This is a genomic window from Aeromonas sp. Y311-2, assembly GCF_027706025.1.
GTDB classification, from domain to species: domain Bacteria; phylum Pseudomonadota; class Gammaproteobacteria; order Enterobacterales; family Aeromonadaceae; genus Aeromonas; species Aeromonas veronii.
In genome coordinates this window covers 1-57671 of sequence record NZ_JAPDCL010000002.1, presented here as the reverse complement: position 1 = coordinate 57671, position 57671 = coordinate 1, and the positions used below count along the sequence as shown (strand labels likewise).

At 59.5% G+C, this 57671-nt stretch carries 49 protein-coding genes and 2 tRNA genes (1 of these 51 running past the window's edge); 15 read left to right on the top strand and 36 right to left on the bottom strand.

What is annotated here, in order from left to right; translation table 11 throughout:
* The 12 genes from OKC42_RS02260 to OKC42_RS02205 form a co-directional block, all read right to left on the bottom strand.
* Positions 1-1317, bottom strand: partial view of a FlgK family flagellar hook-associated protein gene (locus tag OKC42_RS02260; RefSeq protein WP_270819027.1) — the 5' portion only. Its footprint begins 687 nt before the window's first position; the window shows 1317 of its 2004 coding nt (coding positions 1-1317); it begins with the start codon at positions 1315-1317; its stop codon lies off the left edge, out of view.
* A gap of 3 nt (positions 1318-1320) precedes the next feature.
* On the bottom strand, positions 1321-2394 hold the full coding sequence (gene flgJ / locus OKC42_RS02255; RefSeq protein WP_270819026.1) for a flagellar assembly peptidoglycan hydrolase FlgJ: 1074 nt from the start codon (positions 2392-2394) through the stop codon (positions 1321-1323).
* A 43-nt stretch (positions 2395-2437) separates the two neighbouring features.
* Entirely contained in the window at positions 2438-3535 is a 1098-nt protein-coding gene (locus OKC42_RS02250) for a flagellar basal body P-ring protein FlgI (RefSeq protein WP_005350664.1), read from the bottom strand.
* Between the two features lie 8 nt (positions 3536-3543).
* Positions 3544-4215: a flagellar basal body L-ring protein FlgH gene (flgH, locus tag OKC42_RS02245; RefSeq protein WP_005350662.1), complete on the bottom strand. Its 672-nt coding sequence runs from the start codon at positions 4213-4215 to the stop codon at positions 3544-3546.
* Positions 4216-4229: 14 nt separating this feature from the next.
* Complete coding sequence (gene flgG, locus OKC42_RS02240) at positions 4230-5018, bottom strand: flagellar basal-body rod protein FlgG (RefSeq protein ID WP_005334158.1); 789 nt, start codon at positions 5016-5018, stop codon at positions 4230-4232.
* A gap of 15 nt (positions 5019-5033) precedes the next feature.
* Positions 5034-5780, bottom strand: a complete 747-nt coding sequence (flgF, locus tag OKC42_RS02235) for a flagellar basal-body rod protein FlgF (RefSeq protein WP_005334159.1) — start codon at positions 5778-5780, stop codon at positions 5034-5036.
* Positions 5781-5924: 144 nt separating this feature from the next.
* Positions 5925-7292, bottom strand: coding sequence for a flagellar hook protein FlgE (flgE, locus tag OKC42_RS02230; RefSeq protein WP_100654063.1), 1368 nt, complete (start codon positions 7290-7292; stop codon positions 5925-5927).
* A gap of 10 nt (positions 7293-7302) precedes the next feature.
* Positions 7303-8043, bottom strand: a complete 741-nt coding sequence (locus tag OKC42_RS02225) for a flagellar hook assembly protein FlgD (protein ID WP_110302906.1) — start codon at positions 8041-8043, stop codon at positions 7303-7305.
* Positions 8044-8058: 15 nt separating this feature from the next.
* On the bottom strand, positions 8059-8478 hold the full coding sequence (gene flgC / locus OKC42_RS02220; protein ID WP_194496725.1) for a flagellar basal body rod protein FlgC: 420 nt from the start codon (positions 8476-8478) through the stop codon (positions 8059-8061).
* Positions 8478-8876: a flagellar basal body rod protein FlgB gene (gene flgB / locus OKC42_RS02215; protein ID WP_005334169.1), complete on the bottom strand. Its 399-nt coding sequence runs from the start codon at positions 8874-8876 to the stop codon at positions 8478-8480. Before flgB ends, flgC begins: the two co-directional genes overlap by 1 nt.
* A gap of 295 nt (positions 8877-9171) precedes the next feature.
* Positions 9172-9996: a CheR family methyltransferase gene (locus OKC42_RS02210; protein WP_005350656.1), complete on the bottom strand. Its 825-nt coding sequence runs from the start codon at positions 9994-9996 to the stop codon at positions 9172-9174.
* 17 nt (positions 9997-10013) lie between these two features.
* Positions 10014-10925 carry a chemotaxis protein CheV gene (locus OKC42_RS02205; RefSeq protein WP_005334174.1) on the bottom strand — a complete coding sequence of 304 codons (912 nt, stop codon included), beginning with the start codon at positions 10923-10925 and terminating at the stop codon, positions 10014-10016.
* 144 nt (positions 10926-11069) lie between these two features.
* Here OKC42_RS02205 and flgA point away from each other — a divergent pair, with 144 nt between their 5' ends.
* From flgA to OKC42_RS02190, 3 genes are all read left to right on the top strand, one after another.
* Positions 11070-11753 carry a flagellar basal body P-ring formation chaperone FlgA gene (flgA, locus tag OKC42_RS02200; RefSeq protein ID WP_270819060.1) on the top strand — a complete coding sequence of 228 codons (684 nt, stop codon included), beginning with the start codon at positions 11070-11072 and terminating at the stop codon, positions 11751-11753.
* Between the two features lie 91 nt (positions 11754-11844).
* Positions 11845-12165, top strand: a complete 321-nt coding sequence (gene flgM / locus OKC42_RS02195) for a flagellar biosynthesis anti-sigma factor FlgM (protein ID WP_005334177.1) — start codon at positions 11845-11847, stop codon at positions 12163-12165.
* A complete protein-coding gene (locus tag OKC42_RS02190) occupies positions 12162-12578 on the top strand; it encodes a flagella synthesis protein FlgN (RefSeq protein ID WP_040066163.1) in 417 nt (138 codons plus the stop codon). Before flgM ends, OKC42_RS02190 begins: the two co-directional genes overlap by 4 nt.
* 36 nt (positions 12579-12614) lie before the next feature.
* Here the strand turns inward: OKC42_RS02190 and yfcE are convergent, their stop codons facing one another.
* Positions 12615-13157, bottom strand: a complete 543-nt coding sequence (gene yfcE / locus OKC42_RS02185) for a phosphodiesterase (RefSeq protein ID WP_158111119.1) — start codon at positions 13155-13157, stop codon at positions 12615-12617.
* Between the two features lie 10 nt (positions 13158-13167).
* On the bottom strand, positions 13168-14805 hold the full coding sequence (locus OKC42_RS02180) for a peptide ABC transporter substrate-binding protein (protein ID WP_270819025.1): 1638 nt from the start codon (positions 14803-14805) through the stop codon (positions 13168-13170).
* 156 nt (positions 14806-14961) lie between these two features.
* Here OKC42_RS02180 and OKC42_RS02175 point away from each other — a divergent pair, with 156 nt between their 5' ends.
* On the top strand, positions 14962-15861 hold the full coding sequence (locus OKC42_RS02175; protein ID WP_042057436.1) for a DMT family transporter: 900 nt from the start codon (positions 14962-14964) through the stop codon (positions 15859-15861).
* 19 nt (positions 15862-15880) lie between these two features.
* Here the strand turns inward: OKC42_RS02175 and rsuA are convergent, their stop codons facing one another.
* Positions 15881-16573 carry a 16S rRNA pseudouridine(516) synthase RsuA gene (rsuA, locus tag OKC42_RS02170; RefSeq protein ID WP_270819024.1) on the bottom strand — a complete coding sequence of 231 codons (693 nt, stop codon included), beginning with the start codon at positions 16571-16573 and terminating at the stop codon, positions 15881-15883.
* Positions 16574-16741: 168 nt separating this feature from the next.
* Here rsuA and OKC42_RS02165 point away from each other — a divergent pair, with 168 nt between their 5' ends.
* Positions 16742-17941, top strand: a complete 1200-nt coding sequence (locus OKC42_RS02165; RefSeq protein ID WP_270819023.1) for an HD-GYP domain-containing protein — start codon at positions 16742-16744, stop codon at positions 17939-17941.
* 18 nt (positions 17942-17959) lie between these two features.
* Here the strand turns inward: OKC42_RS02165 and OKC42_RS02160 are convergent, their stop codons facing one another.
* Positions 17960-18139, bottom strand: a complete 180-nt coding sequence (locus tag OKC42_RS02160) for a hypothetical protein (RefSeq protein ID WP_201951526.1) — start codon at positions 18137-18139, stop codon at positions 17960-17962.
* Between the two features lie 134 nt (positions 18140-18273).
* Positions 18274-18927 carry a fructose-6-phosphate aldolase gene (gene fsa, locus OKC42_RS02155; protein WP_270819022.1) on the bottom strand — a complete coding sequence of 218 codons (654 nt, stop codon included), beginning with the start codon at positions 18925-18927 and terminating at the stop codon, positions 18274-18276.
* Positions 18928-19054: 127 nt separating this feature from the next.
* On the opposite strand from fsa, the gene OKC42_RS02150 reads away from it, so the two are divergent.
* The 4 genes from OKC42_RS02150 to OKC42_RS02135 all read left to right on the top strand — a co-directional run bounded on the left by OKC42_RS02150 (position 19055) and on the right by OKC42_RS02135 (position 25209).
* Entirely contained in the window at positions 19055-19951 is an 897-nt protein-coding gene (locus OKC42_RS02150; RefSeq protein WP_270819021.1) for a glycyl-radical enzyme activating protein, read from the top strand.
* Positions 19952-19955: 4 nt separating this feature from the next.
* A complete protein-coding gene (locus OKC42_RS02145; protein ID WP_270819020.1) occupies positions 19956-22388 on the top strand; it encodes a formate C-acetyltransferase/glycerol dehydratase family glycyl radical enzyme in 2433 nt (810 codons plus the stop codon).
* Positions 22389-22484: 96 nt separating this feature from the next.
* Complete coding sequence (locus OKC42_RS02140; protein WP_270819019.1) at positions 22485-23231, top strand: DeoR/GlpR family DNA-binding transcription regulator; 747 nt, start codon at positions 22485-22487, stop codon at positions 23229-23231.
* A 127-nt stretch (positions 23232-23358) separates the two neighbouring features.
* Positions 23359-25209 (top strand): extracellular solute-binding protein, encoded by a 1851-nt coding sequence (locus tag OKC42_RS02135; protein WP_270819018.1) that lies wholly within the window; start codon positions 23359-23361, stop codon positions 25207-25209.
* A gap of 94 nt (positions 25210-25303) precedes the next feature.
* On the opposite strand, the gene OKC42_RS02130 is transcribed toward OKC42_RS02135, so the two are convergent.
* Both OKC42_RS02130 and OKC42_RS02125 read right to left on the bottom strand, forming a co-directional pair.
* Positions 25304-25696, bottom strand: coding sequence for a DUF2750 domain-containing protein (locus tag OKC42_RS02130; protein ID WP_005334204.1), 393 nt, complete (start codon positions 25694-25696; stop codon positions 25304-25306).
* 159 nt (positions 25697-25855) lie between these two features.
* A complete protein-coding gene (locus tag OKC42_RS02125; RefSeq protein ID WP_108540237.1) occupies positions 25856-26404 on the bottom strand; it encodes a hypothetical protein in 549 nt (182 codons plus the stop codon).
* Positions 26405-26649: 245 nt separating this feature from the next.
* Here OKC42_RS02125 and OKC42_RS02120 point away from each other — a divergent pair, with 245 nt between their 5' ends.
* Positions 26650-26898, top strand: a complete 249-nt coding sequence (locus tag OKC42_RS02120; protein WP_005334209.1) for a TIGR02647 family protein — start codon at positions 26650-26652, stop codon at positions 26896-26898.
* On the opposite strand, the gene OKC42_RS02115 is transcribed toward OKC42_RS02120, so the two are convergent.
* The 11 genes from OKC42_RS02115 to OKC42_RS02065 all read right to left on the bottom strand — a co-directional run bounded on the left by OKC42_RS02115 (position 26885) and on the right by OKC42_RS02065 (position 40609).
* Entirely contained in the window at positions 26885-27190 is a 306-nt protein-coding gene (locus tag OKC42_RS02115; RefSeq protein WP_270819017.1) for a hypothetical protein, read from the bottom strand. The genes OKC42_RS02120 and OKC42_RS02115 overlap by 14 nt on opposite strands.
* A gap of 90 nt (positions 27191-27280) precedes the next feature.
* Positions 27281-27490, bottom strand: a complete 210-nt coding sequence (locus OKC42_RS02110; RefSeq protein WP_005302803.1) for a cold-shock protein — start codon at positions 27488-27490, stop codon at positions 27281-27283.
* 208 nt (positions 27491-27698) lie between these two features.
* Positions 27699-28799, bottom strand: a complete 1101-nt coding sequence (locus tag OKC42_RS02105) for a dihydrolipoamide acetyltransferase family protein (protein WP_101529471.1) — start codon at positions 28797-28799, stop codon at positions 27699-27701.
* Positions 28796-29782 carry an alpha-ketoacid dehydrogenase subunit beta gene (locus OKC42_RS02100; RefSeq protein WP_041209833.1) on the bottom strand — a complete coding sequence of 329 codons (987 nt, stop codon included), beginning with the start codon at positions 29780-29782 and terminating at the stop codon, positions 28796-28798. The genes OKC42_RS02105 and OKC42_RS02100 overlap by 4 nt, the downstream gene beginning before the upstream one ends.
* On the bottom strand, positions 29775-30863 hold the full coding sequence (gene pdhA / locus OKC42_RS02095) for a pyruvate dehydrogenase (acetyl-transferring) E1 component subunit alpha (protein ID WP_270819016.1): 1089 nt from the start codon (positions 30861-30863) through the stop codon (positions 29775-29777). Before pdhA ends, OKC42_RS02100 begins: the two co-directional genes overlap by 8 nt.
* Before the next feature lie 285 nt (positions 30864-31148).
* Complete coding sequence (locus OKC42_RS02090; protein ID WP_270819015.1) at positions 31149-32018, bottom strand: hypothetical protein; 870 nt, start codon at positions 32016-32018, stop codon at positions 31149-31151.
* On the bottom strand, positions 32015-36004 hold the full coding sequence (locus OKC42_RS02085; protein ID WP_270819014.1) for an amino acid adenylation domain-containing protein: 3990 nt from the start codon (positions 36002-36004) through the stop codon (positions 32015-32017). Before OKC42_RS02085 ends, OKC42_RS02090 begins: the two co-directional genes overlap by 4 nt.
* A 126-nt stretch (positions 36005-36130) precedes the next feature.
* Positions 36131-36892, bottom strand: a complete 762-nt coding sequence (gene dhbA, locus OKC42_RS02080; RefSeq protein ID WP_270819013.1) for a 2,3-dihydro-2,3-dihydroxybenzoate dehydrogenase — start codon at positions 36890-36892, stop codon at positions 36131-36133.
* Entirely contained in the window at positions 36889-37821 is a 933-nt protein-coding gene (locus tag OKC42_RS02075) for an isochorismatase family protein (protein ID WP_270819012.1), read from the bottom strand. Before OKC42_RS02075 ends, dhbA begins: the two co-directional genes overlap by 4 nt.
* Positions 37818-39464 carry a (2,3-dihydroxybenzoyl)adenylate synthase gene (locus tag OKC42_RS02070; protein WP_270819011.1) on the bottom strand — a complete coding sequence of 549 codons (1647 nt, stop codon included), beginning with the start codon at positions 39462-39464 and terminating at the stop codon, positions 37818-37820. Before OKC42_RS02070 ends, OKC42_RS02075 begins: the two co-directional genes overlap by 4 nt.
* A complete protein-coding gene (locus tag OKC42_RS02065) occupies positions 39461-40609 on the bottom strand; it encodes an isochorismate synthase (RefSeq protein WP_270819010.1) in 1149 nt (382 codons plus the stop codon). The genes OKC42_RS02070 and OKC42_RS02065 overlap by 4 nt, the downstream gene beginning before the upstream one ends.
* 266 nt (positions 40610-40875) lie before the next feature.
* On the opposite strand from OKC42_RS02065, the gene OKC42_RS02060 reads away from it, so the two are divergent.
* On the top strand, positions 40876-42828 hold the full coding sequence (locus OKC42_RS02060; RefSeq protein WP_216955108.1) for a TonB-dependent receptor domain-containing protein: 1953 nt from the start codon (positions 40876-40878) through the stop codon (positions 42826-42828).
* A 125-nt stretch (positions 42829-42953) separates the two neighbouring features.
* Entirely contained in the window at positions 42954-44018 is a 1065-nt protein-coding gene (locus tag OKC42_RS02055) for a 3-deoxy-7-phosphoheptulonate synthase (RefSeq protein WP_270656593.1), read from the top strand.
* 77 nt (positions 44019-44095) lie between these two features.
* Here OKC42_RS02055 and OKC42_RS02050 read toward each other — a convergent pair whose 3' ends face one another.
* The 3 genes from OKC42_RS02050 to OKC42_RS02040 all read right to left on the bottom strand — a co-directional run bounded on the left by OKC42_RS02050 (position 44096) and on the right by OKC42_RS02040 (position 49777).
* Positions 44096-45094, bottom strand: coding sequence for a LacI family DNA-binding transcriptional regulator (locus OKC42_RS02050; protein ID WP_227094893.1), 999 nt, complete (start codon positions 45092-45094; stop codon positions 44096-44098).
* Between the two features lie 177 nt (positions 45095-45271).
* A complete protein-coding gene (locus OKC42_RS02045) occupies positions 45272-47173 on the bottom strand; it encodes a transglycosylase SLT domain-containing protein (RefSeq protein ID WP_040066126.1) in 1902 nt (633 codons plus the stop codon).
* Positions 47174-47272: 99 nt separating this feature from the next.
* Positions 47273-49777, bottom strand: a complete 2505-nt coding sequence (locus OKC42_RS02040; protein ID WP_021231088.1) for a putative bifunctional diguanylate cyclase/phosphodiesterase — start codon at positions 49775-49777, stop codon at positions 47273-47275.
* Between the two features lie 368 nt (positions 49778-50145).
* On the opposite strand from OKC42_RS02040, the gene hpf reads away from it, so the two are divergent.
* Positions 50146-50484 (top strand): ribosome hibernation-promoting factor, HPF/YfiA family, encoded by a 339-nt coding sequence (gene hpf / locus OKC42_RS02035; RefSeq protein ID WP_005334257.1) that lies wholly within the window; start codon positions 50146-50148, stop codon positions 50482-50484.
* A 111-nt stretch (positions 50485-50595) separates the two neighbouring features.
* Here hpf and OKC42_RS02030 read toward each other — a convergent pair whose 3' ends face one another.
* Positions 50596-51105: a VC2046/SO_2500 family protein gene (locus tag OKC42_RS02030; protein WP_100654827.1), complete on the bottom strand. Its 510-nt coding sequence runs from the start codon at positions 51103-51105 to the stop codon at positions 50596-50598.
* A 124-nt stretch (positions 51106-51229) separates the two neighbouring features.
* Here OKC42_RS02030 and OKC42_RS02025 point away from each other — a divergent pair.
* Positions 51230-51314: transfer RNA gene (locus OKC42_RS02025), tRNA-Tyr, on the top strand.
* A gap of 38 nt (positions 51315-51352) precedes the next feature.
* Positions 51353-51437, top strand: a tRNA-Tyr gene (locus tag OKC42_RS02020).
* Positions 51438-51613: 176 nt separating this feature from the next.
* On the opposite strand, the gene tamB is transcribed toward OKC42_RS02020, so the two are convergent.
* The gene (tamB, locus tag OKC42_RS02015; protein WP_270656591.1) at positions 51614-55435 is read right to left on the bottom strand and encodes an autotransporter assembly complex protein TamB; all 3822 of its coding nucleotides are present in this window, start codon (positions 55433-55435) and stop codon (positions 51614-51616) included.
* A gap of 61 nt (positions 55436-55496) precedes the next feature.
* Entirely contained in the window at positions 55497-57272 is a 1776-nt protein-coding gene (tamA, locus tag OKC42_RS02010) for an autotransporter assembly complex protein TamA (RefSeq protein WP_005334265.1), read from the bottom strand.
* Between the last annotated feature and the right edge of the window lie 399 nt (positions 57273-57671).

The window sequence follows — 57671 nt, the reverse complement described above, 5'->3', positions numbered from 1 at the left end:
CTTTTCCGCTTTAAGCGGAGAGGCCAGGGCCAAATCTTCCGGTCGGGTGATCAGCTGACCCAGACCGGCGGCCGCACTTTTGGTCGGTTGCAGCAACAGTCTGTCACCCGCAGCCGGCGCACCGGTGAGATCGATTGAAATGCCGTGACCCGTGAGTTCAAACGTTGCAGGAGGGGTCGTGCCAGTCGCCACAGAGGTTCGATTACCAGACTTGTCCAGCGAGAACACCTCATAACCGGTGGCGCTGCTAAAGCGCACTTCGTAATCAAACGGGGTCACTGATGTCCCCTTGCCCGGCACGAAGCTGACATTCGCCCCGACCGTCCCGGTGTTATTGCCGTAGGGTAAGCCCTTGCTGGCAGGCAGGGTGAAAATATCGCCGCCAATCTCGTTATCCAGATCCATCCCGAGGCGGTTCTGCTGGTTCATCGCATCGGCCATCGCCACGGCCAGCTGCCCCAGTTCGCGCTTGGTAGGCTCAAGGTCGGTACGCGCCTTGAACAGCCCCCCCATGGCGCCACCAAACGTATCGTGGTCGATGGTTGCCTGATTATCCCCCAGAGTCAGTTGCAGCTCCTGATCTCGGGAGTCAGGATCTCCTGCAATCACCTTGAACTGGGCGACGCCCCCATCGAGGATCAGCGAATGGCCGGTGCTCATATTGACCAGCATGCTGCCGTTGGGTTGGGCTACGGTACGAATATCCATCTTCTCCGACAGCTGGCGGATCGCCTCATCCCGCTGATCAAACAGCATCAGGTTCTCTTCGGGTGACCCCTGAGTGCGGATGATGGCCTGATTAAGATCATTGATGCTGATGAGCAGGCTGTTGACCTGCTTGGTTTCATCTTCAATGCGGGTGTTGAGGGTATCGCTCTGCTTGTCGAGCTGCGCCGAGAGGGTATGAAAACGGTTGACCATGCCACTCAACTCCGTCATCACCACCTTGCGCCCACCGATCTCGGCAGGCGATTCATTGGCAGAGTGAAATGACTTGAAGTAGGAGGTGATGGTCGCCCCCACGCTGTTGCTGGTATCCCCAAGCAAGCTGTCAACGCCAGCCAACTGTTCATAATGGGTCAGGGAGGCATGATAGGCGGAGGTATCACGGCGCACCTCCCCCTGCATATAGTCGTTGATTACCCGCTGGGTCTTGATGTCACCGGTCCCCAGACCGATGGTATTGGTATACACCAGCGTACGCTCACGCACATAGCCCTGGCTATTGACGTTCACTATGTTGTTACTGGTGGTCTGCAGCAGGCGTTGCTGTGCCAGCACGCCCGATGAACCAATCCCAAGCAGGTCGCTTGCCATACGTTACAGCTCCATCTCGTTGTATTGGGCAATGGCATCACTGCGCAATACCTGTTTCAATTTTCTGGCGTAGTGCGGGTCGGTGGCATAACCCGCCTGTTGCAGCGCCTCAAAGTAGCGATCGGGACTATCCACCTTCGCCAGGGCTCCCTTGTAGCGAGAGCCGGAAGTGAGGAAGTCCACGTAGTCATTGAAGCTCTCTTCAAACGACTCATAGGAGCGAAATGCCGCTTTCTGGCGGGAGGCGACGCCTTGCTCATACTCAAGCGTGCTAACCACCGCCTTTGGCCCTTCCCAGCGCGGATCGGCCTTGATGCCAAACAGGTTATGGGTCACCTGCCCCTCGCCATCCTTGATCACCCGCTTGCCCCAACCGCTCTCCAGTGCCGCCTGAGCGACCAGTACCGCCGGGCTTAACCCCAGCTTGTCGGCCGCTTTCTTGGCCAGCGGCATCAGGCGATTAACAAACTCTTCCGGCGTATCGAACTCCTTGCCCCCACTACCGGTGGCACTGCCCTCTTCGCTGGCCATGCGTCCCATGGGCGGAATGCTGCGGTGCGGTCGACGGGGCATAGTGAGTGCGTGGCTCTCCTTGACCTCCTCGGTCATCTCTTTTTCAGCAAAATCTTTGCCAACTTTTGATGCTGCGATCAAATCATCGGCCGCCGCCGTGGGGGGCTGATAGGGTTTGTAGGTCCGTTCGGTGCGCTGCGGCATCTTGAGCACCCGTCCATCCTGATGGGTAAAGGTCTCGGGAGAGAGCTGCCTGGCCACCATGTCAGCCAATCCCAGTCCCCCCTTGCTGGACATGTCGGCAACCCGCTGCTCATCCAGCATCCCTTCATAGAACTGGGTATAGCTGCTGTTCATCGGGTTGTCCTGAGTCAACACCCCGTTGGCCTGACGCATGCTCTGAAACAGCATCTGGGTAAAGATTGACTCGAACTGGCGTGACGCACTCTTGAGCGCTTCGGCCTGTCCCTCTTTGCTTTGGCTCATCTGGCGCAGACGGTCCAGGTTCTTGATGTCCTGTACCATCCCGAGATTCATGCCGCTGTTGCTGTCAAACTCCGCCATTTTGCTTACCTCATTGCCACCCGTGGCAACCACTTGCCGCTTGTTACAATATGACCAGTTGCCCCTCGATGGCGCCTGCCTGCTGCAGCGCCTCAAGGATGGCCATCAAATCACCGGGGGCGACCCCGACCTGATTGACCGCCCGGACCAGATCGTCCAGGGTCGCACCGGTATCAAACTTGAACATTCGCCCCGGCTCCTGCTGGACATTGATGGTCGAGTTGTTGGTCACCGTCGTCTCTCCTCCTGCCAGCGGGTTGGGCTGGGAGACCTGCTGGTTTTCGGCGATGGTCACCGTCAACCCGCCATGGCTGATGGCCGCAGGTTTGAGCTTGACCTGACTGCCGATCACTATAGTGCCGGTGCGGGAGTTGACGATGATCTTGGCCGCCTCGTTGGCCGGATCCACTTCCAGATTCTCGATGGTCGCGAGATATGAGACCCGCTGACCCGGATCCCGCGGGGCATAGACCTTGACCGAGGTAGCATCGAGCGCCTGAGCGGTATTGGGCCCCACCAGATCGTTGACCACATCGGCCAGACGGCGCGCCGTAGTAAAGTCGGGTCGGTTAAGGTTGAAGGTGATGGTGTCCCCCTGACTGAAGGAGTTGGGCACCTCCCGCTCCACGGTCGCACCGTTGGCAATCCGCCCGACGGTCGGGGTATTGATCACTACCTTGGAACCATCAGCCCCCTCGGCCCCCAGACCACCAACCACCAGACTACCCTGCGCGACCGCATAGACCCGCCCATCGAGCCCTTTCAGGAAGCTTTGCAGCAGAGTGCCGCCCCGCAGGCTCTTGGCCTCGCCAATGGCAGAGACCGTCACGTCGATGGTCTGGCCCGGCTTGGAGAAGGGGGGCAGGTCGGCATGGATCGCCACCGGCGCAACATCCTTGATCTTGGGCTTGATGTTATCCGGCACCTTGATGCCAAAATTGTTTAGCATGGTACGGAAGGTCTGCTCGGTGAAGGCGTTGTTCTTCTCGCCAGTACCGGGCAACCCCACCACCAGACCGTAACCAATCAGCTGGTTGTTACGCACCCCTTCAACCGAGCTGATGTCCTTGATCCGGGCCGCATTGGCCACGCCCAAGGGCAGCAGACAGCAGAGCAGTGTGACAAGACGGAGTGACTTCATAACATCTCCTAGAGCGGCCACCAGGGACCATTGAAAAAGCTGGTAAGCCACCCTTGCTCCTGGCTATTGGCCAGATCGCCGGTACCACCGTAGTAAATGCGGGCATTGGCCACTTTCTGGGACGAAACACTGTTATCAGACGTCACGTCCTCCGGGCGAATAAGGCCGGTGATCCGGATATATTCATTGCCATTATTAAGCATGATCCACTTCTCGCCGCGCACCACCAGATTGCCGTTGGGCAGTACCTTGGCCACGCTGACCGAAATATTGCCCTGCAGGCTGTTGCTCTGATCCGCCTTGGCCTGGCCCTTGAACGCGCTGTCTTGAGCAATGGAGGCTGAGAGATCATAGGGGCTGGCGGTCACGGGCACGCCACCCAACTTGACCGGGTCCAGATTGAACTTGTTATTCTTGCCACTCTGGGTATTGGCCTTTTTCGAGGCGGAGGTCGACTCCGACAACTCGATGGTAATGATGTCGCCTACCTTGTGTGCCTTGATATCCGAATAGATGCCATTGACCTGATCCGGCTGGAAAATCGCCCCTGTCGGTCGCACCGACACCGGCTCCGACTCCCCGTAGACGGGGGAAAACTCGGGATCATCAGGCTTGGGCGTATTGGGAGTGCTGCTACACCCTCCCAGCACCAACAATCCCAGCATCCATACGGCTTTCATCATGCACCTCCTAATTAGGTACGCTGGATCAGGAAGGACATCATGCCGTCCACGGCGGAGAGCACCTTGGAGTTCATCTCGTAGACCCGCTGAGCCTGAATGAGGTTCACCAGCTCTTCGGTCACGTTGACGTTGGAAGTCTCCAGCATCCCCTGCTTGATCACCCCCAAGCCATCGGCACCGGCAGTCCCCTGAGCGGCAGCACCACTGGATTGGGTCTCGACAAACATGTTCTCCCCCATCGGCTGCAAGCCGCTGGCGTTGACGAAGTCGGAGATGTTGATCTGACCGACGACCTGAGAAGCGCCATCGCCCTTGAGCTGCACCGAGACCTGACCATCTTCACCCACCGTAACGCTCTGGGCGTTTTCCGGGATCTGGATTTCCGGTTGCAGCGGGTAGCCATTACCCGGCGTCACTATGGTCCCTTCATCGTTGAGGGTGAACTGACCGTTACGGGTATAGGCCGCACTGCCATCCGGCAGCTGAATTTCAAAGTAGCCACGACCACTGATCATCAAATCGAGCGAGTTGTCAGTGGTTTGTACGTTACCCTGACTGTGGTTTTTCTGGGTCGCCACCACCTTGGCACCCGCCCCCAGCATCAAGCCGGAGGGGAGCTCGGTATCGGCAGAAGAGCGGCCACCAGGCTGGTTGATGTTTTGATACAGCAGATCTTCAAAGATGGCCCGTGACTTTTTAAAGCCCACGGTGCTGGCGTTCGCCAGGTTGTTCGAGGTAACCGAAATATTGGTCTGCTGTGCATCCAACCCGGTCTTGCTGATCCAGAGTGCAGGATTCATAGTGTAACTCCTTGATTAGCTGATTCGCAGCAGTTGGGTTTGAGCTTCATCATTCTCTTCGGCCGTCTTCATGATTTTGACCTGGGTTTCGAACTGGCGTTGCAGCCGGATCAGGTTGGTCATCTCATCCACCACATTGACGTTGCTCCCTTCAAGGGAGCCAGCAATCAGGCCGACATTGGCCGAGGCGGGTTCATTCTGGCCATCCTTGCGGCGAAACAGACCATCTTGGCCCTTCTCCACCGCATCGGCGGCAGGGTTGACCAGCTTGATCCGCTGAAAATCTTCCGGCAAGTTGGCGGCAGCCCCTTCCGGTCGACCGCTGATGGTGCCATCCCGATTGATCTCGAGTTTCTCCATCGGCATCGGCAACACGATTGGCTGACCGCCGTCATCAACCACATTCAGGCCGGTCGAGGTTTGCAAGTTGCCGGTCGCATTGACCTGCAAATTCCCCATGCGGGTATAGGCCTCGCCGCCCTTTGGATCCTGCACGGCAATCCAGCCCGGACCATCCACCGCCACGTCCAGATCCCGTCCGGTGGTCATCAACATGCCATGCTGCAGGTTCTGACCCGGGCGCTCAGCCATGGCAAACACCCGGCTTGGCAAGCCCTCTCCGAACGCCTGCATGCTTCTGGCCTGCTCAAAATCGGACTTGAAACCGGTGGTATTGGCATTGGCGAGGTTGTTGCCCCGAACAGCCAGGCTGTTCATGGTCTCTTTGGCCCCGGACATGGCGATATAAAGCAGGTGATCCATGGAATTCTCCGTCAAACAGATGACTCTGACAGGAGAAATGCAATTAGAGTGCCAACAGCAGAGATATGGGGGGAGAAGGAGGATGGGAATGCGACAGAAACAGAGAGGGGGCCAAGCCCCCTCTCATTATCATTTATTGCGCGATTAACGGATCTGCAGGATGGTCTGCTGCAGCGAACTGTTGACCTCCAGAGAACGAGAGTTGGCCTGGAAGTTACGCTGGGCAGTGATCAAGTCCACCAGCTCGGAGGTCAAATCCACGTTGGACTGCTCCAGCGCCGATGATTTGATGGTCCCGAAAGTACCCGAGTTCGGCGTCCCCGGCAAGGCATCGCCAGAGAGCAGAGACTGACGCCAGGAGGTATCGCCAACCTGAGTCAATCCTTGCGAGTTGGCAAATTTTGCCATTGCCACCATGGCCACTTTGATGGTGGTTGCGTTACTGTAAGTCGCGGACACGATGCCGTCCGGAGTGATCTCCACCTTGGTCAAACGGCCGACAGTGGAACCATCCTGAGTCAACTTGTTGACTTCAAACGGTGAAGCATACTGGGTCACCGTTCCGAAGTTGATATCCACCTGCTGAGTGGGATCTGCACCATTGGTGATAATGCCAGCACCTGCCGGGGGCGCGGCTCCCAATTGCTCTGTCTTGATGGTCGCCGGTGTAGTCGGGGTAATCATCTTGCCATCAGCCCCGAAGGTCACTCTTGCACCAGCAGGCGCCTGACTCAAACCAGTTGCCATAGTGGGTGTGACACCACCGACAATATCAATAGGCTTATCACCTTGGTAGAGGTACATACGCCAAGCTGTAGGATTGGCGGGTTTGGTCAGATCTGCCGGGTCAGCCTCTTTGACAAAATATTGCGTGATGGTATGCGGCTCACCCAGTGAGTCATAAATCACCACAGAAGTTGAAGAGGAATATGTTTTCGAATCTTTGGGGTCAAAAGTAGAGGCATCACCCACCGCATTACCTGCGGGCAGGGGCGCCGCTGTCGATGGCAGGTTGAAACTGGCGTCAATCTTGGTTGTCTTGATTGGTTCACCGGCCTTGTCAGGTATCTGAATCGGCTTGGTCGCATTGATACTTACCGCCTTAGGCGTGCCATCGGCGTTGATTTCGTAACCTTGCAGATAATGGCCCTGATTGTTGACCATATAGCTGTTTTCATTGAGCTTGAAGGCACCGGCACGGGTGTAGGTGCGATCCAGATTGGTCAGACCGTCAGAGGTCACAAAGAAGCCGTTACCCTGAATAGCCAGATCCAGTGCGTTATTGGTAAATTGCAGCGCCCCTTGGTGGAACTGCTGAGCAACCGCACCTGTCGCCACACCGTTACCGACCTGGGTCTTGGCATTGACAAAAATGGAGTTGGCGTAGACATCCGCAAACTCGGCACGGGACTCTTTAAAGCCCATGGTGTTAACGTTGGCAATGTTGTTGGCGGTGACGTTCAAGTCTTTTTGTGCCGCGTTGACACCGCTCAAGGCATTGTTAAATGACATATCCAGCTCCTTAGATCGATGCTGTCGACGTGGTTTTTGACGGTGTAACCGTCTGGTTTGAATTAGTTCCTGAAATTTGCAAGATGCTACTCAACAGCGTGCTACCCAAGCCTTTCACGTTAAGCATTGTCGGATTGCTCGCATTGCCCAGCGCCACACTATCCACCTTGCCGTAAGCATAAGCAGCAATACTTTCGGATTTGCCATCCAGAGTACCGCTTGCCTTAATCACATATTTACCTGACTTGACCCGCTTTCCATCTTTGTCTGTGCCATCCCAGGCAACTTCAACGTTGCCTCGCTGCTCCCCTTCGAGAGAGAATTCCTTGATAACCTGGCCTTTTTCATCTTCGATGGTGACCTTGACGCTCGAATATTTATTCGTCGTTCCCACAGCCACAACACCGGGGAGAGAGCCCTCCTTATCCAGATAGCCGGTATTGCTCTGCAACAGCACATTTTGTCCCACCAATGCGGAGGCTTGCAGCGCCTGACTGGAGATCATCTGGTCATTAAGCTTACCCATCTGAGTGGACAAACTGCTGATCCCCTCAGATGTCGACATGGATGCCATCTGGGAGAGCATCTGGGCGTTATCAACAGGCTTGAAAGGATCCTGATACGACAGCTGCATGGTCAGCAGCTTTAGAAAGGAAGCCTGATCCAGCTCTTTCTTGGGCGTCGTGGTGGTGCCTGTCGCCTGGGTCGTGGTACGGCTTATACCGTTAGCACTGTTGGTTGTATCGACCATGCTGCATCCCTCCTATCAGGACTTGCCAAGCTGGAGCGTCTGCTGCAGCATCTTCTTGGCCGAATCTGCAACCTGTACGTTGGTCTGGTAGCTGCGCGAGGCGTTGATCATGTCGGCCATCTCTTCAACCATGTTGACGTTTGGCTTGAAGATAAAACCGTCTTTATCCGCCATCGGGTGGTTGGGATTGTACTCCTTGAGCAGTGGCGCCTTGCTCTCGACAATCCCCTTCACCTCAACCCCGACTGAGCCCTGCTTGTCAGACATCGCCTGCTCGAGCTGGGCGGCAAAGACTGGCCGCCTGGCGTGGTAAGTATTTTCCACACTGGAGCTGACGCTGTCCGCGTTGGCCATGTTGCTGGCAACCGTGTTGAGGCGCACTGACTGTGCGCTCATAGCCGAGCCTGCTATGTCAAAGACCTTGAACAAACTCATCACTGCTCTCCTTTCAGGGCCTTTAGCAGGCCACTGATCTTGCTATTCATAAATTCAAGGGAGGTTTGATACTCGAGGCTATTACGCAGAAATTCGCTGCGCTCCTGCTGCACATCGACTGTATTGCCGTCACCGGTATCCGGTTGCAGCGGGTTGCGATATTGCACGGTACCCGGGGCGTCCATATTCAAGGCAAAGTGCTTTTCGCTGGTCGTTGCCAAACCAAAACCCTGATGCGACTGAGCCTCCTGCAATGCCTGAGCAAAATTGATATCCCTGGCTTTGAAGCCCGGGGTATCTGCGTTGGCAATATTGCTGGAAAGCACCTCAGCACGCTTGGCGCGAACGCTTATGGTGTGTTGATGCACACCGAATGCCTTGTCAAATGAAAGAGCCATAGCACACCTCCTGCTTGGTTTATTTTGTCTGCAAGAGGTGTGCCATAAGCAAATCTCTCAGTTCGATGGTTTGGGTATGAGCACATTTCAGACCGAAAACAGCAGGAGCATCTCGTGCCTTGAGTCAGACGGCATCATTTGGCCACCTTAAGGTTGCAACCACTTTTACAGTGGCGAGATATGGTAGGTAAATAGAAAGACTGAGCTGTAGATTAAGAAAGAGGGAAGCTCGTAGCTTCCCTCTTTGCATGAACTGGCAATATTCGGCAGACCCCGAATATCAAGGCCATCAGGCCTATTTGACCTTGTAGACAATCCCCGGATTGCAGCGGATCATCTCGAACCGGTCGGTCAACCCGGCCAGTGACTCCGACGCGCCCAACATCAGATATCCACCGGGGTTGAGACTGGCAGCAAACTGGTTGAGGATCTTCGACTTCACTTCCGGCGCAAAATAGATAAGCACGTTACGGCAAAAGATAATGTCAAACTTGCCGAGCAGACTATAACTCTCCAGCAAGTTGAGTGGCCGGAAGGTGGTCAATTTTCTGACTCGCTCGGCAACCCGCATCTTGTTATCACCGTAAGGCTCAAAAAACATCTTCTTGCGCTCCGGTGACAAACCGCGCGCCAGAGCAAGGCTATCGTAAACGCCTTCCTTACACTGATTGAGCATGGTCGTCGAAATATCCGTCCCGACAATCTGCACGCCACCAGGCAAGGTCCCCGGCTTTTTCATCTGCTGTTCCAGTGCCGTCATGGCAATGGAATAGGGTTCCTGACCTGACGAGGATGCAGCCGACCAGATCTTGATGGGGCGGCCACTTTTCCCCAACTCGGGGAAAATCTTGTCGGTAAGAAGCTGAAACGGATAGGTATCACGAAACCAGAGGGTCTCGTTGGTCGTCATAGCATCCACCACGGCCATTTTCAGGTCACGCTCTCGCACACTCATTGCACGGGTAACCAGATCAGACAGACTCTCGATGCCAAACTGAGCCATCAAAGGTGAAAGACGGCTCTTCACCAGATACTGTTTGTTATCCCCCAGCACAATTCCGCTCTGTACCGCCAGAAAGTTGCTGAACTGTTTGTATAAGTCGTCCGAAAGTGTCTTCATGCAGCTGTTCTTCTTTATTAGAGTGCGTTTTGTACGGCCTTGGCCAATTCATCAGGCTGGAACTTGGCGATAAAATTGTTCGCACCAACTTTCTGCACCATTGCCTGGTTGAATACTCCACTGAGCGAGGTATGCAGAATAACATGCAAATCCTTGAGATTGGGATTATTCCGGATCTCGGCAGTGAAGGTATAGCCATCCATTTCCGGCATTTCGATATCCGAAATAACCAGCGCAACCTGATCCTTGATAGGACCATTTTTGGTCATTTCCAGCAGCATGTTCAATGCTTCGCGGCCATCTTTTGCCAACACGCACTCGACACCGATAGCCTCAAGCGCACGTTGTACCTGTTTGCGTGCCACTGAGGAGTCATCCGCAACAAGAACAGGACGCCCCAGAGTCGGGTGGTCGACGCTGGCCTGAACCAACTCCTCACTCACATCCGTTGCAACCGGCGAAATTTCGTTCAATATCCGCTCAACATCGAGGATTTCGACCAACTCGCCATCGACTTCTGTCACGGCTGTCATGTAGTTGATGCGACCCGCACCTTTAGGCGGAGGCAGGATGGATTCCCAGTTCATATTGATAATGCGCTCGACCGAATGCACCAAAAAGCCCTGAATAGAGCGGTTGTACTCGGAGATGATAATGAAGCATTTGCTCAGATCATCAATCGGGCGTTTGCCAACCGCCATGCTGAGGTCGATGACCGAGATAGTCTGGCCACGAATATGTGCGACCCCGCGGATGCAGGAGTTCAGTTTGGGCATCACGGTCAAGGGGGGACACTGCAACACTTCACGCACTTTGAATACGTTGATGCCAAATCTTTGACGTCCATTGAGACGAAACAACAACAACTCCAGCCGGTTTTGCCCCACTAGCTGGGTACGTTGGTTGACCGAGTCCAGGATACTGGCCATAAACACTCCCTAAAAACGCTTGGCATTAATCATGCATGCGTGATGGATTGCGTCAGACTATCGATGTGACAACGAACAGATTCTGAAGCAATCATAGTTAAATATGGTGATATGCGTGAACAACTTATCGACCAACGAGCGAAAATGATTAACCGACTTTTACTCATCAGCCTCTTTTTTGGCAGCATATCTCCCAGCTACGCCTCGGACGTCACTACTTATCTGCAAGAAAAGGCACAAGAGTTCGTTTACAGCCAGCTGGATATTCCGTTGGATGCCAGAGCCGAGGTTACCTCTGCCACACTGGATGAACGGCTCCCACTGACCCGCTGCGAAGACCTGCTCACTATCAGCTTACCAGCAAAAATGGAAATTCGCCGTAATACAACAGTTTACCTTAAGTGTGAGGAAGACAAACCCTGGGACGTCTATCTCCCGGTGCGGGTCAGCATTCAAAAGCCCTATGTCACTGTGACCAACCCCATCGCCAAGGGGGACCTGCTGAGTGAAAGCCAGCTGGTGTTGGCCTATCAGGATCAGACCCTGATCCGCGGCGACTACCTGACTGACACAGCCCCTCTTGTCGGAGTACGCAGCAAGAGGGAGTTAAAACCGGGGCAACCCATCCGTTTGAGCCAGGTTTGTGTCGTGTGCAAAGGGGATCAGGTCACCCTGACGGCAGAAAACAGCAACTTCCAGATCAAAACCATGGCCCGAGCCTTGCAAGATGGCAGCTTCGGAGAGATCATCAAACTCGTCAATATTCGCTCCGGCAAAACCGTTGAGGGTAAAGTCAGTGCAGTAGGTGCCGTATCGGTCACTTTTTAAATCCGGATCCTTGACAACTTTTTTCTAAAGTTTTGATCTGCCGCACCGATATACAGGTAAGCAAACCTTAAAGCAGACGAAGGTAACTAAAATGGCCATCAACAATATCAACAACTTGGCGAATAATCGGTTGCAAAATACCGCTAATAGCCAGGGGACAGGCAGCAAGTCAGTCACCTCATCGCCCGAAAACAAAGCGGCTACTGTCAAGCTGGACTCCGTCTCCTTGACCAGTGAGGCGCAACAATTGCAAAAGATGCAACAAAACCTCAATACCGCCTCGACCGGCAATGAGAGCAAGGTCGAACGGCTGAAAAAAGCCGTCGCGAGTGGCGAATATCAGGTTAACAGCGACGCTGTGGCCAAGAAGATGTTCAGTTTTGAGGCCAATCTGGACAAAGTTCTGGGATGATGGACTTACCTTCGTTACTGCACACCCAAGATGATTATCTCAGCCAGATGCAAGGCATTCTGGAAGAGGAGTTCAGCTTGCTCGAACAGCATCAGGCACTGGCCCTGCCCGCACTGACCGAGCGCAAACAGCAGTTGCTTGCTGCGATAGAAACTCTGGACAAGACTCTCGCAGAGATGCCGGAACTGGCACTGCAGCTGGCAGCCTATCCCGACGAGATGGCACAGCTTCGTGCAAAACTGGATGCCTGCCAGGCACAAAATGATATCAACGGTCGCTTGCTTGAATTGAGCATCGTCTCAAACCGTCGTCTGGCAACCTTTCTGAGTCAGCTGCGCGATCGCAACAGCCTGACCTATGACGCCAAGGGTAACACTCGCTCTGGCACCCGCTCCTACGGTATCAAGGCCTGACATCTCTTATCAGGCCTTGCATTTTTGCTCTCGGTTTTAAAGCACCAGTCGCAACAACTCTCGCCCGTCCTCACACGCATTAACGCGCAGTACCCCGTCCTCATAGCTCCCGTAACTGGCAGGCAACTCGCCGCGCGGGAAACAGATCGACCCCGGGTTCATCAATACCCGCTCCCCCTGCCACTCCAGCACCGGCACATGGGTATGGCCGCTCAGGAACAGACTGCCCACAGGCAGCTGTACCTCGTCCGGGCGATAAAGATGGCCATGGCTGACAAACCAGCGCCGCTCATCGATCAGCAACTGGTTGTAGGGGGCTGTGATGGGAAAGCGCAACAGCATCTGATCCACTTCGGAATCGCAATTGCCCCGCACCGCGATGATCTGTGGCGCCAGCTCGTTGAGCCGATCGGCCACCGCGGCCGGGTTATACCCTTCCGGCAGAGGATTGCGCGGGCCATGGTTGAGCAGATCGCCGAGCAGCAGATAGTGGTCCGGCTGCCAGGGCTCAAGTTGGGTCAGCACCCGCTCCAGCGCAATGATGCTGCCGTGGATGTCGGAAATGATGGCAAGTTTCATGAAATGCTCCTCACTGCGGGCTGAAATAGAGATCCTTGGTGGCAATCGTCCCTTTCAAATTCTGGCTGGGCAGCCCTCGCAGCGCGGGATCGACCAGTCTCATCTGATTGTAATGATACACGGGGAGGATCGGCGCCTCCTCAAGCAGCAACTGTTCGGCATGCCGGTAGAGTTCAACCCGGCTCGCGCTGTCCAGCGTATTGGCTGCCTGCTCCAGCAGCAGATCAAAGTCGGGATTGCAGTAGCCGCTCTCGTTGCGCAGATCCTGACAACGGAAGCTGCCCAGCATGGCTGACGGCTCCACGTAATCGCCAAACAGGAAGCTTCTGGCCACCTGAAAATCACCGCTATCCTTTGCCACCTGATAGGCGCCCCACTCCAGACTGTTGAGGGTGACCTGCACCCCCAGCTTCTGCCACATGGCGGCAATGGCCATCGCCATCTGCTTGTGGGTTTCGGCGCTGTTGTAGGTAATGCTCAGCTTGAGTGGATTGGCACTGTTATACCCGGCCGCTGACAGCAACGCTGCCGCTTTGGCCTGGCGGGTTGGCATATCTTCAAGCGCCACAGGCAATATCACCCGGGGGTAACCCGGCATCTCCGGCAACAGCGACCATGCTGCCTGTTCATCCTGCCCGCTCACCGATCCAATGAGCTGCTGTCGATCAACCGCCATGGAGAGCGCCTGACGCACCCGCACATCCTGCAGTTCGGGGCGCTTCAGATTGAACGCATAGAGATAGGTACCAAACAGCGGCAAGCCCCAGAGCCGCTCCGGAGACTCGCGCTTCATCTTTTGGTAATAGCCGAGGGAGACCTTGTTGGTGAGCTGTATTTCACCAGCCTCATAGCGCAGCCGTTCGGCATGTTGCGAAGTGATAGGCAAATAGGTGACCTGTCCGATACGGGTGTGAAGGTCATCCCAGTAGTGGATATTGCGCTCGGCTTCGATCCGCTCGTTCGGCGTCCAACTTGTCAGCCGGTACGCACCATTGCTCACCAACTTGCCGGGCTCGGTCCACTGCTTGCCAAACTGGGCTATCGCCTTCTGATTGACCGGCACAAAAGGGCGCTGACTGATGAGCTGCAGGAAATAGGGAGCCGGCCGCTCCAGAGTGATTTTCAGGATCTGATCGCTTTGCGCTTCAATGCCCAGATTGCCGAGCTCCAGCGCACCGGCATAGATGGATTGCGCATTGTTGATCCCCGTCGCCAGCAGCAATCCGGCAGAAGGGGAGTTGATGGCCGGATCGAGCAGACGGCGCCATGCATAGACGAAATCAGCGGCCACCAGCGGCTCGCCATTGGACCATTTCAGTTGAGGGCGCAGGAAGAATCGCCACTCCAGCCCATCTTCACTCACCTCCCAGCGCTGTGCCTGAGCAGGGACGATATGCCCCTGACCATCTTCGCTGACCAGCCCTTCAAACAGATCGACCAGTACCGCCTCCCCCGGAAAACCGGAGCGCACCAGCGCCGGATCCAGCGACTCCGGCTCGGCACCGTTGCCCTTTACCAGGGTTTGCCGATCGGCAAGCAGGGGCTGCTGCTCAACGGTGGTGGCATGGGCCAGGGGCCCTGCCAGCACGGCAAGCAATAGCGGGGAGAGCCAGCGTTGCGCCAGCTTGGGGAAGAAACCATACCTCATGACAAAACCTCGAATAACACCACTGCAGGAGGGGAAGGCCGACGGCGCGCCTGATGAATGCCTGATGCCGCTCTTGTTATCCCCGAAAACGCCCCGTATTGTATCGGGCTTGCCCGGGAGATGGAGTCTTTCGGGTTAATTTTTTCAGGAGTTTTTATGGGTTATGAGTGGCTGGCCCTCGCGTCGGCCAGTTTATGGGCAGTTGCAGCGCTAATTTCGGTCAAACCGGCCCGTCATCTCGGCGCATTTGCCTACAGCCGCTGGCGCATGTTTCTGGTCAGCCTGATGCTCGGCACCATGAGTCTGCTCACCGGTGGCTGGCAAACCCTCACCGCAAGCGCCCTGCCCCTGCTCGCCATCTCGGGGCTGGTCGGCATCTTCGTGGGCGATACGGCGCTGTTTGCCTGCATGAACCGGTTGGGGCCAAGACGCAGTGCCCTGCTCTTCTCTTGCCATGCGCTGTTTTCCGCCCTGCTTGGGCTCTGGCTCTTTAATGAACAGCTGACAGGCTGGCGACTGCTGGGGGCCATGCTGGTCTTTGCTGGCGTGATGCTGGCGATCCTGTTTGGCAGACGCAGTAGCAGCAACGAGTGGGAGCAGATCCGTGGCAATCTGGCGCTGGGAATTGGCCTTGGCCTGACGGCGGCACTGTGTCAGAGCGTGGGAGCCATCATCGCCAAACCGGTGATGATGAGTGGTGAGGTGGATGCGGTGAGTGCATCTGGTATCCGGATGGGCAGTGCCCTGCTGGCCCACTGCGTCCTGCGGCTGGGGCGCTTGCCGCTGGCCATGCCGCTCAAACCGGTCAATCGCCAGATCCTCGCCATGATTGCCACCAACGGTTTTCTGGCGATGGGGCTAGGGATGACGCTGATCCTGATGGCGCTGCGGCAGGGCGAGGTGGGCATGGTGGCCATTCTCTCCTCTACCACGCCGGTACTGCTGCTGCCGCTGTTGTGGTGGCACTCGGGGGAGCGGCCATCCGTTGCCGCCTGGGCGGGGGCACTGATTGCCACCCTGGGCACGGCGCTGGTGCTGGGTTTCAGCACTCACTGACCCCCGGCACCATCCCTGATCAGAACAGGTCAATCTCCTCAGCGGTCAGCTCACGGTATTCACCGGGTGCCAACTCTTCATCCAGCGTCAGACCGCCCACCCGCTCGCGATGCAAGCCAACGACCTTGTTGCCGATGGAGGCAAACATCCGCTTGACCTGATGGTACTTGCCTTCGTGGATGGTCAGGCGGGCCTCGCACTCGCCGAGAATTTCCAGCTGGGCAGGACGGGTTTTATCGGTCTCGTTACGCAGGTAGACCCCTTCGGCGAACAGCTCGATTGCATCCGGGCTCACCGGATCGGCCAGCCAGACGTGATAGGTCTTGGCACACTCGTGGCGCGGCGAGGTGATGCGGTGGGACCATTGACCGTCGTCGGTCACCAGCACCAGACCCGTGGTATCGAGGTCGAGGCGACCCACTACGTGCAGCTTGCCCATCGCCGGTTCATCCATCAGGAAGAAGACTGTCGGGTGATCCGGATCCTCATTGGAGCAGACGTAACCTTCCGGCTTGTGCAGCATGAAATAGCGGTTGCGCTGCTCCAGCGTCAGCAGCACGCCGTCAAACTCGATCTGGCTCTGCTCATTGATATGAAAGGCGGGCTGCTTGACCACAATGCCATCCACCATGACCTCACCCTGACGGATCAGTTTGCCTGCCAGCGAGCGGGTCAAATCCGAACAATCGCACAGAAATTTATCAAGCCGCATTCACAACCTCGGAGTCCAACAAGTAAAGGGGCGTCATTATATCGGGCGGGGGCGACAACGCCACTGTTAAGGGGTTGCCAATTATGACGAACTGGTCATCCGATGTTACACTTCTCCGGTGTAACCCATCCGAACGATACTCATAATAATAAGAGTCAGGAAGCCCTCATGAAGTCTCAAGCATCCTATCCCGTCATTCCCATCAACCAGCTGAAACCCGGCATGTATGTCATTGCTATCGCCAGCCAGACAGGTGGGATGGAGATCGCCCAGATGGGCTTGGTGACCAGCGTGGCGCAAATTGCCAATCTGGTACGTCAGGGGGTGCTCACGGTACGCATCGATCTGGCCCGCAGCAAGTTGGGCAGTGCCGAAAGTGATGCCGTTACCTCCCCCGATCTCAATGCCAACAGCGCCCAGGTAGGGCGCCGTGCCAGTGCCAACGGCGAAGGGCGGGAGCTTAAAATCCGCCGCCTTTATCAGGAAGCGCGCGAGCTGCAAGGCAAGTTCATTCGCCACCTCAAAGCGGGTGAGCCTATCGACATCACCCCGCTGGCCGAAGTCGCCGAAGAGATGGTGGACACCATGTTCACCCACGGCGATGCCATGCTCTGTCTGGCCCGTATTCGCGCCAAGGATGCCTACCTGATGGAGCACTCCATGAACGTGGCCATTCTGCTGGCCAACTTCGGCCGCTATCTGGGGCTTGAGCGCAGCGTACTCAAGGAGCTGACCCTGGGTGGCCTGCTGCACGATGTGGGCAAGATCATGACCCCGGACGAGGTGCTCAATAAACCGGGCAAGCTGACCGATGAGGAGTTCGCCATCATGCGCCAGCATGTGGTGCACAGTTACGAGATCCTCAGCAATACCCCGGGCATCACCCCCACCATGCTGGAGGTAGCCGCCAACCACCACGAACGGCTCGATGGCACCGGCTATCCGCAGCGACTCAAGGGGGAGCAGCTCTCTCTCTATACCCGGATGAGCGGCATCGTCGATGTCTATGATGCCATCACCGCGGATCGGGTCTACAAAGCGGGTATGCAGCCGACCCAGGCCTTCCGCATTCTGCTCAAGGGGATCAATCAGCACTTTGATGCCGAACTGGTTACCAAGTTCATCAAGTGCATGGGAGTCTATCCGGTGGGCACTCTGGTACAGCTCTCAAACCAGCGCCTGGCTATCGTGATGCAGCGCAACGAGCAGCAGCCGCTCAAGCCGGTGGTCAAGGTGATCTATCACGCCACCCAGCGTCACTACCTCGAGGTACAGTGGCTGGATCTGGCCAAGTCAGGGGTGCAGGAGAGCATCGAAAACACGGTCGACCCCAAAGAGTTTGGCATCAACCTCGCCAACTTCTTCTAAATCTCTCACCTCAGATATTCATGATGGGCGCTGGCTGTCGAGCCAGTGCTGGATCAGAAACTCCTCATCTAGCGGCGAGAGATCAAAACGCAGGCTGGCCTCTTCAATGGCGGCGATATCGTGCTGATGATGCTCGCTGAGCCAACGCACCGCACGACGCAAATCTTCACCATGGGGGAGTAGCAGATGGTCGCTCATGGAATACCTCCGGTGGACTGCAAGGCGGCCAGCGAATGTAGCCACCTGTTTCCAGTCTAGTCGGTCAATCCCCATCACCCGCGCTTCTTCACCCCCCCCCCCCCTCAATCACGGCAATCCGCTTGTCACTGCAATCAGCGACCGAAGGCGCGCTGCCAATCCTGATCAAACTTCACCAGCGCCGCATCTACCGCCGGCACGTTCAGCAACTGCTCCGCCACATCGAGCGGCAAGGTGATGGACTGGCAACCGACCAGCAGGCAGTCAAGGGCCTGACGGGGAGTGCGGAATGACGCCGCCAGCACCTTGCTGTTCGGGGCGTGCAGCTCAAGCAGCTGTTGCAGCTCCTGCACGGTGGCGATGCCATCGCCCCCCTGGGCATCCAGCCGGTTGACATAAGGTGCGACATAATCCGCTCCCGCCACCGCCGCCAGCCAGCCTTGCAACGGAGTGTATACCGCAGTTCCCAGAGTCGGCACACCGTTGGCGGTCAGGCTCTTGATGGCAGCCAGCCCCTCTACGCACACCGGGATCTTGACCACCAGATCCGGGTCCAGTTCACGCAGGGCGAATGCCTCGCGCACCATCTCGGTTTCGGTTTTGGCCATCACCTGGGCAAACAGGCGCGCCTTGGGCCCCAGCACGTCGCGCAGGGCGGGCAGCAGCTCACAGAGCGGCAATCCCCCGGCGGCAGTAATGGAAGGATTGGTGGTGACACCGGCCAACGGCAGGATCCGTGACCAGCGACGCACTGCTGCCACATCAGCGGTATCGAGATACAGCTCCATCTCTAACTCCTTAACGGGATGTTCAATATGTCGCCATTCTAGCGATAAAACATCTGCAAATAGCTTGATCGAAATCAAATCAACTTTCGAATGAAAGCAAATAGAATAAAAAACAAAAGGAGGCGGTGTGATTTTCGACCTGCAACGATATTCAACTCACGATGGCCCCGGCATTCGCACCCTGGTGTTTCTCAAGGGGTGCTCGCTGGCCTGTCTGTGGTGTCAAAACCCGGAAAGCCGCTCTCCCAAGCAGGACATACTACTCGACCGGCGCCAGTGCATCGAGGGATGCCAGCTCTGCAGCCAGGCGTGTCCGGCAATCTTGCGTGACAGCGAGGGCATCCAGCTCAGCCGTTCTGCCCTCAAGGCCGATGATATGGAACGGCTGCGCGGCCTCTGTCCGAGCGAAGCGCTGCAGGTGTGCGGCCGCGATGAAACGCTGGACACCCTGATGGACACCATCTTGCGGGATCGTCCCTTCTTCGAGCGCAGCGGCGGTGGCATCACCCTCTCCGGCGGTGAGCCCTTCATGCAGCCCGACTTTGCAGCGTCCCTGCTGGCCCGCTGCAAGGCCGAAGGGCTGCACACCGCGGTCGAGAGCTGCCTCCATGTGCCATGGCACCAGATTGAGCCAAGCCTCCCCTCACTGGATCTGCTGCTGGCGGATCTCAAACACGTGGATAAAGAACGTTTCTTCCACTGGACCCGCGGCAAGGTGGAGCTGCCCATCGCGAACCTCAAACGCCTCGCCGAGCACGGCGTGCCGATGCAGATCCGGGTGCCGCTCATTCCCGGCTTCAATGCCGACCGCGCATCGATCAGCGCCATCACCGACACCGCCGCCAGCCTCGGCACGGTGCAGGAGATCCACTTCCTCCCCTACCACACCCTGGGGATGGGCAAATATGCCCTGCTGGATCTGCCCTATCAGGCGCCGGAGACACCGCTCGATGACCCCTATTTACTCAGCTTTGCCCACGCATACGCCCAACGTCAGGGGCTGACCCCTGTGACCAGAGGATAAGATCATGACCCAGCTCGACCTCAATACACTCAGCCCGCGGATCCGCGCCCACAAAGAGAGCCTGATCCACATCGTTCAGCCACCGGTCTGCACCGAGCGTGCCCGCCACTACACCGAGGCCTATCAGGCTCATCTCGCCCGGCCGCTGCCGGTGCGCCGCGCTCTTGCGCTGGCCCATCACCTCAAGGAGCGCACCATCTGGATCAAGCACGACGAACTTATCGTCGGCAATCAGGCCCGTCAGGTACGGGCGGCGCCGCTGTTTCCGGAATACACGGTGAGCTGGATCGAGAAGGAGATCGACGAGCTGGCCGACCGCCCCGGCGCCGGCTTTGCGGTCAGCGAAACCGACAAGGAGATCATCCACGCCCTCACCCCCTTCTGGCGCGGCCAGACGGTGCAGGATCGCTGCTTCGGCCTCGTTACCGACGAGCAAAAAGCGCTGCTGGAGAGCGGCATCATCAAGGCCGAGGGCAACATGACCTCGGGGGATGCCCACCTCGCGGTCAATTATGAGGAGCTGCTCACGCTGGGGCTCGATGGCTTCAAGGCCAAGGTGGCTGAGCGGCGGAGTCGGCTGGATTTGGCGGATTGGGCCGATCTGCAGCGCGAGCAGTTCCTGCACGCCATCGCCATCACTCTGGATGCGGTCAGCGATCACATCGCGCGCTACGCCGCACTTGCCCATGATATGGCAGCACAAGAATCTCGCCCCGAGCGCCGAAACGAGCTTGAGACCATCGCGCTCAACTGCGCCCACATCGCCCACCAGCCCCCCGAGACCTTCTGGCAGGCGCTGCAGCTCTGCTACTTCATCCAGCTCATTCTGCAGATCGAATCCAACGGCCACTCGGTGTCGTTTGGCCGGATGGATCAGTACCTCTACCCCTGGTATCGCCGCGAGGTGGAATTGTCGGAATCCCTGCCTCGGACACGCGCCATCGAACTGCTGCAAGGGTGCTGGCTCAAGTTGCTGGAGGTGAACAAGATCCGCTCCGGCACCCACTCCAAGGCCTCCGCCGGCAGCCCGCTCTATCAAAACGTCACCATCGGCGGCCAGAACTGGCGGGATGGCACTGCCCATGACGCAGTCAACGGCCTCTCCTACGCGATTCTGGAGTCCTGCGGCCAGCTCCGATCCACCCAACCCAACCTCTCGGTGCGCTACCATGCCGGGATGAGCGAGGATTTCCTCGACGCCTGCATTCAGGTGATCCGCTGCGGCTTTGGCATGCCCGCCTTCAACAACGACGAGGTGGTGATCCCCGAGTTCATCAAGCTCGGGGTGAGCGTGGAAGATGCCCACCACTACGCCGCCATCGGTTGCATCGAGACCGCCGTGCCCGGCAAATGGGGCTATCGCTGCACCGGCATGAGCTTTATCAACTTCGCCCGCATCCTGCTGGCCTCCCTTGATGGCGGCCGCGATGCCACAACCGGCAAGGTATTCCTGCCCCAGCCCCAGTCGCTGCGAGACGGGAGCTTTGGCAACTTTGACGAGGTGATGGCCCACTGGGATGAGCAGGTGCGCTACTTCACCCGCAAATCCATCGAGATCGACTGCGTGGTCGACAGCGTGCTGGAGGCTCAAGCCCATGACATCCTCTGCAGCACCCTGGTGGATGACTGCATCGAGCGCGGCAAAACCATCAAGGAGGGGGGCGCCGTCTATGACTGGGTCTCAGGTCTACAGGTGGGAATTGCCAACCTCGGTAACAGCCTGGCTGCCCTGAAGAAACTGGTGTTCGAGCAGGGGATTGTGGATCAGCAAGAGCTGGCCGAAGCACTCGAGCAAGATTTTTCAGGACTGGCAGGGGAGCAGCTGCGTCAGCGCCTCACCAACGCCGCCCCCAAATATGGCAACGATCTGGACGAGGTTGACCTGCTGCTGGTGCAGGCTTACCAGAGCTACATCGACGAGCTCAAGGGGTTGCACAACACCCGCTTCGGCCGCGGCCCCATCGGCGGTACCTACTATGCGGGCACCTCCTCCATCTCCGCCAACGTGCCCTTCGGTGCCGCCACCATGGCCACCCCGGATGGTCGTCACGCCCGCACGCCGCTGGCGGAAGGGGCCAGCCCCTCCTCGGGCTCGGATCGTCTCGGCCCGACGGCGGTGTTCAACTCCATCGGCAAGCTGCCCACGGCGGCTATCCTCGGCGGGGTGCTGCTCAACCAGAAGCTGAGCCCGGCCAGCCTTGAGAACGAGCGGGACAAGGCCAAGCTGATGAGCCTGCTGCGCACCTTCTTCGAGGTGCACAAGGGGTGGCACGTGCAGTACAACATCGTCTCGCGCGAAACCCTGCTGGCGGCCAAGGCCAATCCGGATCAGTACCGGGATCTGGTGGTACGGGTGGCGGGCTATTCGGCCTTCTTCACCGCCTTATCCCCGGATGCGCAAGATGATATCATCGCCCGCACCGAGCACAGTCTCTGACGGGGCGCCCCCCCCATGGCGCCTGTGACGTCATATGATTGGCAAGCCACCCTCGGGTGGCTTGCCGCTATCCACCACCTTCTATGTGAGCGCACCATGAATCCACGCCACCAACTGATCCTCACTCTGGTCCATCAGGCTCGCAAGATGAGCGTGAGTGAACTCTCCCGACATACCGGCGTATCTGAGGTGACGGTGCGCAACGACCTCACCGCGCTGGAGAAGCAGGGACTGCTCAGACGAGTACACGGCTCGGCCATGGCGCTGGAGACCGATGACCCGGATGCCCGGATGAACATCAATTACCTGCTCAAGGATCGCCTCGCCGAGCGGGCCGCCCAGCTGGTGGAAGATGGCGAGACGGTCTTTATCGAGGGGGGCAGCGCCAACGCCCTGCTGGCCCGCCATCTGGCCCTGCACAAACGGGTCACAATCATCACCATCAGCAGCTATATCGCTCATCTGCTCAAAGACACCCCGGCTCAGGTGGTGCTGCTCGGCGGGCTGTTCCAGCATCAGAGCGAGAGCGTGGTGGGGCCGCTCACGCGCCTCTGCATCGAGCAGGTGCACTTCTCCAAGACCTTTATCGGGGTGGATGGCTTTCATCCCGAGATGGGTTTCACCGGCCGCGACATGATGCGGGCCGACGTGGTCAACAGCGTGCTGGCCAAGGGGATGACCAATGTGGTGATCACCGACAGCAGCAAATTTGGCGCCATCCACCCGAGCCAGCTTGGCGCGCCGGGCCAGATCAACGTGCTGGTTACCGACGATGCCCTGCCCGCCCCCATGCGGGCAGCCATCGCGGCCAAGGGGATCACCCTGCACTGCGTTGCGGCCTAGGCCACCCGCTAATTCACGCTATTTCATTGACCTGACAGAATAAAATTTTCATGATGAGCCAGTCCCCATCGGGACTGACATCACCAGTGCGTGATCTGCAGGAAGCAGACTTCAGGAGAGCAAGGACATGCCATCGACCATCACCGCCGGGGAGCGCCGACTCTCCCCTATCATTCGCGCCACCGCCATCACCCTGACCCTGTGCTGGAGCCCGTTTGGCTGGAGTGCCACGCTGCCTGCCGACTTGAAGTGGGAGAGCAACAACCAGGATCCTCTCTATGCCGATCCGGCCGCCAAACGCGGCGGCACCTTTCGCACCTTTATGACCAGCTTCCCCCTGACCCTGCGCAAATATGGCCCCGACTCCAACGGCGGCTTTGCCGGTTACGTGCGGGAAACCAACCTGCCTCTGCTGAGCACTCACCCCGTCACCGGCAACCCCATGCCGATGCTGGCAAACGAGTGGGCCTTCGGCGCCGACAACAAGACCCTCTATTTTCGCATCAATCCCAAAGCGCGCTGGTCAGATGGCCAACCGGTCACCGCCGATGACTGGCTCTTTACCCTCAAGATGATGCGCAGCAAGGAGATAAACGACCCCTGGTACAACAACTACTACAGCACCCAGATAGCAGACATTACCAAGTTTGATGATCACACCCTGGCCATCACCAGCGGCACCGAAAAGAGCCGCCAGGATCTGCTTGAGTCACTGCCCATCAGCCCGGAGCCGAGCCACGCCATCAAGCTCACCGCCAACTGGGTCAAGGAGTACAACTGGAAGGTGTTGCCAGTCACCGGCCCCTATCAGATCGATCAGGTGAAAAAGGGTAAATCGGTCACCTTCAAGCGGATTGAAAACTGGTGGGGGGATGACGAGCGCTACTTCCAGCATCGCTTCAATCCTGCGCGGATCGAAATCAAGGTGCTCAGGGATCTGAACATCGCCTGGCAGCACTTCCTGCGCGGCGATCTCGACAGCTTCCCGCTGGTGATCCCCAACTGGTGGCACGACAAGACCAAAACCGCCGAGTTCGAGAAGGGTTATATCGCGCGCACATGGTTCTACAACCAGACCCCGCAACCGCCGATGGGGCTCTATCTCAACACCGCCGATCCGCTGCTGCGCAATCTCGATGTTCGCCTCGGCATCCAGCATGCCCTCAATTTCGACAGAATGCTCGCCACCCTGCTGCGGGGGGATTACCAACGCCTCAACAGCTATAGCTCAGGTCAGGGGGAGTTTACCAACAGCGAGATCAAGGCCCGTCCGTTCGCTCCCAAACTGGCACGGGAATACTTTGCCAAAGCCGGTTTCAACAAAGTGGGGCCGCAGGGAATTTTGCAAAACGACAAGGGGCAGTCACTTACCCTCGCTATCACCTACACCACGGCGGAGCACGCCCAGCGGCTCACGCTGTTGCGGGAAGAGGCCAAGAAGGCGGGGCTTAATCTGGAGCTCAACCTGATGGATGCATCGGCCGGTTTCAAATCGATGCTGGAGAAAAAGCACCAGAGCGCCTGGATGGCCTGGGCGGGCAGCCGCTATCCCGCCTATTGGGAGTTCTTCCACAAGGTCAACGCCAACAAGCCCCAGACCAACAACATCATGAACATCGATGACGATGCCATCACGGCTCTGGTGGAGCAGTATGACAAGGAGTTCGACTTTGCCAAAAAGGCGGCCCTGTCACGGCAGATCCAGCAGCGGCTCTATGAGCTGGCAAGCTTCGTCCCCGCCTATCAGGTGCCCTACACCCGCGAAGGCGCCTGGCGCTGGATAAAACTGCCAAAAGTACCTGCAACACCCAAGAGCGAGCAGCTCTACTGGCCTCTTGGGGGCGACAACAGCGGTTACAGCTATGGCGGTCTGCTATGGATTGATGAAGAGCTAAAATCCGAGACCAGGGCAGCCATCAAGAGTGGCAAGACTTTCCCGGCCGAGCCTATCATCGACACCACTTATCGCCAGCCCTGATTGCATCAGCCCATCGGCAAAAGTCCTTAAAACAAAAGACCCCGCCAGATAGCGGGGTCTTTGTTGGCAACCGGTGTTGCGAATAGCTCGGTGCTCAGCCGCGTTTGGCCTGCTTCTCGGCAATGGCGTCAGCCACGTCAGCCGGCTCCAGTACGATGCCTTCCTGATCCGGGGTCGGGAACACGGCAACACACAGCTCGTCCTGCTCCATACCGTCAACCCAGCGCTCCAGCCACACCTTGAGGGTGATGGACTGCGGCTTGCAATCGGCCCACTCACCTTCGGCCCACGCCTTGGCGTACTCCGGGTGCGGCCATACCGGGATGCAATCTTCATCGTCGGTGGTCAGCATCATGACGCCATGCTCGTCAGTCAGGACGAACAGCTCTTCATGCTCGACCAGCTTGCTGATGAAGTGATCGTAACGGTAATCAGCGTTCAGTTGCAGCGCGGCATTGCGCTCGGTGTCGCTCAGTTCATAGCTCATTGGCCAAGTCTCTCTCTCGATAAAGGGCGCCATGTTCACATCTTGTCGTCAGCTTGTCCAGCTTGCAGCCCCTTGGCACCGGATGGGGAGGGCAATGACGCAAATAAGGATAGAGCAGCCTCCTCGATAGCGAGACCGCCAGCCATCATATTGCCCCTTTTACAGCGCAGGGGTGATCAGCTCCACATCAGGCTGCTCGCTCAGTTTTTGCCGCAGCCAGTAGGCGGACTCCACCTCGACAAAGCAGAGCAGATCCCGGCCATTGGCCGCCATCGCCATCAGTTGCTCAAAACGCAGCTGTTGTTGCTGCTCCCAGGCGGCAGCGAGTTTGGCACCGTGGGCTTCATCCACCACTTCGCGACGCAGCTCGAACAGGTTATCGGTGATCGGGCTGTTGATCTTGGCGGCGGTGTGCCAGTACATCAGCAGGTTATCCATCATCTCGCTGTCGTAGTTGGCCAGTGCATCCAGCTCTGGCGTATCGCCGCTGTCGCTGGCGGCAAAATCACACCAGCCCGCATCGAGTGACGCCAGCTCATGAGCCCCCTTGGCATGCTTGCGTAACAGCGCAATGTCGGCCCCCTTGCGTGCAGGTAACCATACCTCGCCCTGATGGGCATCCAGCAGGGAGGTCAACGAAGCAGCGGGGTAAACCGGAAAGCGGGTACAAAGTGAATGCAGCAGGGATACCAGAGTGATCTTGACCATGAGCGATACCTTGAACAGGGCGAACAGCCACCAATAGACCGTCCGATATAAAGAAGTGCCCTATCCTACCACGTTTGGTCCGGCTCGGCCCTTGGCGAAGCTGTCAGCCAACCATCTGATTACGCCGAAAAAAACAGCATTTGAAACGCAGCATCCAGTCAAAGGTCAATAATTTGAGCCAGCGCCCACTAAAGTGGATCTGGGGATGCTAGTTTGCATACATCTTTAGCGTAAGGAGTAAATCCATGATTGGGATCGACCAGGTTTCTAACGAATTCGTGAACGATTTGAAAATACTGGCATGCTTTGATCCGGCCAACATGAGCCTGGGGATTAAATTACGCAGCGATATGTCTGAAGAGTTGTGCCAGGCGGCAGCCCGTCTGCATCAACAGGGGCTCATCAGCGCAGAAGATGGCGGCTATCTCACCCCGTTTGGCATGACCATGGTTGAACACCTGCAACATCTGCTAGTCGCACTCAAACCGCTTTGACCGGCTGTGGTGCCCAGAGTGAAAAGTTGAGTAGCTCCCAGCGCTCCCCTTGGTGAAGATGACAGGCAAACAGCAAAGGACCTTCGGGTCCTTTTACTTTGCCATCCACCAGCCACTCCCCCTCCCTTTCAGGTACCAGTCGCGCATTTACCTCATCGGGTTGCAGCGCAGCGCCCATCCGGACCTGGACAAATTGCTGGCAGATCACCTGCGCTTCCATCGCGGATTGAACCGGTACCGGCGCATCGGACGACGGAGTCAAGGTGGCAGCAAGCAGGAGCGATAGCAGCATGATTCAGCACATGGGAGTCAGTAGCAGAAGCCATATAAACAAAAAGCCGTGGCACCAGAGGTACCACGGCTTTCTTAAATTCTGTAAGAATTACAGAGCGGTTACGTTCTCAGCCTGCGGGCCTTTCTGACCTTGGGTCACAGAGAACTGTACGCGCTGACCTTCAGCCAGGGTACGGAAACCGTTACCTTGAATGGCGCTGAAGTGAACGAAAACGTCCGGGCCGTTTTCTTGCTGGATGAAGCCAAAACCTTTGGTTTCGTTGAAAAACTTAACGGTACCGGTGATCATGTTAGACATATCTTTTAAACCTGTATTCAAAATAATTACTTATGCTTTTCAGCGGGTAAAGCTCAAAAAACGGGATTAACTTATGAACAACAGGACAAGATGTGAAACATCGTATTCATTGACATAACTATCGCCCTTTCAAGCTGGTTTGGATTATACGTGGCTTTGTAGATTACGCAAACAAATTTGTGCCCTGCCAACGGCAGGGCACAAACCGTTATAAGGTGGCCGCTTCCAACGCTTCGACCAGCGCTCTGAGAAAACGAGCCGCCTCGCCGCCGGTGCAGGCTCTGTGGTCAAATGTCATCGACAGCGGCAATGCCCTGACGGGACGCGCTTCACCGTGGATGAACACCACTTTTTCGAACAGTTTGCCTGCCCCTATGATGGCCACCTGCGGCGGCGTGACGATGGGGCTGGCATAACGGCCTGCGATGGCACCGAAGTTGGTGAGCGTAATGGTCGCCCCCTGCAACATCTCGCGCGGCACGGCGCGCGCCTTCACATCGGCGATCATCCGATCCAGCCCCTGCCGGATATCTGCCCCCTCCCGCTCGGCCACGTTCTCCATCACCGGCACATAAAGGCCATGCTTTGAATCCACCGCGATGGCTACATTGACCTCTTTGAACAGCCGCCGTGACAGGGTTTCACCATCAAACCAGGCGTTCATCGAGGGCTCGGCGCGGCACGCCACGCCAATGGCCTTGATAAGGCGCACCGTCACATCCTCATCAGGCCGCCAGTGACGCAAATCCACCTCATCGGTGATGCTGACTGGCACCACAGTCTGATGAGAGAGCTCCATCGCCTTGGCCATGGCCCTGCGCGACCCTTTGAGGAATTCGTTGCCACTGCTCTGCTGGGCCTCGAATGCCTGCTGCACATCCAGCTCGGTCACCATGCCGCCGCTGCCACTTCCCTTGATCCGGTCGATATCCAGACCCAGTTTTTGTGCCAGCAGGCGCACGGCAGGCATGGCTTGCACCAGCGATCCCCCCGGGGCAATGGCCCCTACCACGAAGTGATCCTCGATATGCTGCTGATGGGCGCTCACCTTTCCCACCACGGTGCCATCATCCTCCCCCCCCTCGAACTCCACCAGCGGCGCACCGATATGGAGGATATCCCCCTCGGCGCCGCAGAGACGGGCGATCACCCCAGCCACTGGTGAGGGCACATCCACCAGCGCCTTGGCCGTTTCCACCGACAAGAGCACCTGATCGACAGCAACGGTATCACCGGCACTCACCTTCCACTCGACGATCTCGGCTTCGGCCAACCCTTCACCCAGATCCGGTAATTTGAAAAATTTCATAGCCACTGGTTCTCCATCAGCTGGTGAGCGGCATCGGCGATATCCTGCTCGGTGATGAGGTAATACGCCTCGTTGCGATAGTAGGGAACGGCGGCATCCACGCCGGTCAGCCGCTTGGGCGGCGCCTTGAGGCAGGGAAGTGCCTGCTCGGTCACCCGTGCCACAATTTCGGCCCCGACCCCGAAGCTGCCACACGCCTCGTGTACCACCAGCAAGCGGCCGGTCTTGCGTACCGAGGTGAGGATGGTCTCCATATCCAGCGGCTTGATGGTGGCCAGATCCAGCACCTCGCACTGGATATCCTGCTCGGCCAGCAGGTTCGCCGCCCGCATCACCTCCTGAATGCAGGCCCCCCAGGCCACTACCGTGATATCCCGGCCCGGGCGCAGGGTGAAGCAGACATCCAGCGGCAGGCCGACACCATCATCCACCACCTCGGATTTCATCGAGCGATAGATGCGGTCCGGTTCGAAAAACATTACGGGATCCGGATCGCGGATGGCCGAGAGCAGCAGGCCATAGGCGCGTCTCGGGCTGGAGGGGATCACCACCCGTAACCCCGGAATATGGGCAAACAGCGCCTCGACGCTCTCGCTGTGATGTTCAGGCGAATGAATGCCCGCGCCATACGGGGAGCGATAGACGAGGGGACAGGAGAGGCGGCCACGGGTGCGGTTTCGCATCCGCGCCGCCTGACAGATGATCTGCTCCATCCCGGGGAAGATGAAACCCTGAAACTGGAACTCAGCCACCGGCTTGAGCCCCTGAGTGGCCATGCCGACCGCTACCCCGGCGATCAATCCCTCGGCCAGCGGCGTGTCGATCACTCGCTTGAAACCGAACTTGTCGCGCAGGCCAACCGTGGCGCGAAACACCCCGCCGTTGACCCCCACATCCTCGCCCAGTACCACCACATCCGGGTCGTGCTCCATCTCGTAGTGAAGGGCCATGTTGACCGCTTCCAGCAAACTGATCTCACTCATGGCCAACCTCCTGCTTCATCCCCTTGGCAATCACTCGCTCGCGCTGGGGCAAAAGTTCGGCGGGCAGGCTGGCATAGTGATAATCGAGCATCGCCTCCGGTGGCTGGGGCGCCATCGCCTCATAACGGGCGACCGCCTGTTCGACCTCTCGGGTAGCCTCCGCCAGAAGGCTCTGCTCCTGCTCTTCATCCCACCAGCCTTGGCTGTGCATAAACTGGCGCAGCCGCTTGACCGGCTCTTTCGCCCAGGCGGCCTCGACCTCGGCCCCGTCGCGATAGCGAGTGGCATCGTCGGCCGTGGTATGATCGCCGAGACGATAACTGACCGCCTCGATCAGGGTCGGCCCCTTGCCGCTGCGGACCCGTTCGACGGCACTGCGGGCAGCATCGTAGACCGCCACCACATCGTTGCCATCCACCTGCAGACTGCGCACCCCGGCGCCAATCCCCTTCTGGGCCAGCGTAGGAGCGCTCGATTGCAGCTTGCGTGGCACCGAGATGGCCCACTGGTTGTTGTTGACGATGATGACCATCGGCAGGTGCCAGACACCGGCGCAATTGAGCCCCTCCAGAAAATCCCCCTTGGAGGTGCCGCCGTCGCCGATGGTGACTACGGCGACGCGCGGTTGATTACGCAGTTTGAAGGCCGAGGCAATACCGCAGGCATGGGTGATCTGGGTGGCGATGGGGACGCAGATGGGGAGATCTTCAGAGGGAGTCCCATCTGGTTTGAGAAAATAACTGCCCCGCTCGTCACCGCCCCAATATTGCAGGTTTTTCTCCATCGGTACGCCCCGCACATAGAGGGTGGGCATGTCCCGATAGTAGGGGACGTAGACATCCTGCGGCTGCATGGCCAGACCAATGCCAATCCCCACGGCTTCTGCGCCGAGATGGGAGGGAAAAGTACCGAGTTTGCCGGTTCGTTGCAGCGCAATCGCTTTTTTGTCATAGCTGCGCACCATCACCATATTGCGGTAGAAAGTGTGCAGTATCGCCTTGTCCAGCCAGGTCGGTAAGGTGGCGACCGGGCACCCTTCCGCATCGAGGTAACGAAGGAAAGGGATGTCGACATGGGTCATAACTGGCTCCTTGCCGTTGTGAGCGTCACCGATGCTGGTGACACCTAGATGTAAATACCTTGTTAAATAAAAAGCAAAGGGATTTACTCAGGTAAGACCAGTAGAAACTTCTTTAAAGTAGCGAAGGAGCTGAATTTTCGGCGATGAGTGGCAAGGTATGCCGTAAATGGTGCAACTTTGCAGCGCTGAATGCAGGATGCAAAATGTGAAAAAGGGGAGCCTTGCTCCCCCATTGAGTTGTTTCAGTTAGCTGTTACTTCTGTCAGGGGTGACTCCAACCAGCAGTTACGCCAGCCAGTGTTGCAGCTGGCGGGCCATGCCAACTGGCAGCAAGTGAGCGCGACTCAACAAGCGGCTGCGCCAGGGCTCGGCCAGCAAGGTGGGGCAAATTCGCATCTCCCGTCCCCGGTCAGCCACGCGCACCAACCGATCGATGAGGGTCTCCAGCGGCGGATGCGCTGGCCAGTGAGGATAGAGGTCGGCAGTCGCGGTCCCCGCCAGATCGCACACCCGCTCCTCTTCCTCATCTCCCTTCTCATCAACCATTGGCCAGGGGTGAAGCACCTGCAGCCAGCCCGGCCGTGCAGCCTCCAGCAACTGACCCAGCGTCGGCTGCGCAAAATGGGGATCCCCTGCGGCTTTGAGCAGATGACGCGCCCCCGCCAGCACCACCACGCCGTGGGCGGGAAGTGCAAGAAGATCGTCAGCCAGCGCCTGATCCCGCCCCCTGTTGTGCTGCTGCCAGCGCTCCGGACTCATCTCCTCCCACTCGAATGAGGGCTCGCAGAGATGCACCCGCAGCCGCATATGTTCAGGGCGCGCCAGATTGCTCTGGCGCAGGGCGGCAAAGAAGGCCGGAAACTCGGGGGCCATCCAGGCGGGAAAGGCGCAGGAGTCGAGCCAGACCGGATAGAGCCGTGCCAGCGTCAGCGGCTCACCCTGCCAGCTATCCTCCCCCGCCAACCAGGCATCGAGCAAGCCTTGATGGCGGCGGTTGCCGCACTCCAGCACCAGATCGGTCATGACTCCCCAAAGCGCCGGATCACACAGCCAGGCGTGCTGGCGCCGGATAAAATCCGGTTGCCAGTGCGGCTCCCCCAGCCCTACCAGCTTGCCCGCCTGCAAGGCTTCCCGGATGGCGGCAACCGGGGTCATGCGTCCCCCTCCTGCCGGATGTGCGGTTGCTGCCCGACCCCATCGACCCGCTCACAAATAAGGGCGCCGATCTTTGCCAGCCAGTCGGAATGAACCATCTCCTGATGCAGGCAGGGGAAACGCTCATAGCGGATTTCCCCTTTTGTCAGCGGCTCCCAACCACGTCCATCCAGCCAGGGCTGGCGGGAGGCTGACGCTTCGATAAAGATCACCTCCCCGTGGTAGCAGTAGTCGACCGGCTCACGGATCAGCCGGTTGTTGTGGCCCACCAGCTCAATCATGGCGCTCACCACCTGCTCGTCGAGCATGGCCAGCGCACTCCCCTCTGCCCCCAGTCGGGCCACCACGTCGTCGCGAGTGAGGGAGTCCAGCGCATCGTCCGCAACCGCAATGCCTCCCATCCGCAGCAGCGCATCGAGCATCCGCTGCTCGTCGGGCAACGGCTGGGTTTGCCACTGCTGACAGGGGTAGGCATCGAGCAGCAGCACCATGGCCACCTCTTGTCCCTGCTCTTGCAGCATGGCGGCCATCCGGTGCACCAGCATGCCCCCGAGTGACCAGCCGAGCAGCCAGTAGGGCCCCTCGATCTGCTGACAACGCAGCTCGGTCACATAGTCGAGGGCCAGCTCGTCGAAGCTGGCAGGCAGAGGTGCATCCGGCTGGCAGAGCGCTCGCGCCTGCAGGGCATAGACCGCCATGTCGGTCGGTAGATGGGGCACCAGCGGCGCATAACACCAGCCGAGCCCGCCAGCGGGGTGGACACAAAAGAGAGTGCGGCCTGATGCGCCCGACTGCGCACCGGGCGCACGCAAGGGCAACAGCATGGGCATGGCCTCCCGCTCGCCGCCAAGACGGCGCGCCAGCTGGGCGGGGCTCGGCGCTTCGAACAGACTGGCCAAAGTAAGCGCCTGTCCGGTCGACTCTTCAATGCGCACCACCAGCTGCGCCGCCAGCAGGGAGTGGCCGCCGAGGGCAAAGAAGTTATCGTCGGCGCCGACCCGCGCCAGCCCCAGTATCTCGGCGAAGAGGCGACAGAGCCGCTCCTCCAGCAAGGTTTTCGGCAGTGACTGACCCACCGCCGACGCCATATCGGGCAGCGGCAACCCCTTGCGATCCAGCTTGCCATTGGGGGTGAGGGGCAGCTCAGCCAGGTTTACCAGGAGCCCCGGCACCATGTAATCGGGCAGCGCGGCGCCAAGGGCGGGTGCCAACTCGGCCAGCGTCAACTCTCTGCTATCTGCGGCCACTACGTAGGCCACCAGACGGCGATCGCCGGGGGCAAATTCGGGGGCCAGCACCACCGCTTGCTCCACTCGGGAATGGCGCAGCAGCACCTGCTCGATCTCCTCCAGTTCGATGCGCTGGCCGCGGATCTTCACCTGAAAATCGAGGCGCCCCAGATACTCGATGGCGCCATCCTCGCGCCAGGCGGCCAGATCGCCACTGCGATAGAGCCGTCCCGCCCCGAAGGGGTTGGCAATAAAGCGCTCGGCGGTGAGCTCGGGCTGGCCAAAGTAGCCCTCCGCCACCTGCACGCCGCCGATCCAGAGCTCGCCCGCCACACCGGGCGGCACCGGCTGCAACCAGGGGTCGAGAATGTGGATGCTGGTATTCCAGACCGGATAACCGATGGGCACGCTGGTCACCGCCTCGTCTGCCCGGCAGGGATACCAGGTGACATCCACCGCCGCCTCGGTCGGGCCATAGAGGTTGTGCAGGGGGGCTGAAAATGTTCCATACCAGCGTTGCACCAGATCGGCGGGCAGCGCCTCGCCGGAGCAGAAGACCTGCCGCAGTGACCTGCAACATGCAGGCTCGGCTTGTGCGACGAAGATCTGCAGCATGGAGGGGACAAAGTGCAAGGTGGTGATCCCGGCCTGTTCAATCAGCTCGGCAAGGTAGGCGGGATCCTTGTGGCCGCCCGGTTTGGCGAGCACCAGCCGCGCCCCGGTCATAAAGGGCCAGAAAAACTCCCAGATGGAGACATCGAAACCGGCCGGGGTCTTTTGCAGCACCCGATCCGCCGGGCCGATGGGATACATGTGCTGCATCCAGAGCAGCCGGTTAACGATGGCGCCATGGCTCACCACTACCCCTTTGGGCCGACCGGTCGAGCCGGAGGTGTAGATGATGTAGGCCGCATCTTCCGGTTTGGGGGCTGGCAGCTCACAAGGTGCTGTCGTTGCCAACTCTACCGCCGCCAGCTGCTCTGCCACACCGGGGGCATCGAGGCAGACAAGTGGCGCTGCCACGTCGAGCGGCATCTGAAGCGTATGGCTGGTCAACACCAGCGCAGGATCGCTGCTGGCGAGAATGTAGCCGATCCGCTCCTCCGGATAGTCAGGGTCAACGGGCACGTAGACGGCACCCACCGCCATGATGGCCTGCTGGGCGAGGATAAGCTCGGGAGAGCGCGGGATCACCACCGCCACCCGACAACCGGGACCCACGCCCCTTCCCGCCAGATAGCTGGTCAGCTGGCGGGTACGCTGACGCAGCTCGGCCACACTCCAGCGCTCGGCGCCACACTCCAGCGCGATGGCGCTCTGATCTGCCGCCGCCAGCCCCTCGGCCAGCAGTGAGCTCAGAGTGGTGGTCGGCAACGGATGGTCGGTTTGGTTCCAGCGCGCCAGCTCAGCCTGCTCGCAAGGCAGCAGCAGCGGCAAACGCACCGCTTCGGCCTCGTCACCCGCCTCACTCCAGGCGGCCAGATAGGCGACCAGCCGGGCCAGATGACGTTCACTCTCCTGTTGGCTGAAGCGCCCCTGATGTGCTTCGAGGGTCAGGGTGATGGCACCAGCCTCCTCGGCAAAGTAGAAGGCGCACTCCTCCACCGGCCCCGCTGCCAGCACCTGCACCTCGCCACGAACCAGGTTGTGTCCTTCACCAAGGCTGAGGGTGCGGGCAAAGGGCATCAGGTTGACCTGAGGGCCAAACAGCGGCTGGCCCGGCTGACGCTGCTGCAACCACTCCTGACGGCAGCCCTGATGACGGCGCAGGGCGGCAAATTGCCGCTCGACCTGTGCCAGCCACTCCTCTACCCGGCAGGTGCCGCTCAGCTCGATGCGCAGGGGCACCACATTGACCTTCATGCAGGGGGTATCGGCCGCCGCTGAGCCCAGCCGCCCCATCAGCGGAATACCCAGCACTACCTCGCCAGCACCGCTCATCCGCTGCACATAGCTGGCCACTGCTGCCAGCAGCAGGCTGTAGGGGTGACAGGCCGAACGACTCGCCCGTGCCACCAGTGCCTGCCACTGGCGGCCAGAAAGGCGCTGTTCAAGACGATAGGTGGGGCCCGGCCCTTGCGCCGGACGGCGGGAGAGCGACGCCGGATTCTCCACCCCGGCCAGCTGCTGCACGAAGAAATCGCGATCCCGCGCGGCGCGTGGCGAATCCTGATAGGCCGCCTCTTCAGCCAGCAACTCCTGCTGGGATGCATAACGGCAGGGTACAGGCTGCTCGCCGGCACAGAGCGCCTCATACCAATTTGCCACACGCTGGCAGAGCAGGCTCAGGCCAAAGCCGTCGATGGCGATATGGTGCACGGCAATAAACCAGGCCCACCGCCCTTCACCAAGGCGATAGAGGGTGGTGGCAAACAGCGGCCCCCCGGCCAGATTGAAGGGGACGGTCAGCTGCGCACGCATCTCGGCCTGCGCGGCTGCGAGCGGGTCGGCTTCACTGCGCAGATCCCGCTCTGCCAGCTGCCAGCAGGCGGGGTTGGCCACCATCTGCGGGCCATCAGCAGTGGCCACAAAGGCGCAGTGCAGACCGGGGATCTCGTCGATGGTCTGGCGCACCGCGCGGGTGAAGTGATGGGGAGCCAGCGTCCCCTCCAGCAACCAGTACTCGCCGGTATTGCAGGCGGGGCTCTGCGGGTATTTTTGCTGGGCAAACCAGATGCCCGCCTGAGCCGTGGTAAGCGGCCAGCGCGGCAGCTCACCACGCTGGTGAGTGGCGCGCATCGCCATTGTCTGTTCCATGGGAATGTCCTTGCGCAAACATCGAGCGGGCAGCGACTTGCCCCTGCCCGCATGGCTGAAAAGCGAGGAGGCCAGGCCTCCTCCATAAAGTAGAGTGTCACGCCTGCCAGACCGGCAGCGCGCGGGCTAGACCCCCAATGTGGCACCGCCATCGACCACCAGATCCTGCAGGGTGATATGGCTGGCGGCATCGGAGGCGAGAAACAGCACGCAAGCAGCCACCTCGTCGGGGGTCCCAAGTTTGCCAAGGGGGATCCCCAGCTTGAACTGCCCGGGCAGACCCGCGATGGTGCGCAGTTCCCCTTCGCGCAGTTCCCCCTCCTGCCACATGCCGTACAGCATGGGGGTACGGGTCGAGCCCGGTGACACCAGATTGCAGCGCACGCCGTAGGGAGCAAGTTCCAGCCCTGCCGTTTGGGTGAGACTGGCCAGCGCCGCCTTGGAGGCGCCATAGATGCCCATCCCCACTCGTGGCACCCGACCGGCATTGGAGGAGACATTGACGATGGCGCCCCTGCGCCGTCCCTGAAACCAGGGGGTCAGGGCCCGCATCAGGTAGAAGGGGGCGAAGGTATTGATGGCGAAGGTGCGTTGCAAGAGGGCGTCATCCACCTCATCGATCCTGCCGGTCGCCAGTACGCCAGCGACATTGACCAGCACATCGGGCCCCAGCCCCTCGTCCAGCAGCTGTTCGCAGCAGCGGGTCACAGCCTCGCTGTCGCTCACATCGATCACCACCCCCTTCACGTTGCCGGGCAGCGCCTCGGCCAGTTGCAGATCGAACGCCACCACGCTGGCCCCCGCCTCGGCAAAGGTGCGAGCCACCGCATGGCCAATTCCCTGCGCCGCGCCGGTCACCCAGACGGTTCTGCCTTGCCACTCGCTCATGGGGTGCACTCCGGTTCGCTGATGTGCTCTTCGTTGACCTGATAAGCCGTGTTCTGACTGACATTAAGCTGACGGGAGAGGAGCGCCCACCAGTGAGCCAGGGTCGGCGTACGGGCCAGCTCGGCCAGCTCCACCACCAGCCCCTGCTGACGCCACTCTTCCACCAGCCCCATCACCGCCAGCGAGTCGAGGCCGTAGTCGAGCAGATTGTCATCATCGGTGGGCTGCTCCTGCTGCATCTCGGCGGGCAGCCGCGCCAACACCTGAGCACGCAGCGACTCGCGAGTCAGGGGGCGTTTGCTGGCCGCCATCACCTCGGCCACGGTAATCACCCGACCGGCATTGCGGCTGACGTAGGAGAGCGCCAGCAGATGATCCTCGCGGGAGAAGTCGGCGATGGCATCTGCCACCAGGAAGGGGCGGATATCGCGCATAAACGCATCGACCGCCGTCTGCATCACCCCGATATGGCCATAGATGCCGCAGATCACCAGCTGATCCCGCCCCCATCCGGCCATCAGTTCGGCCAGCGGTGAGCGGCAAAAAGCGCTGTAGCGCCACTTGGTCAGCACCGTATCCTGCGGCTCGGGCGCCAGCGCAGGAACGATGGGTTGGCGCTCCGGCGCACGGGTCAGCCCCGGTCCCCACATGTCATTGAGCAGCGCCCGATCGGCCTGACTCTGTTCGGCGGGCTGGGCGGTGTAGACCACCGGCATGCCGAGGGCACGCGCCTGACGGATCAGGGTGGCGATATGGTCGATGACCTGATTGATTAGCGGATTGTCCGGCCCGTAGAAGTCGACGAAATAGTGCTGCATATCGTGGACCAGCAAGGCGGCGCGGCCCGGTTCGAAGGGCCAGTTCACCCGCCCGGTGGGCAGATCCTCAGCGGTGGGCAGCGGATAGGCGGCGAGGGATTGAATGGTCATGCACACTCCTTGGCGAGCTGCTCGCGCAGCGTCTGTTTGTCTATCTTGCCGACCGGGGTGTGGGGCAGTTGCTCCACCAGCACCAAGCGATCGGGCAGTTTGTAATCGGCCACCCCCTGCTCGCGCAGGAAACGGCGCAAGCGGGGCAGATTGAGGGGCTCGCGGCACATCAAAAAGGCGCAGCTGCGCTCCCCGAGCATGGGATCGGGCATGGCGACCAGTGCCGCCTGCCGCACCTCCGGGTGGGTCAGCAGCAGCTCTTCAATCTCGAGGGCGTCGATCTTCTCCCCCCCCCGGTTGATCTGATCCTTGTTGCGCCCCACCACCATCAGATGACCGCTGGGCAAGCGGCAGACCAGATCGCCGGTGCAGTAGAAACCGTCCCGGTCAAAAGCCCGCTGATTGTGGGCATCAGCCTTGAAGTAGCCGCGAAAGGTGTAGGGGCCACGCGTCCAGAGCTCGCCGCACTCGCCATCGGGCAAGGGGCGTCCGTCTCTGCCTCGCACCTCCACCTCATCGCCCGGGCTCATCGGGCGGCCCTGGGTATTGACGATGTGCCACTGGTCATCCTCGATGCGGGTGTAGTTGACCAGCCCCTCGGCCATGCCGAACACCTGCTGCAGGCGGCAACCAAGGCGGCTCGCTACCGCCTCGGCATGAGCCGGGCTGAGGCGCGCGCCGCCCACCTGCACACACTCCAGAGAGGTCTGCGGATAGTGGCTGGCCGCCTCCAGCCAGAGCGCCAGAGCCGGTGGCACCAGTGCCGCCCAGTTGACCTGATGGCGCTGCACCAGCGGCAGACAGGTTGCTGCAGAGGGATCCTTTGCCAACACCACGCAGCCACCGGCATAAAACACCCCGAGTGCGCCGGGGGAGCTCAGGGGAAAATTGTGGGGCGCAGGCAGGGCACAGAGATAGATCACCCGCTCATCCCAGCCGCACACCGCTACGCTCTGGCGCACGCTGTAGCCATAGTCATCGTGGGTACGGGGGATCAGTTTGGGGGTGCCGGTGCTGCCGCCGGAGAGCTGGAAAAAAGCGACTTGATCGGCCGGGGTAGGAGTTGGCGCGATAGCCGTCAGCGGCGAACCATCAGCACGGGCTATCGGGTCAGGCTGACACCATGCAAATCCTGACTGAAGATCGGAGCCTTCTGCCTGCTCGAACAGCAGTGTCTGGCAAAAAGGCGATACCAGCTCATCAAGGGCCGCCAAGCTCCCCGCTTCATCGGCAAAGCCGGGATGGGAGGGGCTGAGTACCAGCAAGGCGGGCTCAATTTGGCGGGCAAAGGCCACCAGCTCGCGCCGCTGATGACTGTAGAGGGCGTGCACCGCCACTACGCCGCAGCGGATCAGGGCAAACCAGCAGATATAGAACTCGGTGCAGTTGGGCAACTGCACCAGCGCACTATCGCCATGGCCCAGCCCGCGCGCCGCCAACCGCACTGCCAGCGCATCAACCTCACGTTTTAACTGGCCATAACTGAGAGTGCGTTCACCGCAGATCAGGGCCGTGCGCTCGGGATAACGTTCGGCGGAGTCATCGAGCAGGGCGGTGAGCGGTTGCCCGCGCCACCACCCTTGCGCACGGTAGTGGGCTGCCAGCTCGGCGGGCCAGGGGGTAAAGGGCACCAGCGGCTTCATGCAGTTACCTCCGGCTCCCGGCTCTCGAGGCCAAACGCCCGCAGCATGGTGCCAAGCTTGGCGGCGGTCTCTTGCCACTCAGCTTCCGGCGAAGAGCCCACCACTACCCCGGCGCCGGCATAGAGCCGCAGCTGCTTGCCGGCCAGCACGCCACAGCGAATGGTGACTACCCACTCGCCATTGCCATCGGCATCCATCCAACCAACGGCGCCGCAGTAGAAGCGGCGATCGTACCCCTCAAGCCGGGCGATGGCCTGACGCGCTGCCGAGAGCGGCGTGCCGCATACCGCTGGTGTCGGGTGCAGCGCCAGCGCCAGTGCCAGCACGGGAGATGGCTCATGGAGCCGTCCGGCGATGCGGGTCGAGAGGTGCCACATGGTAGGGGTCGCGATCACCTGCGGCTCCGCGGGCACATCCAGCTCGCGGCAGAAGGGAGCGAGGGCCGCAGCAACCGCATCGGCCACCAGCGCATGTTCATAGCGATCTTTTTGCGCCCCAAGCAGTTCGGCACTGGCCGCATGTTGATCAGGAAACGCGTGGCGCGGACGGGAACCCGCCAGCGGATTGCTCACCACCGCCATCTCGCTGCGCGATACCAGCAGCTCGGGGCTCGCACCAAGCAGGGTCTCCCCATCCGGCAGCGGGATCTGGAACACATAGGCGCCCGGATTCTGGGCCAGCAGAGAGCCATAGGCGTGTGCGGGGGAGGTCTGCTCTGCGCTCTGCACGTCGATGGCGCGTGACAACACCACTTTCTCGAGTTGCCCCTCGCTGAACTGCTGCAACGCTGCCCGCACCGCCCCCTGATAGTGGGCGGAGCTGGTCACTTCGCTCACCTCGCCATGGAGCTGGCAACAGCTGGCGGGCAACAGCGCATCCCTTGCGACCCACTGCGATTGCGCCGGGATCACCAGATGCCAGGGAGATTGGGTATCAAACGGAATGGCGCCGATGGCGATGGGATTGACCATCCCCTGCTGGCGCAACTGACGCAGATGGGCGAGCAGCTTCTCCGGCGGGATGCCGGTAAAACTGTCGTGGATACCGGAGGCGACCAGTACCCTGTCACCGCTGGCAAAACAGCACACTTTATCCAGCCCGACCGCTGTGGCGGGCCACTCTCCTTCCAGTGCATGGTCACACATGACGGTGCTACTCCTTGGAATGAATCACTGCCTGACACGACTTAAAGTGAGCCATTTGACTCACCAGATATCAGGGTGAACGGCATCCTAACAAGGAGCGAAAAAACGATCAATACAAATGAGAATCAATTTCATTAACTTCTTTTTAGTCAAAAGAGAGTGACGAACGAAACTGAGCTTCGCCGATAAAAAAGAGTTGCGATCGGAGCAAATTAAATTTGATAATGATAACGCTTATCATTTGAATGTTATGGAAGATGTAAATAATGAAATCCTCAACCTCCCGTTTTATTGCTCCCAGCCTGCTGGCCACCACCATCGTCACTCTGCTGACCCAGCAAGCGATCGCCGCCAGCAACGCCCCTCAAGTCGATGAGGTGATCACCGTCACCACCACGGCGCACAATACCCGCTCGGCGCCAGCCTCTATCTCTGTCATCACGGCCGAACAGATCGCCGCAGCGCCCGTCAATGACCTTGCCGACCTGCTGCGCCACGAAGTGGGCATTCAGGCTGAAGCTGACACCAATGGCCGCAGCGATATCGGTATTCGCGGCATGTCCGGCAAGTACACCCTGGTACTGGTGGATGGCAAACGCCTCTCCTCCTCCAATGCCCTGTGGCGCGGCGGCAACTTCGACAACACTCCCGTGCCCCTTGGCATGATCCAGCGGGTCGAGGTGATCCGTGGCCCCATGTCGGCACTTTATGGCTCCGATGCCATCGGTGGTGTCATCAACATCATCACCAAGCAGCCGGGCAAAACCTGGCAAGGGGCGGCCGATGCCGACTTCAAAGCCATCGAGGGCAAGGATGGCGGCGATCAGCACAGAACCAACCTGGGCTTTACCGGCCCGCTGACCGACAACCTGCTGATCCGGATGAACGGCGAGGTGTATGACCGTCAAGCCTGGACCCCCACCGAAGCTGCTGACGGCATCCCCCTTATCGAAGCCAAACAGACCCGCAACTTCGCCTCCACCCTCAGCTGGCTGGTGGATGAGCAGCAGCGCTTCGAGCTGGATTACCTCTACAACCAGGATGAGCGGCCTCTCGATATCTTCCGTAAAACCGGCAACAAGGTGCACAGCCGCCAGCAGCAAAACGATCGCAACCTGTTTGGTCTGACCCACAAGGGGAACTGGAGCTGGGGTGACACCACCGTCATGGCCAACTATGAAAGCTCCCAGATCGATGATTTCAATACCAGCTACTCGGCCCCGCAGCAGCGCGAACTGGAAGAGAACACCTTGACCCTCAAGGGCTACACCAACCTGGCGCTGGCCAACCACTACCTGACCCTGGGTGGTGAATATCTGGATCGGGAGCTGGTGGATGCGGTGAGCTACAAGGATATCGGCGGCAAGGAGAGTCACTCTCAGGAGGCGCTGTTCGCTCAGGACGAAATTGGCCTGACCGACAGCCTGACCTTCACGCTGGGCGGCCGTTACGATCACCACGAGATCTACGGCAGCCACTTCACCCCGCGCGGCTATCTGGTCTATGAGATGAACGATGTGGTGACCGTCAAGGGCGGGGTCAGCCAAGCCTTCAAGGCTCCGGCACCACACCAGTACTCCAACGGCTACAGCATCGAGAGCTGCGGCGGCAGCTGCCGCATCTATGGCAGCGACAAGGTCAAGCCGGAAACCAGCACCAACTACGAGCTGGGTGTCATCGCAGGAGAAGGGATCTGGGAAACCAGCGCTACCCTCTTCTACTCCGACATCGACGACATGCTCACCTTCAAGCAGTTGCCGAACTCCACTGACCGCACCTGGTACAACCTGGAGAAAGCCACCACCAAGGGGCTGGAGCTGACCGGCAAGCTCGATCTGACCGACAATATCAACCTTGGCGCCAACTACACCTACCTCAAGGCGGAAGGCGATCAGGGTCAGGCACTGCCCGAGCGGCCGGAGCACAAGGCCAATGCCAAGATCACCTGGCAGGCCACCGAGCGGGTCAATGCCTTCGTTGGCACCACCTACACCGGCACCCAGTTTGCCGAGCAGACCGTCAACAAGGTTGTCGTACTGCACAAGCTGCCCAGCTATCAGACCTTCGATCTCGGTACCGGCTTCAAGGTCACCGAGAACTTTGACCTGCGACTGGGGATCAACAACCTGACCGACGTGCGCCTGCAAGAGAAAGATACTGTCTTCCAGAACGTCGAACCGGGTCGCAGCTACTACGTCAGCGGCTCAGCCCGCTTCTAAGGTAGCCAAGGTCGATATAACAGAGCGCGGGCCCATGCCCGCGCTCTGTTAACCAAGAAAATAAGGGGAAGATCCCCACTGGACAGCAAAGAGCATGCAGATTTCCATTTTCATCAGGATCGCTCATGTTCACCTCACTTCTGAATGCTTCACCCCTTGCCACCCTGCCCACCCCTGACGAGATGTTAAAGGCCAGACCCTGTCCGGCACGGCTCGCTCGCCAGATCGCTCGCAGCCGCCAGCAAGCCCGCCATATTCTGCAGGGAGAGGATGATCGCCTGCTGCTGGTGATCGGCCCCTGCTCCATTCACGATCCGGCAGCCGCCCGCGACTATGGTGGCCGGCTCGCTGAACTGCAGGGCCAATACGGGGAGCAGCTGCAACTGGTGATGCGCACCTATTTCGAAAAGCCGCGCACGACGCTCGGCTGGAAAGGATTTATCTTCGATCCCGACCTCGATGGCAGCGATCAACTGGAAAAGGGACTAACCCAGGCTCGGGAGTTACTGTTGGCACTTGGACAGGAAGGGCTCGCCTGTGCCACCGAATTTCTCGATCTCACCAGCATGCTCTATCTGGGCGATCTCATCAGCTGGGGTGCCATTGGCGCCCGCACCACCGAATCCCAGCTCCACCGCCAACTGGCCTCCGCCCTCCCCTGCCCCATCGGTTTTAAAAACGGCACCGACGGCAATATCCGGATCGCGGTAGAGGCGATCCTCGCCAGCCGAGCGGCCCACCTCTATACCCAGCCTTCCGGTAATGGCCAGCTGGCACTGGTGCGCAGCCATGGCAACCCCGACTGCCACCTGATCCTGCGCGGTGGCCGCCAGCCCAACTATCAGAGCTGTCATGTGGCAGAGGCTGGCGACTTGCTGCGCCAGCATCATCTGTCACTCCGGCTGATGATCGATTGCAGCCACGGCAACAGCCAGAAGCAGCATGCCCGCCAGCTGCTGGTTGCCCGTGACATTGCCGACCAGCTGGGTGCTGGTAGCCATGCCATCGCCGCCATCATGGTGGAAAGTTTTATCTGCGAAGGGCATCAGGATATCGGCAGCAAACCGCTACGCTACGGCCAGTCGATCACCGATAGCTGCATCGGCTGGGAACAGACAAGGCAACTGCTCGATATGGTGGCAGAAGGGGTGGAGGCGCGCCGTCAACAGCGGATCGCCCTGGCGGGATAAATAGCGGATTAGAGAGACAACGCAGAAAAGAGTGTGGCCCCGATAGGGCCACCTTGTTGTTCACTGTTTGACGCACATCAGGCGACTGACTCACGCTCCACCAGCTGGGCTTCAAACTTGAGCGCCAAGCCGTCCACCGGCTTGTGATCGAGCAGACGCAGTGCCAGCTCGGCTGCGCGGCTGCCCATCTCCTCGATGGGGTAGCGCACCGTGGTGAGCTTGGGATAGATGTAGCGGGCGTAGGGGATATCGTCGAACCCCACCACCGATACCTGCTGCGGGATCTTGTAACCCCGCTCCAGCAGGCAAGAGATCGCCCCCGCCACCATGCCATCGTTGAAACCGAGCACGGCCGTGAACTCGACACCACGGGCCAGCAGTTCACTCATCGCCACATATCCGCCATTTTCGTCGGCATAGGCGCGGCTGACGAGAGCAGGATCAAAGGCGATCCCGGCTCTCGCCAGAGTTTGGGTGTAACCGGCCATCCGCTGCTGACCATCGACAAACTCTTCATCATCGGAGGTGATAAAGGCGATGTTGCGATGACCGGCATCCAGCAAGTGCTGGCACGCGGTGGTGATCCCCGCCTGGTTATCGAGCCAGACGCAGCGATCCTCAAAGCCCGGCACCTGACGGTTGATAAACACGATGGGAGTGGTACCCGCCGCCAGCTCGCTCAGCTCCTCGTCCGGAAGCGCCTTGCTGTGGAGGATCAGCGCATCGCACTGGCGCTGCAGCAGCGCCTGAATGGCGTGACGCTCGCGTGCGATATCGTGGTTGCCAGACATGACGATGGTGAACTTGTTGGCCTGATCGACCATGGTTTCGATGCCACGCATCATCTGGGCAAAGAAGGGGCCGCCGCAGAGGTCGCCAACCAGCACGCCAATGCAGTTGGAACGCTTGCTGACCAGTGCCTGGGCAAAACTGTTGGGTCGAAAATTCAGTTCCTTCATGGCCGCCAGTACGGCCTCACGCTTTTCCGGTGCTACCTGTGCCGTGTTGTTGATAACCCGCGACACGGTGGAGATAGACACATTTGCCAGCTGAGAAACGTCTTTAATCGTTGCCACTATCCATTCCTTTATTGTGGGGGAACCTGTCGGTGCCGACGCCCGAGTATACCCTGCGGCCTGATGCAATTCCCGGAGCCAGGTCACCAGGCATGTTTCCTTTGGTAACAAAACCTTACCCGATGATACCCGGCAGCAGGGAAATTTGAAAACAGGGGCCGGCTGGCGGCCCCCGACTCAATAGGCGTGATTGAGCTCCCGCTCTGACATGAAGCGCAGCGGCTGCTGCAGCTTGTGCTGATAAATGAGATCGAACGACAACACGTTTTGCACGTAGTTGCGGGTCTCCTTGTAGGGGATGCTCTCGACCCACACGTCCATCGGCTTGTTGTCACTCTGCTCTCGCCAGCGTTTTACCCGTCCCGGCCCGGCGTTGTAGGCGGCGGCCGCCAGGATCCGGTTGCCATCATAGACATCCAGCAAGCGCTTGAGATAGGCGCTCCCCAGACGAATATTCATCGTCGGATCAAACAGTTGCTGCTCGTTGCGATAGGGCACCCCCAGCTTGCCGGCAGTCTCTTTGGCAGTAGCAGGCATCAGTTGCATCAGACCGCGCGCCCCCACCGGCGACTGGGCCAGCGGATAGAGAGCACTCTCCTGACGGGAGATGGCGTAGAGCAAACTGGTGTTCATGGTACGCTCTTGCGCCATCTGGGAGAAGGTGCGCTTGAGCGGCAGCGGGAAGCGCAGGTCGAGGGCATCCCACGCTTCGGCGCGAATGCTGGCGAGAATGGCCAGCTCGTGCCAGCCCTGATTGAGGGCGATATGACCAAACTCGATGCGCTGGGCCACCGGATTGCGATCCATGTTGTGGATCCACTCCGAGCGGGCCGCCGCAATCTCGTTCATCGACAGCAGCTCGCGCACCCGCAACAGGAAGGGCCAGCGCTGACTGGCAGTGCGCCAGTCCGGTACATGCTTGACGCTCTGGTTCTTGATGCGATAGGGCACACCGGTGCGCTGGGCCGCCATGAAACCGTAGAAACCACGCAGGTTGGCAGTCTCCAGATAGAGATCCCGCGCCGGTTTTTGCTGCCCCTGCACTTCAAGGGAGCGCGCCATCCAGTAGCGCCAGCGATCCTCTTTCTGACGGGCCATCGGCATCATCTTCACCCAGCCGGAGAGGCCACGCCAATCCTGCTCCCAGATGGCCAGTCGCGCCCGCAGCTCGGTAATGTCGGGATCCGCCAGCTTTTTCACCGTGCTGTCGACCCAGCTGCGCTGGGCAATGGAGCGATCCAGCAGCAGGCGGCGGGCAATGGCACGCTCTACCGGTTTCACCTCAGCCTGGGTCAGGCCGAAACGGCTGCGAAACAGCGCAAGCTGGCGCAGCACCGACTCCGGCTCCTGATTGGCATAGCGGGTCAAACCGAGGGAGAGCAGCTTGCGGGAATAGGGATTGCTGCTGAAATAGGCCGGGTTCATCGCCTTGGCGGGCTGCTCAAACAGGGTCACCATCTGATCGCCATAGCTTTGCAAGCCGCTACCCAGGGTCGCGCCAAGGTGGCGGATCAGATTGGGGTTTTCCGCCTCGAACGCCAGCGTCATCCGCTGCCAGATCTTCTCCTGGGTTCGCTGACCGGATGCCTGCCACAGCTGGAACAGCGGGGAGCAGGCATCGGGACGGGATTGGCCGCTCATCCAGATCTTGCCCGCCCCCTGCAACGCCTCTTTCGGCTTGCCGGTGTAATAGAGCGCCTGATAGTGCATGCAGAGCAGGTCGGTGGAGCTCGGCTTGGCCGGATAGAAGCGCAGGAACTGCGACCACTGCTGGCTCTGGGCCAGATAGGTCAGATAGCTGCGCTCCAGCCGGTTGGACTGGGGGGTATCCCCATGCTGGCGGATAAAGCGGGTCACATCGTTGTAATCCGCCGCCCCCGGACGAAAGGCGAGCTGATAGTAATCGAGGTAAGGGAGCAGGGGGTAATGGGTCAAACGGGCACGAATTTGCTGGAAACGGGCCTGATCATTGGCCCGTACGGCGTCATACGCCTGACGGTAGAGCGTCTGGTCGGCAGTCTGCGCCATCAGGGTCGGCACAAACAGCGCCGACAAAACAATTCCCCATACAGCTTTCACTGAACATCTCCATTGAGGGCAATACACCGCCCGGTGGCGGTGGGTCTACTGCCTCTCATTCTACCCGTTGCCGGGCAGCGCTACAGCGGGGAGCAGGGACTATTTTTCTGACTCGCTCAGCTGCATTTCGCGCAGTTGCTCCGGTCTGGTCAGACGCTGTACATATTTCTCCAGATAGGGCACCGGCAGCGGCTTGGAGGCGAGATAGCCCTGATAGAAACTGCACCCCTGCGCCTTGAGAAACTCCAGTTGCTGACGGGACTCCACCCCTTCTGCCGTGACGTTGAACCCCATATGTCGCGCCATGGCGATCACCGCCTCGACGATGGCCATGTTGTCGCCATCTTTCGGGATGTCCTGAATGAAGGAGCGGTCGATCTTGAGCTCATCGGCAGGCAGCCGCTTGAGGTAGCTCAGAGAGGAGTAACCGGCGCCAAAATCGTCGATGGCAAAGCTGATGCCGAGCTCCTTGAGCTCGGTCATCTTGCTGATGGTGTCCTCGGCATGACCCAGCACCACGGATTCGGTGATCTCCAGATTGAGGCAGGCCGGATCCATGCCGGTTTGCGCCAACACATCGTGGATCCGCTCGACAAAATCGGTGGCATGGAACTGCTTGGCACTGACGTTGACCGAGATCTGCGGAATATGGATGCCGTTCTCCTCCCACAGCACATACTGGGCACACGCCTCGTGCAGCACCCAGTTGCCGATATCGACAATCAGGTCCGTCTCCTCGGCGATGGGGATAAACTCGGCCGGCGAGACCAGCGAGCGACCGGCCGGCTGCCAGCGAATGAGCGCCTCGACACCAATGATATCGCCGCCATCGACCATATGCTGGGGCTGATAGTAGAGGGTCAGCTCTTGCTGGCTGAGGGCGTTACGCAATTCGTTGTGAATGAGCAGACGGCGATCCGCCTGCTGCTGCATCGAGGCATCGAAGAAGCGACGGGTCTTGCGGCCAGCGGACTTGGCCTGATACATGGCGGTATCTGCCTGCTTGAGCAGATCATCGACCCCCTGCTCCCGATCCGGAAACAGGGTAATGCCGACACTGGCGCCGATGTGCAGCACCTGCCCCACATAGGTATAAGGCGCGGCAATCTCGGTGATAAGCCGTTCGGCAATGATATCGGCCTGCATCTCCGCCTGGGGCGGGCTCGCCGAGAGCGATGGCAGCAACAGTACAAACTCGTCGCCGCCGAGGCGGGCCAGACAATCCCCCTGTCGCACCAGCCGTTTGAGACGGGCGGCGACCTCCTTGAGCAGCCAGTCACCGGTGGCGTGGCCGAGGGAGTCGTTGATGGTCTTGAAGTGATCGAGATCGATAAAGAGCAGCGCGCCAATCAAGCCATCGCGGGTCGCCTCGTTGAAGGTCTGCACCAGAGTCTCGTGGAGCTGACGGCGATTGGGCAATCCAGTCAGCTCGTCGTAATAGGCGAGATCCTGAATGCGTCGCTCGGCCGCCTTGCGCTCGGAGATATCCTCGAAGCAGATGACAAAGTGGCTGATCACCCCTTTTTCATCCTGCACCGGCGTCACTATCTCCCACTGGGGATAGGTGTGACCATCGACATGGCGACGCTGGGTCTCCCCCTGCCAGCGGCTGAGGGTATTGAGCTCGTAACCGAGCCCCCCCAGATTTGGCCAGAGATCCTCTTCCAGATGCAGGCCCAGCACCGACTGGCTGTCAAAGCCGGTGATCTGGCTGAAGGCGTTGTTGACCCGCAGGATCTTGAACCCCGGATCCGTAATGATGATCCCTTCGTGGGTCTCGAATGCAACGGCAGAGAGGCGCATCTGGGCATCTGATTGCAGGCGCTCCAGCTCGGCCACCATCCGTACCGAGAAGGTATTGAGCACCGAGGTGAGGTTGCTGGTATCTGCCGGGGCCGAATAGAGCAGCGCCAGATGGCCCAGAAGTTGGCCTCTGGCATCAAACAGCGGCTGACCATAATAAGTCTGCCCGGCCGCCAGCCAGGGTTGATACTCCTGCGACTCGTCGATCACCTCGAAACAGATGGCCCCTTGCTTGTAGAGCTCCTGACAGGGGGAGCCCGCCAGCGGATAGTCCTTCTGCGCCAGCCCGTCGGCGGCCAGCACTTTGACCCGGTCGGCACCGCACAACTCACCCACCCAGACCGCATCCACCTTGAGGATATGGGCCAGCTGGCTGACCAGGGTATTGAAGAAATCGAGCCCGGTGCGGGCAGAGAGCGCCTGCGCCAACTGGGTGAGCAGGGTGGTTTGCAGCAACGGCAAAGAGAGATTGAGAGAGGAGACCGCACTGTTGGCGGTATCAAGAGGGGCCAGCCAGCCACAGCAGATCTGCTGGGTGGGCACAAACTGGCCACTCCAGAGCACATGGTTGAGCTGCCCCTGATCATCTTTCAGATGACCGATGAACTGTTCAGGCAGATGTGATTCATGAAGCCGGACGAGAAAGTCGGCAAAGCCTGCCTCATCTTCCGGTAACAGGCGAGCGGCCCAGGGATGATTGCCCTCCCCTTGCCACTGCTGGTAGGCCCCCTGATCAGAGAGACTCCACTGATCATGTTGCCGATCGAAAAACCACATGACTTGCGTGGCCTGCTGCTTCATTTACCACTCCAACACAACAACCAACCACGTTTGATGTCCAATCAGGCATAGCAACGCCCCCTGCATCCGCTCATCAGATCAGAGGTTGCGAGGGAAGAGTACAAACATGCGATATCAAGCAGTGGAAACCGGACATGAGGTCGACACGAAGTGCTGCCAAGAAGGGACAGAAACGATCCTATTCCCGTCATACTGCCTGCCAGTTTCATGGAGCTCAAGCTGTTTTTGGCACGAAACCGGAAAAGATCACAATTTATAAGTTGCTGAATAGCCAAGGGAAGGTTATGTGACATAGATCACATTTCAATCTTTACCAATGAGTAATCTGAAGGTGAAGACATAAGCAAGTCGACCCGAAGGGGGCCAATATGAAAATCGAAATTACCAGCAAAATCATCGACATCACCCCGGCTATCCGCGAGCGCATCGAATCCCGTTTTGAAAAGCTCGAACGTCTTCAGGTGCCTCTCATCACACCCCATGTGATTGTTTCCAAAGAGCGTCTGATGTTCACTGTCGAAGCCAGTGCTGGCATCCCCAACGGCAAACTGTTTGCCCAGGCAGAGCATGAGGATCTCTACGCCGCCATCAACGAACTGGGGCAAAAACTGGAGCGCCAACTCAACCGTCACACCGAAAAGCCAATTGCCCGTCGTGCCAATGCCGCGCTCAAAGAGCAGCCGCAACCGGATGAAGCTGACGCTTGATAGCATGCCGCAAGGCTAAAAATTCCAAAGAGCATAAAGGCGGGGTCACCCGCCTTTTTGTTGCCTGTGATTTGCCGACAAGCACAGCATTACACCAGTGAACAGGCGCCATCAACTGAGCCAGTGCAACCGGGTATCCACCCCCTCTTGCAAACGGTCGAGGATCGGCAGCAATACCAGCGGATCTTCCTGCCTCGGCATATCGGCCAGCTTTCCTTGCAACCGCTCCCGCGCCAGCGGCGACAGGTTATCGTAGACAGCCTCATCCAGCAGCGGTTGTTTGACCGCCAGCGGCGGTGTTTGCAGCGCCAGCCAGAGCCGCACATCCACCATGCTTCCCCCCTGTTGCAACCGCTCATTGATGGCACTGCAGTCACTCCCAACCCCTTCAGCCACCAGCACCTCTGCCGGTCTCAGGTCAAAGTGCAGACGCCAGTCACGGCTCTGGGGAGTGGCCGCCGGTTTGGCATCAAACCAGGGCTGCTCCTCCACCGCATCGGTCAGCAGGGCCAGATGCAACCGGAAATCCGCCCGATCGCCATGCTGCAGGTCACGGTTGAGGCGCTGCCCCAACTGGCCCTCATCGACGAGCAGGTGATTACGGATTGAACTGGGCAGCATGAGATAACTCTCGAAAATGGCGATTTCACTGGTTATCGGCCACAAATCCAATTCTTTTAATGGAAAAATCCTGCTTGGGGGTTCACAAAACCGGAAGATCTGTTAGTATGCGCCTCGCACTTGTGGAGGGGTTCCCGAGCGGCCAAAGGGATCAGACTGTAAATCTGACGGCTCTGCCTTCGAAGGTTCGAATCCTTCTCCCTCCACCATTCAAGTGCAAAGTAGTGACAATCAGGAAATACCCCGTGGAGGGGTTCCCGAGCGGCCAAAGGGATCAGACTGTAAATCTGACGGCTCTGCCTTCGAAGGTTCGAATCCTTCTCCCTCCACCATCATTCAGAAAACCCGGCCTAGCGCCGGGTTTTCGCATTTCTGGTCTGCCCAATCCGTTATTCCTCTGCACTCCAGTCCCTTATCGCCGTTTGTCTGCTACCGATCGCGCAATAAAAAAACGGGAGGCGTGCGCCTCCCGTTTACGTTCATATCAGCCCTGTTACGGGATGAAGCGTTACAGAGTAAAGCGATAGAAGATATCGACCGCCTGAGCCACCCCGCTCATCGCCTGCAGATAGAGCCGTGGCAATACCTCGTAGCGCAGCTTGAATTCGGCGATGGGGCTGAAAACCCCGACCCCGTACTGGAACTGCAAGCCCGGCAGCAGATAGGCCGACAGCGTCACCTGGGTGTTGTCGCCACTGCCCGCCGTATCGAGGGAGACATCGCTCATCCCGAGCGACTCGCCGATACTCGACACCACACCGTTGGCCTGACTCACCGCACCGGCCACCAGCAGACCGTTGAAACCGCCATCCTCACCGCCGGTCTGCAACCCTTTGCCGCGCAGCAGATAGGAGAGCTGTTCCGACTGCGCCATCTGCGGCTCGGAGTAGACAGTGATCTCCGGCTTGCTGGCAGGGCCGGTCACCCGCACCCCGACCGTCACCTGACCTTCTATGGTATCGGGATCCCGGTTGGCCTCGATGTTGAGGAACGGCCGATCCAGCGGACCGGAGAAGAGGATCCGCCCCTCCTTGATGATGAGGTTCTGACCGTAAGCCTTGAAGCGGCCGTTGGTCAGCACCAGCTGGCCGTTGCCTGCCAGCGGCTTCTCGGGATCCTGACGGATATTGAGGCCACCGGAGACATCGGTCTTCAACCCCATGGCATCAAGCTTCACATCGTTGCCAAGGCGGATCGCCACCTTCATCGCCAGCGGCAGACTTGCCTGCTTGGGAGCAGGGGGCAGATCGTCATAGACCACGGTCACATCGTCTGAGACCGCCACCGCCGAATCCGGCAGGCTCTTGACCAGAATACGTGCCCAGGGAATATCCACCTGACCGGTAATGCGGGTCTCCTCACCCAGCGACACCGCGATATCGGGAGAGACTCTGACCCGGCCCATGCCCGGATATTGCGCCTCCAGATCCTTACCCTGAATGGTGAGGCTGCCGCTGACCGGCATCTTGGCCCAGCTGAGCCAGCCGCCCAACGCCAGCGGTCCCTTGCCCACCAGCATGGAGCCATCGAGCTCGGCGCGGTTGCCTTCGATCTTGAGGCGGGTCACCAGCTTGGTCAGGGTCACCATGTCGGAGTGGGTCTGCACTTCACCGTCACGCAGGTTGAGCTGGCCAAACAGCAGGGGCGCCCCCAGGGTGCCGTCGAAGCGGGCATCGGCGGAGATGATCCCTTGCAGGGAGCGCACCTCAGGGATGAGCGGCGCAAAGGTATTGAGCTTGAGATCATCAAACTTGAGCTGACCACCGAGCAGACCGCGACCGGCGGGCTCCTTGATCAGCAGATCGGTATCGATATTGCCGATCTGTTTGGAGGCAAAATCGAGGCGAATGGCCGCCTGCTGCCGCTCGAAATCAAGGGCCAGAGCCAGCTGCTGATAGTCGGTCTTGAGGCCATCGGCCACAAAAGTGCCTGGTGTGGTACGCACCACCGCATGCAAGGTAGGCTGATTGCCACGCCAGCTGGCGCGGCCATCGGCCGAGAGCATCGCCTGCCAGCGGAAGTTGTCCGGCAACCAGGGGCGCAGCCGCTTGAGATCAAACTCGCTCAGGGCAAACTCCAGAGTGCCCTGGGCAGCGGAAACCTGACTCCCCTTGACGCAGAGGCTGGCCCCCTGGGAGCCGAAGCAGAGATCCCCCATCGCCAGCCGCTGACGCGGCAGATCAAGATCCAGTGCCCAGGGGGAGCTCAAGTCCCAACGGCGCAGCGGGGTTTTCAGCTGCAACTCGGAGAGCGCCCCGCGCCAGTGATCCCCGCGCACGCCGCCACCCAGCTTGAGGTTGGCGGCAACAGGGTCACCCTTCATGGTCAGGGTCAACAGATGCTGACTGATATCGCCGCTGAGATTCAGGGCCAGCTGGCTGAGCTTGGTCTCACCCTGTTTCAACTGCGCCACCAACAGCGAGAGCTCACCGGCCGGTTTGGCACCGATCACCGCATTGCCCTTGAGGCTAATGCCCTTCAGGTCGGTGCCGGCATAGTAGAGCCGCTCGGAGGCCAGATCCGCATCGATTTTTGGCGTCTGCTGATTGCCACTGACCTTCACCTGTCCCTTGATATCCCCTTTCAGGCCGGGATAGATGCCCCCCAGCTGGGGAGCCTGCAGGTTGGCATCGAGCTTCCACTGGGCGCTGCTGATACTGCCCTTGGCCTGCAACTGGTTGGGGCCACTTTGCAGCGAGAGCGCCGGGATCTGCCACTCCATCTTGTCGTTGCCGCTAAGCTCCCCCTTTAGGGCCAGCGGGTACTGGTTGAGCTTGCCATCCACCTTGAGCTTGGGCAGTTTCAGCTCCCAGTGGCCCGCCTCGTTCATCACGAAACGGCTCTCCAGCTCACCGGCCAGCGTCCCTTTCAGCTCGGGCAGCAGCTCGGCCGGATTGATCCCCTTGAACAGAGTGGTTCCCTGCCACTCGATCCCCTTGTTCCAGGCGAGCTTGCCATCGAGCTTCAGCTCCCCCTTGAGGGCGTTGAGCTGCAAGGCTATCTTGCTGAGCCGCTCCAGATCCCCCTTCCCATCCAGCGCAAGCTTGAAGGGGGGCACATCGGTCCCCTTGCCGGAGGTATTGAGGGCAAACTGGTAGCCGGAGAGCTTGCCCTTGGCAGTCAGGCTCCCTTTGTCCAGCCGATAGCTCGGCTCATCTTTGGCTGGCTTGTGCAGATCTTTGGCTGGCTTGTGCAGAGGCCAACCGAGGCTCTTCCAGTCGAGGGCCACATCAAAAGGGAGATCCGGGTCGAGCGAGGCCAGAGAGCCCTTGAGATTGGCGGCGACCGGCCCCTTGGCCGACAACGCCAACCCCAGCTTGCCGACCGAACCGCTCAGCGCCAGCGTGGCCTGCTCACCCTGCAGCTCGCCATCCAGCAGCCCCTTGCGGGCCTTGGCATCCAGCGTCACCGCCAGCGGGTAGTCGTCACTGAGCTGGATGTAGCCCTTGAGCGCCAGATCGGCCATGGCGTGGCGCAGCGAGAGCTCGCGCACCTCGATGCGATCGTCGGCAGCAGTGGCCGACAGCAGCAGCTTGTCGAGCCCTTCAATCAGCTCGCCCTGCTTATATTGCACCCGGGTCGCACTGACCCCTTCCAGCTGGATGGGGAAAGGAAGATGAATGGCGGGCAGGACAATGGGGGCTGCCTTTGCCGTGTTCGCAGCTGGCGTCCCTTTGCCCTGTTTGACGGTCTTGGCGCTGGCCTTGTCGTTGCGCGCCACCGCAGTCACGGCTTGCTTCTCGTTAGCGGCCGGCTGCTTGGCAGATTTGGCTGTGTTGACGGGTGCCGCGTCGTCCAGCGTCACCGTCAGGTTATCGAGCACCGGGCCACGTACAATCAGCCCCTTGCGGTTGAGGGTGGCGCCGATATCGAGGGACCCCAGGGTCACGGCCACGCCGGGCACTGCCAGATCGAGATCGGCTACCTTAAGGCTGTCGACCTGGATCTTGAGTGGCAGCGGGCGCCAGACAAAGGGTTCGGAAGGCTCTTCCGGTGCAGGCTCGGAGTCGGCTACCTTGACCACCGGATGGGTCACCGCCAAGGATTTTATCCAGAGCTTGCCCTGCAGCAACTTGCCGAGATCCCAGTCGAGCACGGCGCGATCCACCGTGACATCCACCAGATCATCCTGCCAGCCGGCCCCTTCCAGGGTCCAGCCGTAGCCAAGCTGACCGGCCACCAGCTCCCCCTTGAGAGAAGGAAGCGCTCCCTTGGCCTGTTGCCACAACCACTTGTTGCCCTGATGGGTAAAGCCCAGCAGGCTGACGCCGATGAGCAGCAGGAACACCAGCCCCATAAGCCAGAGAAAAATACGTTTTAGCCAGATCACAATGCAGACCCCCGCGCAAGATACAGCCGCAGCGGCCAAAGAAAAAAGCGTTTAGACAACATCATAATTCAGGCCCCAATGCGAAATGCAGCCGCAAGGGCTTGTCCTCCTCCGATACCCCGACCGCCAGATCCAGCCTGACCTGGCCGATGGGGGTGACCCAGCGCACACCGACGCCGGTACCTATTTTCCAGGGCTCGCTGTAATCGGTGGTGGAGGTGCCGCCATCCACAAACATGGCCCCCAGCCACTTCTCGCTGAAGCGGTAGTTGTATTCCAGACTGGCCACGCTGGTGTAGCGGCCACCGGTCAGCTTGCCATCCGGCCCGGTGGGGGAGATGCTCTCATAACCAAAGCCGCGCACCGTCTGATCGCCACCGGTAAAAAAACGCAGAGAAGGCGGCACCAGCGAGAAGCTGTCACCTATAATGGCCCCCTGCTCGGCCCGCATCAGGAATCTGTGGTTATCGCCGAGGGTACGCAGCCACTTGCTGCGCCCCCACACCCGCATAAAGCTGATGTCGGAACCCCATCTGGGGTCGGAGAACTCCAGCGTCAGCTGCTGGCGATCCCCCCAATCGGGCACCAGGGTACCGCGCACCCGCAGTCGGGACCAGGAGACCCCGGGGATCAGCAGCAAGCTGTTCCCCTCGTCGGCGCCCTGGGTATAGATCTCGTTCTCCAGCCGGATAAAGACGTCCCGATCCCAGCTCTCCGGCCGTCGCGTCCAGCGGTGCACACCGATGGTAGTGAGATCGGAGCGGGTATCGTTGTTGTCCTTGTACTGGTAACCGGTCTGGATGGAGTAGTAGTCCCGCAGCGGGTTGCCCACCGGGATCTGATAGTCGAAGCTGAGCTCTGCCTCCGGCGCCGACACCTTGGCGGTGGCAAACAGGCGGTGACCATAGCGGTTGACCCAGGGCTTCTCCCAGGTGGCACTCATCCGCGGCCCCACGTCGGTGGCGTAACCGATACCTGTCTCGATTTCGTGATCGACCCGGTTATCCAGCGTCACCGCGATGGGTACCCGATAGTTGCTCGCCTCGCTCAATACCGGCTTGATATCGACCTGACGGAACAGCTTGGTGGAGGAGACATCCTGCGACATCTCGGCCAGACGGATGGCGAGATAGGGGTCGCCGCTCTTGATGTTGATAAGCGGGCGAATAAGGTGAAGCGCTTCGGGAGTGGCATCGTAGCGGATCTCGCCAAAACGGTAGCGATGGCCCGATTCGAACAGAATAAAGATCTCTGCCGTCCCCTTGTCCGGGAACACCTTGACCTGACTCTTGCTCAGCTTGGCATCAAAGTAACCGCGCGCCAGCCCGAGGCTGCCCAGATCGGCCTTGATGGATTCATACTTGGCGTGGTTGAGGGGCTCGCCCTCTTTGAGGGGCAACTTGTCCAGCAGGGCGCTGTAAAGCTCGTCGCTGCCCGCATCCCCCTCCAGCAGAATATCGAGGCGGGAGACGATAACCGGCTCCCCCTTGTCCACCTCAATCACCACTTTGGACGGGGTTTTCTTGTCGCGACTCAGGGTGATTTTCGGCTGGTAGTAGCCATAAACCTGCAGCGCCTTTTGCACGCTCTCGGTGATTTTGGCGCGGGCCGGGCGGTATTGCCGCTCCTGATAGACTGGCAGGGCATTGAGATAGGCTTCAACGTTATCTTTGTTCTCCCCTTTCAACCCCTTGACCTGATAGGTGAGCTTGGCGGCAAACGCGGGCGAAGCCAGCAGCGACAGCAACAGGCCCACCCCCAGTACCCGCAGGCCGCGGCGAAACGCAGGGCCGGACAGTGAACGCCCTGCCAGCAGGGATGAAATGCATCCTGTCAAAGGTCAATATTCCTGAATCTGTGGTGAAGGAAACCAGCGCCCTTTCGGGCCAACCCCGAATGCGGCGCAGCACGCCATGCAGTGCATGGCCGTGACACAATAATGCGCGCCAGAAAAATGGCGAACCTTATCCTAACATAGGCATCGGCCAGCGACAGCGCGGTGCCATTGGCAAATTCGCCATATCTTTTAAGAGGTTGACCACAAATCACACATTTTGGTGACAATGACGACGCCCGCTTTCCCGATGAGGGCGAGCTGACCTGCCCTGAACATGCTTCACCCCGTCGTCAGGCACCATTTGTCACCTCTCCCCCTCTCTTTACCCAAAAGCACCGTAAAGCCCCGTCATTCATGGCGGGGATATAAGGTGTGAATGGCGTAGCCGTTCCATGGTTA

What these genes read in the sequence shown, in the direction of transcription:
- flgJ (WP_270819026.1), bottom strand. Translation starts at nt 2,394, where the DNA reads ATGGCGGAGTTTGACAGCAACAGCGGCATGAATCTCGGGATGGTACAG.
- OKC42_RS02250 (WP_005350664.1), bottom strand. Translation starts at nt 3,535, where the DNA reads ATGAAGTCACTCCGTCTTGTCACACTGCTCTGCTGTCTGCTGCCCTTG.
- flgH (WP_005350662.1), bottom strand. Translation starts at nt 4,215, where the DNA reads ATGAAAGCCGTATGGATGCTGGGATTGTTGGTGCTGGGAGGGTGTAGC.
- flgG (WP_005334158.1), bottom strand. Translation starts at nt 5,018, where the DNA reads ATGAATCCTGCACTCTGGATCAGCAAGACCGGGTTGGATGCACAGCAG.
- flgF (WP_005334159.1), bottom strand. Translation starts at nt 5,780, where the DNA reads ATGGATCACCTGCTTTATATCGCCATGTCCGGGGCCAAAGAGACCATG.
- flgE (WP_100654063.1), bottom strand. Translation starts at nt 7,292, where the DNA reads ATGTCATTTAACAATGCCTTGAGCGGTGTCAACGCGGCACAAAAAGAC.
- OKC42_RS02225 (WP_110302906.1), bottom strand. Translation starts at nt 8,043, where the DNA reads ATGGTCGATACAACCAACAGTGCTAACGGTATAAGCCGTACCACGACC.
- flgC (WP_194496725.1), bottom strand. Translation starts at nt 8,478, where the DNA reads ATGAGTTTGTTCAAGGTCTTTGACATAGCAGGCTCGGCTATGAGCGCA.
- flgB (WP_005334169.1), bottom strand. Translation starts at nt 8,876, where the DNA reads ATGGCTCTTTCATTTGACAAGGCATTCGGTGTGCATCAACACACCATA.
- OKC42_RS02210 (WP_005350656.1), bottom strand. Translation starts at nt 9,996, where the DNA reads ATGAAGACACTTTCGGACGACTTATACAAACAGTTCAGCAACTTTCTG.
- OKC42_RS02205 (WP_005334174.1), bottom strand. Translation starts at nt 10,925, where the DNA reads ATGGCCAGTATCCTGGACTCGGTCAACCAACGTACCCAGCTAGTGGGG.
- flgA (WP_270819060.1), top strand. Translation starts at nt 11,070, where the DNA reads ATGATTAACCGACTTTTACTCATCAGCCTCTTTTTTGGCAGCATATCT.
- flgM (WP_005334177.1), top strand. Translation starts at nt 11,845, where the DNA reads ATGGCCATCAACAATATCAACAACTTGGCGAATAATCGGTTGCAAAAT.
- OKC42_RS02190 (WP_040066163.1), top strand. Translation starts at nt 12,162, where the DNA reads ATGATGGACTTACCTTCGTTACTGCACACCCAAGATGATTATCTCAGC.
- yfcE (WP_158111119.1), bottom strand. Translation starts at nt 13,157, where the DNA reads ATGAAACTTGCCATCATTTCCGACATCCACGGCAGCATCATTGCGCTG.
- OKC42_RS02180 (WP_270819025.1), bottom strand. Translation starts at nt 14,805, where the DNA reads ATGAGGTATGGTTTCTTCCCCAAGCTGGCGCAACGCTGGCTCTCCCCG.
- OKC42_RS02175 (WP_042057436.1), top strand. Translation starts at nt 14,962, where the DNA reads ATGGGTTATGAGTGGCTGGCCCTCGCGTCGGCCAGTTTATGGGCAGTT.
- rsuA (WP_270819024.1), bottom strand. Translation starts at nt 16,573, where the DNA reads ATGCGGCTTGATAAATTTCTGTGCGATTGTTCGGATTTGACCCGCTCG.
- OKC42_RS02165 (WP_270819023.1), top strand. Translation starts at nt 16,742, where the DNA reads ATGAAGTCTCAAGCATCCTATCCCGTCATTCCCATCAACCAGCTGAAA.
- OKC42_RS02160 (WP_201951526.1), bottom strand. Translation starts at nt 18,139, where the DNA reads ATGAGCGACCATCTGCTACTCCCCCATGGTGAAGATTTGCGTCGTGCG.
- fsa (WP_270819022.1), bottom strand. Translation starts at nt 18,927, where the DNA reads ATGGAGCTGTATCTCGATACCGCTGATGTGGCAGCAGTGCGTCGCTGG.
- OKC42_RS02145 (WP_270819020.1), top strand. Translation starts at nt 19,956, where the DNA reads ATGACCCAGCTCGACCTCAATACACTCAGCCCGCGGATCCGCGCCCAC.
- OKC42_RS02140 (WP_270819019.1), top strand. Translation starts at nt 22,485, where the DNA reads ATGAATCCACGCCACCAACTGATCCTCACTCTGGTCCATCAGGCTCGC.
- OKC42_RS02135 (WP_270819018.1), top strand. Translation starts at nt 23,359, where the DNA reads ATGCCATCGACCATCACCGCCGGGGAGCGCCGACTCTCCCCTATCATT.
- OKC42_RS02130 (WP_005334204.1), bottom strand. Translation starts at nt 25,696, where the DNA reads ATGAGCTATGAACTGAGCGACACCGAGCGCAATGCCGCGCTGCAACTG.
- OKC42_RS02125 (WP_108540237.1), bottom strand. Translation starts at nt 26,404, where the DNA reads ATGGTCAAGATCACTCTGGTATCCCTGCTGCATTCACTTTGTACCCGC.
- OKC42_RS02120 (WP_005334209.1), top strand. Translation starts at nt 26,650, where the DNA reads ATGATTGGGATCGACCAGGTTTCTAACGAATTCGTGAACGATTTGAAA.
- OKC42_RS02115 (WP_270819017.1), bottom strand. Translation starts at nt 27,190, where the DNA reads ATGCTGCTATCGCTCCTGCTTGCTGCCACCTTGACTCCGTCGTCCGAT.
- OKC42_RS02110 (WP_005302803.1), bottom strand. Translation starts at nt 27,490, where the DNA reads ATGTCTAACATGATCACCGGTACCGTTAAGTTTTTCAACGAAACCAAA.
- OKC42_RS02105 (WP_101529471.1), bottom strand. Translation starts at nt 28,799, where the DNA reads ATGAAATTTTTCAAATTACCGGATCTGGGTGAAGGGTTGGCCGAAGCC.
- OKC42_RS02100 (WP_041209833.1), bottom strand. Translation starts at nt 29,782, where the DNA reads ATGAGTGAGATCAGTTTGCTGGAAGCGGTCAACATGGCCCTTCACTAC.
- pdhA (WP_270819016.1), bottom strand. Translation starts at nt 30,863, where the DNA reads ATGACCCATGTCGACATCCCTTTCCTTCGTTACCTCGATGCGGAAGGG.
- OKC42_RS02090 (WP_270819015.1), bottom strand. Translation starts at nt 32,018, where the DNA reads ATGACCCCGGTTGCCGCCATCCGGGAAGCCTTGCAGGCGGGCAAGCTG.
- OKC42_RS02085 (WP_270819014.1), bottom strand. Translation starts at nt 36,004, where the DNA reads ATGGAACAGACAATGGCGATGCGCGCCACTCACCAGCGTGGTGAGCTG.
- dhbA (WP_270819013.1), bottom strand. Translation starts at nt 36,892, where the DNA reads ATGAGCGAGTGGCAAGGCAGAACCGTCTGGGTGACCGGCGCGGCGCAG.
- OKC42_RS02075 (WP_270819012.1), bottom strand. Translation starts at nt 37,821, where the DNA reads ATGACCATTCAATCCCTCGCCGCCTATCCGCTGCCCACCGCTGAGGAT.
- OKC42_RS02070 (WP_270819011.1), bottom strand. Translation starts at nt 39,464, where the DNA reads ATGAAGCCGCTGGTGCCCTTTACCCCCTGGCCCGCCGAGCTGGCAGCC.
- OKC42_RS02065 (WP_270819010.1), bottom strand. Translation starts at nt 40,609, where the DNA reads ATGTGTGACCATGCACTGGAAGGAGAGTGGCCCGCCACAGCGGTCGGG.
- OKC42_RS02060 (WP_216955108.1), top strand. Translation starts at nt 40,876, where the DNA reads ATGAAATCCTCAACCTCCCGTTTTATTGCTCCCAGCCTGCTGGCCACC.
- OKC42_RS02055 (WP_270656593.1), top strand. Translation starts at nt 42,954, where the DNA reads ATGTTCACCTCACTTCTGAATGCTTCACCCCTTGCCACCCTGCCCACC.
- OKC42_RS02040 (WP_021231088.1), bottom strand. Translation starts at nt 49,777, where the DNA reads ATGAAGCAGCAGGCCACGCAAGTCATGTGGTTTTTCGATCGGCAACAT.
- hpf (WP_005334257.1), top strand. Translation starts at nt 50,146, where the DNA reads ATGAAAATCGAAATTACCAGCAAAATCATCGACATCACCCCGGCTATC.
- OKC42_RS02030 (WP_100654827.1), bottom strand. Translation starts at nt 51,105, where the DNA reads ATGCTGCCCAGTTCAATCCGTAATCACCTGCTCGTCGATGAGGGCCAG.